General features: G+C 69.6%; 68 protein-coding genes and 1 pseudogene (1 of these 69 only partly in view). 57 read left to right on the top strand and 12 right to left on the bottom strand.

Annotated features, from left to right (window positions below):
• Positions 1–5: 5 nt before the first annotated feature.
• From AB0395_RS21590 to AB0395_RS21675, 18 genes are all read left to right on the top strand, one after another.
• Complete coding sequence (locus AB0395_RS21590; RefSeq protein WP_366283253.1) at positions 6–836, top strand: DNA polymerase III subunit beta; 831 nt, start codon at positions 6–8, stop codon at positions 834–836.
• A gap of 12 nt (positions 837–848) precedes the next feature.
• Positions 849–1,205: a hypothetical protein gene (locus tag AB0395_RS21595; protein ID WP_366283040.1), complete on the top strand. Its 357-nt coding sequence runs from the start codon at positions 849–851 to the stop codon at positions 1,203–1,205.
• Complete coding sequence (locus AB0395_RS21600; RefSeq protein ID WP_366283042.1) at positions 1,198–1,641, top strand: MazG-like family protein; 444 nt, start codon at positions 1,198–1,200, stop codon at positions 1,639–1,641. The genes AB0395_RS21595 and AB0395_RS21600 overlap by 8 nt, the downstream gene beginning before the upstream one ends.
• Positions 1,631–2,623 carry a DUF5131 family protein gene (locus AB0395_RS21605; protein ID WP_366283043.1) on the top strand — a complete coding sequence of 331 codons (993 nt, stop codon included), beginning with the start codon at positions 1,631–1,633 and terminating at the stop codon, positions 2,621–2,623. The genes AB0395_RS21600 and AB0395_RS21605 overlap by 11 nt, the downstream gene beginning before the upstream one ends.
• 61 nt (positions 2,624–2,684) lie before the next feature.
• Entirely contained in the window at positions 2,685–2,900 is a 216-nt protein-coding gene (locus tag AB0395_RS21610) for a hypothetical protein (RefSeq protein WP_366283045.1), read from the top strand.
• Positions 2,901–2,989: 89 nt separating this feature from the next.
• A complete protein-coding gene (locus AB0395_RS21615) occupies positions 2,990–3,658 on the top strand; it encodes a hypothetical protein (protein WP_366283047.1) in 669 nt (222 codons plus the stop codon).
• Positions 3,659–3,790: 132 nt separating this feature from the next.
• Positions 3,791–4,036: a hypothetical protein gene (locus tag AB0395_RS21620; protein WP_366283049.1), complete on the top strand. Its 246-nt coding sequence runs from the start codon at positions 3,791–3,793 to the stop codon at positions 4,034–4,036.
• The gene (locus tag AB0395_RS21625) at positions 4,033–5,754 is read left to right on the top strand and encodes a hypothetical protein (RefSeq protein ID WP_366283051.1); all 1,722 of its coding nucleotides are present in this window, start codon (positions 4,033–4,035) and stop codon (positions 5,752–5,754) included. Before AB0395_RS21620 ends, AB0395_RS21625 begins: the two co-directional genes overlap by 4 nt.
• Before the next feature lie 267 nt (positions 5,755–6,021).
• A complete protein-coding gene (locus tag AB0395_RS21630) occupies positions 6,022–6,402 on the top strand; it encodes a hypothetical protein (protein ID WP_366283052.1) in 381 nt (126 codons plus the stop codon).
• Between the two features lie 75 nt (positions 6,403–6,477).
• Entirely contained in the window at positions 6,478–8,994 is a 2,517-nt protein-coding gene (locus AB0395_RS21635; protein WP_366283054.1) for a phage portal protein, read from the top strand.
• A gap of 74 nt (positions 8,995–9,068) precedes the next feature.
• On the top strand, positions 9,069–9,536 hold the full coding sequence (locus tag AB0395_RS21640) for an IPT/TIG domain-containing protein (RefSeq protein WP_366283056.1): 468 nt from the start codon (positions 9,069–9,071) through the stop codon (positions 9,534–9,536).
• A gap of 117 nt (positions 9,537–9,653) precedes the next feature.
• The gene (locus tag AB0395_RS21645) at positions 9,654–11,462 is read left to right on the top strand and encodes an HK97 family phage prohead protease (RefSeq protein ID WP_366283058.1); all 1,809 of its coding nucleotides are present in this window, start codon (positions 9,654–9,656) and stop codon (positions 11,460–11,462) included.
• A gap of 474 nt (positions 11,463–11,936) precedes the next feature.
• On the top strand, positions 11,937–13,268 hold the full coding sequence (locus AB0395_RS21650) for a phage major capsid protein (RefSeq protein WP_366283060.1): 1,332 nt from the start codon (positions 11,937–11,939) through the stop codon (positions 13,266–13,268).
• A gap of 348 nt (positions 13,269–13,616) precedes the next feature.
• Positions 13,617–13,958, top strand: a complete 342-nt coding sequence (locus tag AB0395_RS21655; protein WP_366283061.1) for a hypothetical protein — start codon at positions 13,617–13,619, stop codon at positions 13,956–13,958.
• A gap of 79 nt (positions 13,959–14,037) precedes the next feature.
• On the top strand, positions 14,038–14,520 hold the full coding sequence (locus AB0395_RS21660) for a hypothetical protein (RefSeq protein ID WP_366283062.1): 483 nt from the start codon (positions 14,038–14,040) through the stop codon (positions 14,518–14,520).
• Positions 14,521–14,667: 147 nt separating this feature from the next.
• Positions 14,668–15,315, top strand: a complete 648-nt coding sequence (locus tag AB0395_RS21665) for a hypothetical protein (protein ID WP_366283063.1) — start codon at positions 14,668–14,670, stop codon at positions 15,313–15,315.
• Between the two features lies 1 nt (position 15,316).
• Positions 15,317–15,652, top strand: a complete 336-nt coding sequence (locus AB0395_RS21670; RefSeq protein WP_366283064.1) for a hypothetical protein — start codon at positions 15,317–15,319, stop codon at positions 15,650–15,652.
• A complete protein-coding gene (locus AB0395_RS21675; protein ID WP_366283065.1) occupies positions 15,633–15,989 on the top strand; it encodes a hypothetical protein in 357 nt (118 codons plus the stop codon). Before AB0395_RS21670 ends, AB0395_RS21675 begins: the two co-directional genes overlap by 20 nt.
• A gap of 155 nt (positions 15,990–16,144) precedes the next feature.
• Here the strand turns inward: AB0395_RS21675 and AB0395_RS21680 are convergent, their stop codons facing one another.
• From AB0395_RS21680 to AB0395_RS21695, 4 genes are read right to left on the bottom strand one after another with little or no spacing between them, the layout of a single operon-like run.
• On the bottom strand, positions 16,145–16,489 hold the full coding sequence (locus AB0395_RS21680) for a hypothetical protein (protein ID WP_366283067.1): 345 nt from the start codon (positions 16,487–16,489) through the stop codon (positions 16,145–16,147).
• Positions 16,486–16,815 carry a helix-turn-helix transcriptional regulator gene (locus AB0395_RS21685; protein ID WP_366283068.1) on the bottom strand — a complete coding sequence of 110 codons (330 nt, stop codon included), beginning with the start codon at positions 16,813–16,815 and terminating at the stop codon, positions 16,486–16,488. The genes AB0395_RS21680 and AB0395_RS21685 overlap by 4 nt, the downstream gene beginning before the upstream one ends.
• Positions 16,812–17,549 (bottom strand): hypothetical protein, encoded by a 738-nt coding sequence (locus tag AB0395_RS21690; RefSeq protein WP_366283070.1) that lies wholly within the window; start codon positions 17,547–17,549, stop codon positions 16,812–16,814. Before AB0395_RS21690 ends, AB0395_RS21685 begins: the two co-directional genes overlap by 4 nt.
• A gap of 31 nt (positions 17,550–17,580) precedes the next feature.
• Positions 17,581–18,153 carry a hypothetical protein gene (locus AB0395_RS21695; RefSeq protein ID WP_366283071.1) on the bottom strand — a complete coding sequence of 191 codons (573 nt, stop codon included), beginning with the start codon at positions 18,151–18,153 and terminating at the stop codon, positions 17,581–17,583.
• A 151-nt stretch (positions 18,154–18,304) separates the two neighbouring features.
• Here AB0395_RS21695 and AB0395_RS21700 point away from each other — a divergent pair, with 151 nt between their 5' ends.
• From AB0395_RS21700 to AB0395_RS21715, 4 genes are all read left to right on the top strand, one after another.
• Entirely contained in the window at positions 18,305–18,829 is a 525-nt protein-coding gene (locus AB0395_RS21700; protein WP_366283073.1) for a hypothetical protein, read from the top strand.
• Positions 18,830–18,836: 7 nt separating this feature from the next.
• Positions 18,837–19,385, top strand: a complete 549-nt coding sequence (locus AB0395_RS21705) for a hypothetical protein (protein WP_366283075.1) — start codon at positions 18,837–18,839, stop codon at positions 19,383–19,385.
• Between the two features lie 69 nt (positions 19,386–19,454).
• A complete protein-coding gene (locus AB0395_RS21710) occupies positions 19,455–19,715 on the top strand; it encodes a hypothetical protein (protein ID WP_366283076.1) in 261 nt (86 codons plus the stop codon).
• Entirely contained in the window at positions 19,715–20,149 is a 435-nt protein-coding gene (locus AB0395_RS21715; protein ID WP_366283078.1) for a hypothetical protein, read from the top strand. The genes AB0395_RS21710 and AB0395_RS21715 overlap by 1 nt, the downstream gene beginning before the upstream one ends.
• Positions 20,150–20,284: 135 nt before the next feature.
• Here the strand turns inward: AB0395_RS21715 and AB0395_RS21720 are convergent, their stop codons facing one another.
• On the bottom strand, positions 20,285–20,515 hold the full coding sequence (locus AB0395_RS21720) for a hypothetical protein (RefSeq protein WP_366283079.1): 231 nt from the start codon (positions 20,513–20,515) through the stop codon (positions 20,285–20,287).
• A gap of 176 nt (positions 20,516–20,691) precedes the next feature.
• Between AB0395_RS21720 and AB0395_RS21725 the strand changes: the two genes are divergently transcribed.
• The 14 genes from AB0395_RS21725 to AB0395_RS21790 all read left to right on the top strand — a co-directional run bounded on the left by AB0395_RS21725 (position 20,692) and on the right by AB0395_RS21790 (position 35,669).
• Positions 20,692–21,279 carry a hypothetical protein gene (locus AB0395_RS21725; RefSeq protein WP_366283081.1) on the top strand — a complete coding sequence of 196 codons (588 nt, stop codon included), beginning with the start codon at positions 20,692–20,694 and terminating at the stop codon, positions 21,277–21,279.
• A 281-nt stretch (positions 21,280–21,560) separates the two neighbouring features.
• On the top strand, positions 21,561–22,133 hold the full coding sequence (locus tag AB0395_RS21730; RefSeq protein ID WP_366283083.1) for a hypothetical protein: 573 nt from the start codon (positions 21,561–21,563) through the stop codon (positions 22,131–22,133).
• Between the two features lie 128 nt (positions 22,134–22,261).
• The gene (locus tag AB0395_RS21735) at positions 22,262–22,441 is read left to right on the top strand and encodes a hypothetical protein (RefSeq protein WP_366283085.1); all 180 of its coding nucleotides are present in this window, start codon (positions 22,262–22,264) and stop codon (positions 22,439–22,441) included.
• 27 nt (positions 22,442–22,468) lie between these two features.
• Positions 22,469–23,011, top strand: a complete 543-nt coding sequence (locus AB0395_RS21740) for a 3'-5' exoribonuclease (protein WP_366283255.1) — start codon at positions 22,469–22,471, stop codon at positions 23,009–23,011.
• On the top strand, positions 23,011–23,349 hold the full coding sequence (locus AB0395_RS21745) for a hypothetical protein (protein WP_366283087.1): 339 nt from the start codon (positions 23,011–23,013) through the stop codon (positions 23,347–23,349). Before AB0395_RS21740 ends, AB0395_RS21745 begins: the two co-directional genes overlap by 1 nt.
• Before the next feature lie 228 nt (positions 23,350–23,577).
• A complete protein-coding gene (locus AB0395_RS21750) occupies positions 23,578–28,959 on the top strand; it encodes an NlpC/P60 family protein (protein WP_366283089.1) in 5,382 nt (1,793 codons plus the stop codon).
• A gap of 57 nt (positions 28,960–29,016) precedes the next feature.
• Positions 29,017–29,889, top strand: coding sequence for a hypothetical protein (locus tag AB0395_RS21755; RefSeq protein WP_366283091.1), 873 nt, complete (start codon positions 29,017–29,019; stop codon positions 29,887–29,889).
• Positions 29,890–29,903: 14 nt separating this feature from the next.
• Complete coding sequence (locus AB0395_RS21760) at positions 29,904–31,100, top strand: hypothetical protein (RefSeq protein WP_366283093.1); 1,197 nt, start codon at positions 29,904–29,906, stop codon at positions 31,098–31,100.
• Between the two features lie 7 nt (positions 31,101–31,107).
• Complete coding sequence (locus tag AB0395_RS21765) at positions 31,108–32,232, top strand: hypothetical protein (RefSeq protein WP_366283095.1); 1,125 nt, start codon at positions 31,108–31,110, stop codon at positions 32,230–32,232.
• Positions 32,233–32,244: 12 nt separating this feature from the next.
• The gene (locus AB0395_RS21770; RefSeq protein WP_366283097.1) at positions 32,245–32,751 is read left to right on the top strand and encodes a hypothetical protein; all 507 of its coding nucleotides are present in this window, start codon (positions 32,245–32,247) and stop codon (positions 32,749–32,751) included.
• 68 nt (positions 32,752–32,819) lie between these two features.
• Positions 32,820–33,254 carry a hypothetical protein gene (locus AB0395_RS21775; RefSeq protein ID WP_366283098.1) on the top strand — a complete coding sequence of 145 codons (435 nt, stop codon included), beginning with the start codon at positions 32,820–32,822 and terminating at the stop codon, positions 33,252–33,254.
• A 1-nt stretch (position 33,255) separates the two neighbouring features.
• Positions 33,256–33,735: a hypothetical protein gene (locus AB0395_RS21780; RefSeq protein ID WP_366283100.1), complete on the top strand. Its 480-nt coding sequence runs from the start codon at positions 33,256–33,258 to the stop codon at positions 33,733–33,735.
• On the top strand, positions 33,725–33,967 hold the full coding sequence (locus tag AB0395_RS21785; protein WP_366283101.1) for a hypothetical protein: 243 nt from the start codon (positions 33,725–33,727) through the stop codon (positions 33,965–33,967). Before AB0395_RS21780 ends, AB0395_RS21785 begins: the two co-directional genes overlap by 11 nt.
• Positions 33,968–34,370: 403 nt before the next feature.
• Complete coding sequence (locus AB0395_RS21790) at positions 34,371–35,669, top strand: recombinase RecT (protein ID WP_366283103.1); 1,299 nt, start codon at positions 34,371–34,373, stop codon at positions 35,667–35,669.
• Here AB0395_RS21790 and AB0395_RS21795 read toward each other — a convergent pair.
• Positions 35,666–36,031 (bottom strand): hypothetical protein, encoded by a 366-nt coding sequence (locus tag AB0395_RS21795; protein ID WP_366283105.1) that lies wholly within the window; start codon positions 36,029–36,031, stop codon positions 35,666–35,668. The genes AB0395_RS21790 and AB0395_RS21795 overlap by 4 nt on opposite strands.
• Before the next feature lie 447 nt (positions 36,032–36,478).
• Between AB0395_RS21795 and AB0395_RS21800 the strand changes: the two genes are divergently transcribed.
• The 20 genes and pseudogenes from AB0395_RS21800 to AB0395_RS21895 all read left to right on the top strand — a co-directional run bounded on the left by AB0395_RS21800 (position 36,479) and on the right by AB0395_RS21895 (position 49,927).
• Positions 36,479–37,768 carry a hypothetical protein gene (locus AB0395_RS21800; protein WP_366283106.1) on the top strand — a complete coding sequence of 430 codons (1,290 nt, stop codon included), beginning with the start codon at positions 36,479–36,481 and terminating at the stop codon, positions 37,766–37,768.
• A 17-nt stretch (positions 37,769–37,785) separates the two neighbouring features.
• Complete coding sequence (locus AB0395_RS21805; RefSeq protein WP_366283108.1) at positions 37,786–38,190, top strand: hypothetical protein; 405 nt, start codon at positions 37,786–37,788, stop codon at positions 38,188–38,190.
• A complete protein-coding gene (locus tag AB0395_RS21810; RefSeq protein ID WP_366283110.1) occupies positions 38,187–38,627 on the top strand; it encodes a hypothetical protein in 441 nt (146 codons plus the stop codon). The genes AB0395_RS21805 and AB0395_RS21810 overlap by 4 nt, the downstream gene beginning before the upstream one ends.
• A 471-nt stretch (positions 38,628–39,098) precedes the next feature.
• Positions 39,099–40,637, top strand: coding sequence for a helix-turn-helix domain-containing protein (locus AB0395_RS21815; protein WP_366283111.1), 1,539 nt, complete (start codon positions 39,099–39,101; stop codon positions 40,635–40,637).
• Positions 40,627–41,499, top strand: coding sequence for a hypothetical protein (locus AB0395_RS21820; RefSeq protein WP_366283112.1), 873 nt, complete (start codon positions 40,627–40,629; stop codon positions 41,497–41,499). Before AB0395_RS21815 ends, AB0395_RS21820 begins: the two co-directional genes overlap by 11 nt.
• Before the next feature lie 109 nt (positions 41,500–41,608).
• Positions 41,609–41,977, top strand: coding sequence for a DNA cytosine methyltransferase (locus tag AB0395_RS21825; RefSeq protein WP_366283114.1), 369 nt, complete (start codon positions 41,609–41,611; stop codon positions 41,975–41,977).
• Positions 41,978–42,098: 121 nt separating this feature from the next.
• Positions 42,099–42,374, top strand: a pseudogene (locus AB0395_RS21830) (DNA cytosine methyltransferase); the annotation flags it as partial.
• Between the two features lie 267 nt (positions 42,375–42,641).
• The gene (locus tag AB0395_RS21835; protein ID WP_366283115.1) at positions 42,642–42,818 is read left to right on the top strand and encodes a hypothetical protein; all 177 of its coding nucleotides are present in this window, start codon (positions 42,642–42,644) and stop codon (positions 42,816–42,818) included.
• 64 nt (positions 42,819–42,882) lie between these two features.
• The gene (locus AB0395_RS21840; protein ID WP_366283117.1) at positions 42,883–43,047 is read left to right on the top strand and encodes a hypothetical protein; all 165 of its coding nucleotides are present in this window, start codon (positions 42,883–42,885) and stop codon (positions 43,045–43,047) included.
• Positions 43,044–43,352 (top strand): hypothetical protein, encoded by a 309-nt coding sequence (locus AB0395_RS21845; protein WP_366283118.1) that lies wholly within the window; start codon positions 43,044–43,046, stop codon positions 43,350–43,352. Before AB0395_RS21840 ends, AB0395_RS21845 begins: the two co-directional genes overlap by 4 nt.
• A 43-nt stretch (positions 43,353–43,395) precedes the next feature.
• Complete coding sequence (locus AB0395_RS21850) at positions 43,396–43,824, top strand: hypothetical protein (RefSeq protein ID WP_366283120.1); 429 nt, start codon at positions 43,396–43,398, stop codon at positions 43,822–43,824.
• Positions 43,817–44,401, top strand: coding sequence for a hypothetical protein (locus AB0395_RS21855; RefSeq protein ID WP_366283122.1), 585 nt, complete (start codon positions 43,817–43,819; stop codon positions 44,399–44,401). Before AB0395_RS21850 ends, AB0395_RS21855 begins: the two co-directional genes overlap by 8 nt.
• Positions 44,398–45,162 carry a sigma-70 family RNA polymerase sigma factor gene (locus tag AB0395_RS21860; RefSeq protein ID WP_366283124.1) on the top strand — a complete coding sequence of 255 codons (765 nt, stop codon included), beginning with the start codon at positions 44,398–44,400 and terminating at the stop codon, positions 45,160–45,162. The genes AB0395_RS21855 and AB0395_RS21860 overlap by 4 nt, the downstream gene beginning before the upstream one ends.
• 260 nt (positions 45,163–45,422) lie before the next feature.
• On the top strand, positions 45,423–45,905 hold the full coding sequence (locus tag AB0395_RS21865) for a hypothetical protein (RefSeq protein WP_366283126.1): 483 nt from the start codon (positions 45,423–45,425) through the stop codon (positions 45,903–45,905).
• A gap of 156 nt (positions 45,906–46,061) precedes the next feature.
• Entirely contained in the window at positions 46,062–46,721 is a 660-nt protein-coding gene (locus AB0395_RS21870) for a DNA cytosine methyltransferase (RefSeq protein ID WP_366283128.1), read from the top strand.
• A 274-nt stretch (positions 46,722–46,995) separates the two neighbouring features.
• A complete protein-coding gene (locus AB0395_RS21875; protein ID WP_366283129.1) occupies positions 46,996–47,382 on the top strand; it encodes a hypothetical protein in 387 nt (128 codons plus the stop codon).
• A 74-nt stretch (positions 47,383–47,456) separates the two neighbouring features.
• Positions 47,457–47,693 carry a hypothetical protein gene (locus AB0395_RS21880; RefSeq protein WP_366283131.1) on the top strand — a complete coding sequence of 79 codons (237 nt, stop codon included), beginning with the start codon at positions 47,457–47,459 and terminating at the stop codon, positions 47,691–47,693.
• A gap of 5 nt (positions 47,694–47,698) precedes the next feature.
• Positions 47,699–47,869, top strand: a complete 171-nt coding sequence (locus tag AB0395_RS21885; protein ID WP_366283132.1) for a hypothetical protein — start codon at positions 47,699–47,701, stop codon at positions 47,867–47,869.
• Positions 47,870–47,972: 103 nt separating this feature from the next.
• Positions 47,973–48,497: a hypothetical protein gene (locus AB0395_RS21890; RefSeq protein ID WP_366283133.1), complete on the top strand. Its 525-nt coding sequence runs from the start codon at positions 47,973–47,975 to the stop codon at positions 48,495–48,497.
• 20 nt (positions 48,498–48,517) lie between these two features.
• Positions 48,518–49,927, top strand: a complete 1,410-nt coding sequence (locus AB0395_RS21895; protein ID WP_366283135.1) for a hypothetical protein — start codon at positions 48,518–48,520, stop codon at positions 49,925–49,927.
• A 74-nt stretch (positions 49,928–50,001) separates the two neighbouring features.
• Here AB0395_RS21895 and AB0395_RS21900 read toward each other — a convergent pair whose 3' ends face one another.
• From AB0395_RS21900 to AB0395_RS21925, 6 genes are all read right to left on the bottom strand, one after another.
• Positions 50,002–50,607, bottom strand: coding sequence for a DUF6245 family protein (locus tag AB0395_RS21900; protein ID WP_366283137.1), 606 nt, complete (start codon positions 50,605–50,607; stop codon positions 50,002–50,004).
• Positions 50,608–50,698: 91 nt separating this feature from the next.
• Positions 50,699–50,977 (bottom strand): hypothetical protein, encoded by a 279-nt coding sequence (locus AB0395_RS21905; protein WP_366283139.1) that lies wholly within the window; start codon positions 50,975–50,977, stop codon positions 50,699–50,701.
• Positions 50,978–51,008: 31 nt separating this feature from the next.
• Positions 51,009–51,806, bottom strand: coding sequence for a hypothetical protein (locus AB0395_RS21910; protein ID WP_366283141.1), 798 nt, complete (start codon positions 51,804–51,806; stop codon positions 51,009–51,011).
• A 163-nt stretch (positions 51,807–51,969) separates the two neighbouring features.
• Positions 51,970–52,773: a hypothetical protein gene (locus AB0395_RS21915; protein ID WP_366283142.1), complete on the bottom strand. Its 804-nt coding sequence runs from the start codon at positions 52,771–52,773 to the stop codon at positions 51,970–51,972.
• Positions 52,774–53,006: 233 nt separating this feature from the next.
• Positions 53,007–53,672 (bottom strand): hypothetical protein, encoded by a 666-nt coding sequence (locus tag AB0395_RS21920; RefSeq protein WP_366283143.1) that lies wholly within the window; start codon positions 53,670–53,672, stop codon positions 53,007–53,009.
• 166 nt (positions 53,673–53,838) lie between these two features.
• A complete protein-coding gene (locus AB0395_RS21925) occupies positions 53,839–54,564 on the bottom strand; it encodes a hypothetical protein (RefSeq protein ID WP_366283145.1) in 726 nt (241 codons plus the stop codon).
• A 662-nt stretch (positions 54,565–55,226) separates the two neighbouring features.
• Between AB0395_RS21925 and AB0395_RS21930 the strand changes: the two genes are divergently transcribed.
• Positions 55,227–55,752, top strand: partial view of a hypothetical protein gene (locus tag AB0395_RS21930; RefSeq protein WP_366283147.1) — the 5' portion only. Its footprint extends 65 nt past the window's final position; 526 of the gene's 591 nt are visible here — the first part of the coding sequence; it begins with the start codon at positions 55,227–55,229; its stop codon lies beyond the right edge, outside the window.

Here is a 55,752-nt window from a genome sequence, read left to right on the forward strand (position 1 = left end):
GCTCCATCTGTGGGGGGCCCCCCCCCCCCGCCGGCCCCCCGCGCCCCCCCCCGGCGGGCCCCGTCCCCCCCCTTGTTTTCCTCCCGGCGCACAGGCGGGGGGGGGCCGCGGCCGGCCGCGACGAGACGATCCCGATGCTGTGCAAGATGCGCATCGGGGTCGACCTCGATGAGGTGACCATGGCCTGCACCGACCGCTACCGGCTGACGTACCGCCGCGTGGACTGGGTGCCCGCCGACGGCGACGTGTCCTACGACCTGTGCATACTGCCCCGGCCCCTGGAGGCGGTGTGCGACGCCGTCAAAGGCGGAGATGTCAGCGTGCGGATGGCCACCAACCGCACCGAGACAGGCGAGGTGACTCTGGTCGGGTTCCGCGTCGGCGACCGCGTCGTCACCTCGCGGGTCGGCGACACGGAGTTCATCAACGCCGCCGGCCACCTGAAGGGCGTCAACGACAAGGGCTACCGCACCACCCTTCTCGTTCCCACGGAGCCGTTCCTGGCGGCGATCAAGCGCGCCGACCTGGTGCGGGAATCTCGGGAGGCGGTCGTGCGGATCACCGTGGACCGGGAGGAGATCCGCATCGGGGCCGGGGCGGGATCCCAGGCGATGGCGGAGCCGATCGCGGCCACCGTTCACGGCGAGATCGGCGGCACCATCGCCTTCAACCCCCAGTTCCTGCGGGAGGGCATCACCGCCGTCGGCGGCGACCGGATCCGCATGGAGATCGACACCCCCGTACGTCCGATCATGTGCACGCCCGACCTGGACGACACTCCGTCCCTGGACAGCCCCTACCGATATCTGATCATGCCGATCCGCATCGCCAGCTAACAAGGAGCCCCCGTGACCAACACGCCCCCTCGGATTCCCGTAGCCGCCGCCCCCAGCGAGTTCTTCAACCCGCCTCCGCCCCCGCCGATGCCGGCAGACCTCGACGCCGCGCTGGACGACAGGCTGAGTCCGGCCGAACAGCGCAGGGTCCTGGGAATGGTCTACCGCGCCGCGATGGCCTACGTGCATGGCGGGACCGTTGAGGAGTGGGCGAAGACCGCCCACGACCTCGCCCACACCGTGTACCTGCGAGGAATCCCCGCCTACCGGGAGGCGGTGGAAGCACCTGCGTCGCGGCGATTCAGCGATTCTGCTCCACGCACCGTCGAGGACGTCCTGGCTGACCTGGACGGAGCATCCCATGCCTGAAGGTTCCCCGCCGGTTCTCCCCATGCCCGCAACGGCGGTGCCGATGTGGGAGCTATTGACCGCCCTCGGCCGCTGGGTCGACGAGCACAACCAGGCCCGGAGGCGCCCGCCGGGATGGCGCGGCCTGCTGGCCGTCGTCGTCGGATGGATCCGGCCTCGCCCGCGCACCACTCCCCACGACACCGCCATGAAGATCGGGAAGGTCGGCGAGGAATTCGGTGAGGCCTGCCAGGCCTACAGCGGCTACGTGGGCCAGAACCCCCGCAAGGGGGTCACCCACACGCGCGAGCAGGTCGCTGCCGAGCTGTTCGATGTGGCCCTGACCGCCCTGGTCGCCGCCTACGACTTCAGCGACGCCCCGGCCGCTGACTTCGCCGCCCACCTCACCGCGGTCGCCCGCCGCGCCGGAGTTCTGGGAGACCGCGGTGGCCAATGACACCTCCATCGCCTGGACCGACTACACCATCAACGCCGGCCGCGGCTGCACGAAGGTGTCGCCGGGCTGCGACTACTGCTACAGCGAGCGTGATGACCAGCGGTGGGGCAACACCTTCACCACGATCCGGCCCCGCCCGAAGGCGTTCGCCGACATGTTCGCCCTGTCGCGGAAGGTCGCCCGGGAACGGCCCGGCGACACCGCCCGGGTGTTCCTGAACTCCATGACCGACACCTTCCACCCCGCCTACAGCGCCGACTACACCGCCGAGCTGATGACGGTGATGGCGTTGACGCCGAACCTGACCTACCAGGTGCTGACCAAGCGCCACGCCCGGCTGCGGGCGTTCCTGACCAACGTCGACTGGCTGCGCGCGAGAATGAGCAACGTCGCCAGCACCTACGCCCGGCAGCGGCCCGACCTGGATGACATCACCCGCCACGTCTACGACCTGCCCTACCCGCTGTCCAACGTCCACTTCGGTGTGTCAGCGGAGTCGCAGGAGTACGCCCATCGGCGGATCCCGAAGCTTCTGGCGGCCCCGGCCGGGCGGCGGTTCGTGTCGATCGAGCCGATGCTCGGCCCGGTGGACCTGGAGACGTTCGGCTGGCTGGGCGGGGAGTGCGGGGAGTGCCAGTCCGGGACGGTCGGGTTCGACGAGGGGACCTGTCTGGCCTGTTCGGGTGCCGGTCGGCGGCCGGGCCTGGACTGGGTCATCCTCGGCGGTGAGTCCGGCTTCGGGACCGGGTATCGGCCGGTCGAGCTGGAGTGGATGCGCGACGTCGTCGCCCAGTGCCGTGAGGCGGGGGTGGCGGTGTTCGTCAAGCAGCTCGGCACCGCCCAGGCCCGGCGGTTGGGCTTGCGCGACTTCAAGGGGGAGGGGATGAGCGAGTGGCCGGCGGACTTGGATGATCTGCGGGTGCGCGAGTTCCCTGTCCCGGTCACACTGCACGCCCCCTCTACCCCACAACTAACTAAGTAGATGTACACTTAATGTTGGTCGACCGGCCTCCGATCGACCAACATCCAGGAAAGGACCGACCATGCGTTTCACGGTGCCCGACTCACGTGCCGACGACCAGATCATCCCGATCTTCCATGATCTCGGTACGAGGGATGTCGCGGTGACGTGTTACGCGCCAGACGGGCAGGAGGTCGGCTACGTGGCGGCCATCCCGACGAGCTTCGCCGAGGTGGAGATCGTGGTGGTGCCGGGGAGCGACATCTCGGAAATCGAGATCATTCCCGCCGCCAAATAGGTGCCCCACCGTTGCGACGGCGCTAGATACCCGTACAATTCGATAGAGCGATCGAAGTGCAAGGAGCGAGCGACCACCAGGAGGTTGACATGAACACCAGAGAGATACAGGAACACTTTCGGGAAGTCACCGATGAGGAGAACCTCAACGCCCACCCGGCCACCCGCGAAGCGCTGGAGGCGATCGAGGATCCGTGGGAGCAGTTCCTGAAGGCGTGCGAGATCGCCAACGAAAACGGCCCCAAGTCGCCGGCCATGGCGGCGCTTCAGGAGCAGCGCGTCCTAGGCATTGCCGTCCTGCACCTCATCTTCCGGGTGTCGAAGCTGGCCATCGGCCGCATTCTGGCGATCCCGGAGCTGGCCTCGAAGGGCAGGTCCACCGACCGCCGCGTGGTGCAGAACTGCATCGACCTCATCGACGAGGGGCTTTCCGGGCAGCTTCCCGATTGGACCAAGGAGGAAGCCGCGATGCAGGCGCGCCAGGCGCACCTGCAGATCGTGGAGAGGACCCGGATCGGGACGGTGGCGCGGGAGTTCAGGAAGGCCCACATCTTCGGGTGGACCGAGGGCTGGTGGGGACAGGTGGAGAGCAACGCCAAACTGTCTCGCGAGTCGGGCCTATCCACCGCCGCGGTCGCGCAGATCCGCACCGGCAAGGTCAACCCCACCGCCGCCGAACGGCGAGAGCGCGAGGAGCGCAAGCAGAGGGAGCAGAGGGAGCAGACCACCGGAAAGGCGGTGGAGGCCAAAGCCTCCTGAGACATCGCCTGGACGGTCGCAACGCACAACGAAGGCACCGGATGACCACATCCGGTGCCTTCGTCATGTCCGGGAGAGCGCGGCCGGTCAAGGGCGCGACGTTACCCACCGGCCGTAGGCATGGTGACCGGCATGGGCGAGGTCATCTCACTTCAGCAGGCCCGCCGGGCGCGTTACCGACGCCGCCTGGCACTGGCCGAGCATGCGGTGATGCACCCCGCCCTGCGGTGGGTGACCGGGGAAGGCGACAGCGTCGCCCACCGCCGCACCCCGGCCGGTGCGACTGCCTGCGGCGTCCAAGGCCCCCTCCTGCTGGCCGCCGCAGGCACCGGCCGTTGTGCCGACTGCTACCCCGGCGCGCGGCGGGAGCCCGCGTGAGTCGGGTCGCCGAGGCCGCCCAGCGGCGGGTGACCGGCCGCTCCTCGCAGGCGGCCCGCCTGTTCGCCGACCTCAAGGCCGCCCCGCCGGACGCCCGGCGCCGTTTCCTGGCCGCCCTCACCGGCGAAGACCTCCGGCAGGTCCTGGCCGTCGCCGCCCGCGAGGGCGGCACGCCGTACTCCTTGTGGGATGACGACCCGGTCGGATTTGTCCACGACGTGCTGGGCGAGGCGACCTGGAGCAAACCCCGGGAGATCCTGGCGGCCATCCCCTCCAGCAAGCGCGTCGCCGTCCCCTCGTGCTTCTCATCGGGAAAAACATGGTCACTTGGGCGGGCAACACTTTGGTGGTCTTTCGTTCACCCGCCGGGGCAGGCCAAGGCCGTCACGCTGGCGCCGACATGGCGGCAGGTCGTGCGCCTGGTGTGGTCGGAGATCCGGCACGCCCACACCAGGGCGGGCCTGCCTGGCACGGTAGACGCCGCCCAGCTGAAGATCCCCGACGGGGCCGGGCGGGAAGTCGTGGCCAGTTACGGCTTGAGCGCGGCGCCGTGGAACGAGGCGGCCGTTCAGGGCATCCACTCGCCCCGGCTGCTGCTGGTGGTCGACGAGGCGGGCGGCATCTCCACCACGATCGGCCGGAACCTGCGCGGCATGCTGTCCTCCCAGGGCAGCCACATGGTCGCCATGGGCAACCCTCCCACCGATGAAGAATCCAGCTGGTTTGAGAGCCTGTGCGACCAGGACGGGGTGCTCGTCATCCCGATCAGCGCCTACGACACCCCGGCCCTGTCGGGGGAGGCGGCGCCGCGGTGCCGCTCCTGCCTGGGGAGCGACCACGCCGTCACCAAACACCTGGTGGAGCCGTCCTGGGTGTCGGACACCATCGCCGAGCACGGCGAGGACTCCAACTACGTTCAAAGCAAAGTTCATGCCAGGTTCCCGCGGGGCGGCCCGAACCGGGTGCTGCCGAGCGCGTGGGTGGATGAGGCCGCCGCCAGCGACGAGCCCGACAGCCCGGAGCACATGGCGCTGTGTGACCTGGAGCTGCCGGATGAGAGCGCATCGTGGAAGGTCAAGCGCAACGACTGGATCCGCCTCGGGGTGGACGTTGCCTCCGACGGCGGCGATGAAATGGTGATCTCCCGGTGCGTGGGAGACCTGCTGACCATCCAGCACGTGTCGGCGGGCGCGGCCAATCTCAACCAGGTCGACGTCGCCGGCGCGGTGCTCAAGGAGATCCGGCGGGCCGAGCTGCTGCGCGAGCGCCTCGGCAGCCGGGAGCCGATCCGGGTCAAGGTGGACGCGATCGGCGTGGGCTGGGGAGTGGTCGGCACCCTGACCCGGTGGGGTGATGAGGGTGTGCACGACGCTGTCATCGTCGGGGTGAACGTGGCCGAGGACACCGAGCGGGAGCCGGACGCCGACACGCTGCTGCCCGCCCGTAAGAGGGATGAGCTGTGGCTGTCGATGCGGGCCCTGTTGCGGCCCACCCCGGCCGGGCATGCGCTGCGGCTGCGGGTGGACTCCAAGACGCTGGCGCAGTTGCGGTCGCCGACGATGACGACCAACAGCCGCGGGCAGACGGTGGTGGAGTCCAAGGACAAGATGCGTCGGCGCGGTCTGTCGAGCCCGGACCGGGCCGAGTCGGCACTGCTGTGTGTCTATGAACCGGCGCCGCGGCGGCGACGCAAGAAGCGGGCCCGCCTGGTGGTGTGACCGGTCGGCTGTACCGGACTACGAAATGACACACCGTCACGAGATGTACCGGGATCGCCCCACGGACCTGCACGAATTACTGTGGGACATACCACTACAACCTGATCACCCGGCCGCCGTTACGGCCGGTACTCAGCCGCCATCCCCACCCCGGGCGGCCTCCACACCCTCTGCTAAGTACTCGGACGTTGCGGAGGGGAATTTCACCGTTTCCGGGGACGAGTCCTCCTCCCGCGCCCCCGGCCACGCGCATGCCATGGGGGACTAATGCCGTTGCCGGACTACTCGCCAACGCACGTCTGGGTCGGTGCCGCCACCGTCCCGATCAGCAACCGGAAGGTGCGCCGGGCCTACCTGCGCCAATCGGTGCGGGTCGTCAAGGACGCCCGCATCGACGTCTTGGAGATCTACTGCTCGCAGTGCCGCCGCCCCTACGACGATGTCCGCGATGAGATGTGCAGCGCGGCCGAAGGCAACGAACACCTCCGGGGTGGGCCGATCGGCGAGAGGAAAAAGCGGGCCCACCACCGCCACAGCTGCATCCTGCTCGGCTGCGACTTCCCCACCGTCCTGCGACCGAGGCCTTCGCTGTTCGACGATGACCCCGCCGAGGGCGCCGGCGAAGACGAGGAGCGGCAGGCGGTGTAGGTCAGCACGCGACCTAAGGTCATCAGGCCCCATACCGTCCATGCCGCACGGTGTAGGCGGCAAGGGGGCCCTGGGGTGGAGATCCGATCGTTGATGCGGCGGCTGCTGCCCGGTCAGGAGCGGTCGGCAGTCGCCCGGCGCACCGAGCGCAAGGTCGTCTTGGCCGACTACTACGCCGCGATGGTGTCCGCGGGCCTGTACTCGACCTACCAGTCCAAGCCGTGGCCGGTCGAGCGGGCGGTGGCCGAGGCATACGAGCGGCTGGTCTACGTCTACAAGTCGGTCGAGGCGATTGCCGGGCACGCCTCGCGCCTGCCCTACCGGCTGCGCGAGGGGGAAGAGGTGCTGGGCGAGCACCCGATGTACCGGCCGCTGAACGTGCAGGCCAACCCGATGGAGACCGGTCGGCAGTTCAAGAAGCGGCTGGCCATGCAGGTGCTGTTGTCCAAGCGGGGCGCGTTTGTGGAGAGGACCCGTTCGGCCAGCGGCAACGTGGTACGGCTGGACCTGCTGCCGCCGGGCCGTACCTACCCGGTGCCCGGCACCGGCCAGGAACTCATCTCCCACTACGAGGTGCTGCGGCCCGACGGCTCGCGCCAGCGGATCGAGACCGAGAACGTCGTCTGGGTCCGCGAGCCGCACCCGCTCGACGCCTACAGCGGCGTCACACCGCTGGAGGCGGCGGGACTTTCCATCGAGTTGGACTTCATGACGCGCCTGTTCAACGTCTCGTTCCTGAAGAACGACGGCAGGCCTGGCGGGATCGTCGCCATCGATGGCGAGCTGGACGACTGGGGAATGGCCGAGTTGCGGTCGCGGTTCGGCACGGGCCCGGCGCAGGCGGGCCAGCTCACGGTGGTCGAAGGGCAGGTGTCCTATGTCGACGTCGCCGCCAAGCCGCGCGACATGCATTACGCCGACATGTCGAAGACCTCCAAGATCGAGATTTTGACGGCGTTCGGGGTGGGCGAGTCGGTCATCGGCTACGCCGCTGACCGCACCTATGAAAACGCCGAGCAGGAGTTGCTGAACTTCTGGACGATCACGATGATCCCGTTCCTGGATCTGCTGGCCTCGGCGTTCGACGCCGATTCCAGCGACGGCCTGGAGGGATTTTTCGACGTGTCCGGCGTGGAGGTGTTGCAGCGCGCGGAGATCGCCCGGCGGGCCGAGGCGCGCGAGGAGTGGGACAAGGGCCTGATCAGCATCAACGAGTACCGGGAGCGGGTCGGCCGGGAACCGATCGACATGCCGCGCGCCCGTGGCCTGTGGGTGCCCAACGGCAAGACCCTCATCCCCGCCTCCGTGGAAGATCAGCGCAAGATCGACGAAGAGACGGCGGCGAAGCTGCCACCGGCCCTGGCGCAGAACGCGATCGACGGCAAAACGCCGCTCGCGCTGCCACCCGGTTCCCGGCCGAGCGTGCCGGTGGACAGCGCCGGGGAGCAGGAGCCTGCGGCGCCGGCCGTCTCGGCGGCCAAGGCACTCGCCACCGCCGACTGGATCCGGTTCGGGGTCGACATCGACTCCGACGGTAGGGATGAGATGGTGATCGGCCAGCGCGTGGGGGACCTGTTGACTGTCCAGCACGTCTCTAAGGCCGATGCACCCCCTTCCTCCTCGACCGGCGCGGCCGACCTCCCGGGGGGTGAGTCGGGGGCGGTCGCCCGGCCGGTGCTGCGCCTGGTGCGACCAGCGGAGGCCAAGGCCAGTCCGGCGCCGCAGTGGGCGGAGTCGGTGCCGGACGGCGCCGCCCGCGACCGGCTGGAGACCATGGTGGCCGCCGCTCTGGCCGCGGTCGGCCTGCGCCTGGTGGAGCGCACCGCGGCCCGCCTGGGATCGAGCAAGGTGCGCCGGGGAACCCGGCACTGGGTGGCCGAGCACGAGGTCGACACCCGGCGGGGCGACAAGGCGGTGGACGCGGCCGGGGCGGTGGACGCAGATCGGTGGGAGGAGGAGACGCAGCAGGCCGCTCACCCGCTGGTGACGGCTGCGGCGACGGCCGCCGCGGCGGTGTTGGTCGCCGACCTGGTCTCTGGGGATGAGCCCGCGCCGTACGACCTGACGCCGCTGGTGGAGTCGGTGCTGTCGCTCGTGGGCGCCGCGGCGCGCGGGCAGGCAGAAAAGCTCCGCGTCCTGGTGGCCTCCCTGGACGCCGAGGGCGCGGACATGGCCGTCATCACCGAGGCCGTCCGCGATCGAGCACCGGAGATGACCGCCTGGGCCGAGCGGGTGGCGGTGCAGGCCGCCACGGTCACCGTCAACGGCGCCCGGGAGGTCGCCGCCGCAGCGGTGACCGGCGCCGGGTACGCGGTCGACAAGACGTGGATTTCCCGCCGTGACGAGAAGGTCCGTGACAGCCACCGGCAGGCACACGGCCAGCACCGGCCGGTCGGGGAGTTGTTCTCCGTCGGGGAGGCGCTGCTGCGGTATCCGGGGGATCCGTCCGGGCCGCCGAAGGAGACCTACGAGTGCCGATGCTGGGCGACGCACCGTTCCCGCGCCACTGGCCGGTTCGTCCCGGCGCCGGAGGGGCGGACCCGCTTCACCCGGGCCGACCGGGAGGATGCCGCCGCCCGGCGGGCGTCGTGATCACGCGACGGTAGCGGGCGGCGCCTGGCACGATCCTGCCTGCCACCCCCTATGGCCACCACGAGGGGGAATCCATGGCTCTGGTCCGGGAGAACGGTACGGCGCTGGCCAAGGCGCCGGGCAGCGGCGTGCTGGAGTCGGTCACCGACACCGACCCGCTGGTCAAGGTGAAGATCGCCGTCTACAAGGACAGTCCGTACGACAACGTGGAGCTTCCCACGCAGATGCGGCAGCTGAGGTTCCGAGCCGGGCAGATCATCCGGCAGTCGGAGTGGGATGCGGAGTTCGTCGTGCCGACCATCGTCGCGGTGAGTCCGGCGACCGGCCTGGCCGCGGGCGGCACGGTCATCACCATCACGGGCAGCGGCTTCACCGCCGATACCACGGTCACTGTCGGCGGCAACGCGGCCACCGCGATCGACGTCGACACGGCCGCGAAGGTCAAGGCCACCACCGCGGCGCACACGGCCGGGGTGGTGGATGTGGTGGTCACCACCGCAGGCGGGTCGGCCACCAAGGTCGGCGGTTTCACCTTCACCTGATCGCGTCCGCCTGCTGTCCCTGCGGGAGGAGGCGACCTTACCGCCGGCGCCCTTCTACCTTGCCGATTATCACGCGCACCCACCCCGCGACCGTGATCTGCAAGGGGAGGGGCGTCTGTGCGCCTGGAATTCAAGGCCGCCACCGCACCGGCCGGGGCGGAACTGCTGGAAGCTGACGATGAGACCGGCGTCGTCGAGGCGATCGTGTCGGTCACCGGAATCGTCGACTCCGACGACGACATCATCACCCCCGGCGTGTATGCCGAGTCGCTGGCCCGGCGCCGCCCCAAGGGGCTGTTCGCCCATGACTGGAAGCAGTGGGCCTCCAGGACGGAGAACATCGAGGAGTGGCTGCCGGGGGATCCGCGGCTGCCGAAGACGACCCGTAACGGCCGCCCCTGGCCTACCGAGGCGGGCGGCCTGTACGTCAGGACCCGCTACAACCTCGACACCACCAGCGGCCGGGACGCCTACCACCACGTGAAGTTCTACTCCCAGAGCGGGGAGTGCGAGTGGAGCATCGGCTACCGGGTGCCCAAGGGCAAGGGGGTGCGCGGAAAGGACGGCGTCCGCCGCATCACCGGAATTGATCTTTTCGAGTACAGCCCGGTCCTGTTCGGCGCCAACAGCGAGACCGGCACGCTGTCGTTCAAGGCCGCCGAGATCTCCGAGGGCGACGAGGGGGACTACGAGCCGATCACGGCCAAGTGCGCCGACGGCGTCGACCGCACTCCGGCCGGCGGTAGTGACCCCGGCGGTGATGCCGCCGAGGGGGAGGAGCAGGATGACCCCTCGAATGCCGACGTGCCCCTCGACGGGCCGCCCGCCCAGGAGCCGGTCGACGACGCCGAACTTCGTGCCGCGGCCGAGCAGCTGGATGAGGCGGAACTGGCCGAGGGTGCTGCACATGCACCGGCTATGGCCGATGAGGACGTCGCGGAAGGCGAGCAGGCCGATGCCCCCTCTTCCTCCTCGACCGGCGCAACCGAGGAGGAAGAGGCCTCGACCGAGGAGGAAGAGGACGCACAAGGCGACGCGCCGGACCAGGGCGGCGCCAAGGACGGTGCGCCCGGGGTCGCCGACACCCCCGCCGATGCCGCCGCGGTCGCCCGGCTCAAGCGGTGGTACGCCCGTGGAGAGGGCGCGGTGAAGATCGGGTGGGGGACCGCGGGGGACTGGGAGCGGTGCGTTCGCCTGGCCGGTGAGCACATGTCGCCGGACAAGGCCAAGGGGTTCTGTTCCAACATCCACCGGCAGGTGACCGGCGAGTGGCCGGGCCCGCAGGCCCACGGCGGCAAAGCGCAGGAGATGGTGGAGTCGGCCCGCTACCCCTACCTTCCCGGGAGCTATGAGGAGCGGCGGGACACGCTGCGGGAGATGGCGGCCAAGCTGCTGGATGTGCCGGTGACCCACGCCGAGGTCGTGGCGACCTGGCCCGACCGGATCGTGGTGACCGCCCTGACCGACACCGGGCAGGGCGCCAAGTCCTTCGAGCTGCCCTACACCGCCGGGGCCAGCGGCACCCTGCTGGTCGGCCAGCCGGTGCCGGTGGAGGTGAGCGTGCGTGTGGAGGGGGAGGTCGGTGCGCCGCTGCCCTACGCGGCGATGATCGAGGAGGCCGCCCAGGGGATCAAGACGTTGCTGGCGCATGGCGAGGCCAAGGCGGGGCGGGTGCTGTCGACGGCCAACGCCCGGCGCCTGGTGCACGCGGTCGAGCAGATCGTGTTCGTGCTCAAGGCGGCCGGGTTGCCCGTCAACGACAATCCGGAGGTTGAGGAGGAGGCCGATGCGGTGGCCGCGCCGTCGGAGTCCACGGCGCCCTCCGCGCGCGGCGAGAGCGCCAAGGCGGCCGGGGTCGTCGTGGGAGAGGATTTGCAGGCGCGCATCGCGGCGATCCTGGCCGATGCGCAGGCGGTGCGGGTGTGATGAGCCGTGCGGGGCGCCTGGGAGATAGTGGAGGCGCCCCGCAGGCTCATCGGATCCCCCTGGGAGGGGATTGGGGCCGCGGGTGCCCCCCCGACAACCCGCGGCCCTGCGACTGAGCGGCGAGCGCAAGGCGTGGTGTGGCTGCTCGTCGATCACCCCGTCAGACCCGAGCGGTGAGCGGGCGGGTCCGGCGTCGCGTTGACGCTTACAGTAACCAGCCGGTGACTCTGGCGGCATGTTCGTGGGGCGTTTGCCACCCGTCAATTTCGTACTGAAGTACGACGCGCCGATGCCGGAGACGTTGACCTCCCGGCCGTAGACGAAGGGCGCGACCTAACGCCCGTCCGATGCCTACCGTCAGCAGTGATCGTGTCGTCCCCGTGCTGACAGGGCGAACGACCGGACACCCCCAGTGTCTTGCGGCCATGCGCGCCGTTGGCGCTGTGTGCCGCCGTTCGCAACGGAGCACTGCACGTGGGTTCGACCACAGCACTCAAGGATCGCCTCAAGGAGCTGAACGAGGCGCTCGTCGTCAAGGCCGACGACATCGAGAACCACGCCATGGCGTGGAAGGACGAGACCGGCAAGGGCGAATACGTCATCGGCGCCGCCGAGTACGAGAAGTTCCTCAAGGCCGTCAACGAGGCCGACGAGATCCGTCAGGCCATCGCCGTGACCCAGAAGGGTCTGGGGATCTTCTCCTTCATCGAGCAGCCGGTCGGCGACGGCCCGGTGGCCGGTGCCGAGCAGACGGGCCACAGGTTGGCGCAGATGGGCGCCAAGTCGCTGGCCGATGAGTGGCTGGCCTCCGGCGCCTTCGCCGAGATGAAGGAGTCGGGCTTTCGCCGCTTCGGTCAGGTCGCCGGGTTCGAGCGGGGCCTGTCGTCCTTCCAGCAGAAGGACGTCTACTCCGCCATGGCGGGGACCATCACCCTGCCGGCGCTGGGCACCCAGGAGAACCTCGGCCTGACCCAGCGCATGCTGCGGCCGGGAAGGGTTCGTGATCTTTTTCCGGCTGAGCGAACCACAGCGAATCTGCTGTGGGGTATCCGGGAGACCGGGTTCACCAACCGCGCCGCCACCGTGCCCGAGCGGCGCGCCGCCGACGGCACCAGCCCCCCGACCGGCGGGCCGACCGACGTTTTCGGCCTCAAGCCTCGGTCCGATCTGACGATCGTTCCGATTTCTTACCCCATTTCGACAATTGCGCACATCATGTACGCACACAAGAACACGATGGACGACGAGCCGCGCCTTCGGGGTCTTATGGATCGCGACATGGTTGACGGTGTAAAAATGCAGGAGGACTGGCAAATTCTTTATGGTGATGGAATCGGCGAGAATCTCACCGGTCTTTTCAACACCAGCGGAGTCCAGACCTACACCGGCCTTTCCAGCGACAGCAGATCGGCGCAGGTTCGTCGCGCCATGACGAGATCGATTCTCGCCTACTTCATGCCTTCGGGCGTGGTCATGCACCCTCTGGACTGGGAAGACCTGGAGCTGGAGAAGGATAAGAATGGCGCCTATATCATCGCGGTCTCCGTGGCCGTGGGTGGCGAAAAGCGCGTGTGGCGGCTTTCCGTCGTCGACACTCCGGCCATTCAGGAGGGTAAGTTCATTCTCGGCGCCTGGGGCACCGGAGCGAAGCTTTACGATCGAGAGCAAGTGAATATCCAGGTCAGCACGGAAAACCGGGATATGTTCGAAAGAAACGCGGTCACCATTCGCTGCGAAGAGAGAATTGGATTGGTGGTTGATCGTCCCGAATCATTTGTGATCGGCACCTTCACCACCCCCGCGTAAATACAATTAAATAGGCAGCCACATTTTCCGGGCGGGGCGTTAATTATTAATGCCCCGTCTGGATTCTTTCCCGGGGCGGCTGTTGGCAAAGCGATCCAGGGGGAAACTTGCCCGCAGGTTTGCCTGGGCACCGCTGAGACGTCTTCCGGCGGTGCGACCGCGGCCTGAAGGGGGTGATGTGCCACCCCCTGGCCAACCGCACGTCAGCGGCCGATCATGCGCCCGCCATGCCGCCCGCCGTCCCCGTGGCCGTCGGCCGCCGGGGCGGGCAGACGCACGCCGGGACGCTACGGCCTTCTCCCTCCTACGGTCGGTCCGGTCTAGTGATCAACGTGGAGAGGATGTCGGGTGAAGCGCCTGATGATCATCGCTGTGGTGTGGGGGAGCCTGCTGGTCTCCGCCGTGGGTGTGGCCGCTCCCGCCCAGGCCGTGCCGTGCGGGCAGGACCGCTGCGTCCGCCTGACGACCTACCGGCCCGCGCCGCGCCCGGCCGCCTGCGCCCGCCCGCGCTGCGCCCTTCCCCGCCGGCAGCACCGGCCTCGGATCCAGGTCCGCCAGACCCAGATCGTCACCCAGAGCCCGGGGGCGCCCACCACGCCGCTCCCGGCCCCGCAGCCACAGACGCGGGAGATCACCAACCTGTGTGCGTTCCTGGTGCTCTGGCTGGGCCTGAACGGCCCCGGGTCGTGACCGCTGGTAGAGCGCGACCCAACCGGACGGGCGTGCCTATGGTGCATCGGAATCAACCGGCCGTCTGGAGGAGCTGACCGTGGCCGAACGTAAGAGCAAGGGGCAGGAGGCCGACTCCTCGGCCGAGACCGCCACCGCGACCACTTCCGGTGAGACCGCCGAGCCCAGCGACGTGGCGCAGTCGTCGGCGGCCCCGATCGATCCGCCGCTGACGGCCCGGCAGATGCAGCAGCAGCCGTTGCACGGCCACCCCGACTCCACCACCAACGCCGTCTCGGCGTCCAACGCGCTGCGGTCGGTTCCCGGGTCGGCCCACGAGGGCCTGGTCGATGAGAACGAGCAGCCGCTGGACATCGAGGACGTGTTCGTCTTCCCTGAGGCCGGTGACCCGAGCACGTTCGCCACGGTGAAGGTGCGGGTGTTCGAGCGGTTCAAGTACCCCAACGCCTCCCAGGTTACCTCTCACCTGCTGTACCCGGCCGGGGCGCAGGTGCCGGTGTGGCAGGCCCGCAAGGTCGTCGACAAGTACCGCGAACTACAGGCGGAGCAGACGATCTCTTGATCGTGCGGTCGGGGCCGTTGCTGTGGGGGGATGGCCCTGGTCGCGCTGGCGCGGCGTCCTTTTTCCATGGGGGTGGGGGGACGCCGCGCCCCCTCTTCTCGTCTGACGGCGCGACCTTACCGGGCGCCTCCTGCCACCGTCGGCGCTGTGAGCACACCTGTCCTGATCGTGTCGGTCTCCGACGTCGCCCGGCACCTGCGCATCGGCGAGCCGTGGAACGAGGACGACCGATGGCTGATCCAGCAGGCCATCTTCGACGCCCAGACCGATTTGGAGGCCTACCTGGGCAGGCCGATCACGCCTCGGCTCTACACCCAGAAGGGCCTGTGGCCGATCTCGAGCCACCCACATGGCTACGTACTGGCCTACACCCCGGTCATCGCGGTCCTGTCCGCCACGCCGGAGACGTTCGAGGGACAGTCGACCGGCCGCTACACGGTCACCTACACCGCGGGCCTGGATGCGGCCAACGCCCCGGACCTGGAGCCGATGCGGCGCCTGGTGCGCGCTCACGCGATGGCCTCCCCGGTGCTGCGTGACCTGGCCCAACGTCTGGGGGCCGCCTCGGCGCGAGTTCCGCAATCGGTGGCGGTGGAGGGCCAGTCGGTGACCTACGCCGATGAGAAAAACGCGTCGCAGGCCGAGCAGGGGGATCGTGCGGCCGGTTCGCTGCCGACGTTCGCCACCTGCCGGCAGTGGCGCATCGCCGGGCGCCGGGCGCACCAGATGCCGAGCCAGTACAGCGCGCCGTGGCCGTATGACCGCAACACCTACACCGGACAGTGGGAGGCCTGACATGTTTCGCCGATTCGTGCTGATCCGATTGCAGGACGTCAGCGGCGTCTCCGGGCGGGGGATCGTCGTGCACGGCGTGCAGTTCCCCGACGGGGTGTGCGCCTACCGGTGGCACAGCGACCGCCGTACCACCTGCGTGGCCGACGGCATCGACGACATCGAGGCCATTCATGGGCATGGCGGTGCCACGGTTGTGCACTGGTTGGACGGCGAGGACGATCCGGCCCTGGATACTGTGACCGCCCTCTGGGACATCGAGCGGAACCACGTACTGCCGGTTCCGGACGGCTCGCTGCGGGGCCCGAAGGAGGGGGAGCGTGGCAGTGCTGCTGCCTGACCGCTCCTTGGGGGTGCGGCGGCGCACTGGCGGGGCGATCGGCTCGCATGGGGAGCGCACGGGTTACACCTGGGCGGCGATGGTCGGTCCGTGGCCGGGCCGGGCCGATGAGGGGCCGGATACGGCGATCGGCGAGATCGAGGGCCGGGTGTGGGTGCTGGCGGTGGATCCGGCGGCCTGGCCGGTCTATCAGAAAGACCTGGTGGTCGACCCGGACTCAGGGCAGGCCTGGCTGGTCACCTCTGCCGACCTGCTGGAGCACACCGAGTACCCGGAGGTCAGCTACATCCGCGTCGAGGGGCACGCCCGCACCGTTGAGGGGGCAACGCGGCCCTAATGTCGTCAGGTCGAACAGGCGACGTTATCGGGCGTGGGGTGGCACGGTGGCAGAAGTCGCCAGGCTCGTCACAGCATGGCGATGGCCGCCGGGTCCCCCGATCGCATGCGGCCCCGTGGGGGAGGTGCCCAGCCGGGAGAGGGCACCTCCCCTCCTCATCTCTGACGGTCCTGACGGTCGGTGTGCATCAGCGCCTCGATGTCCAGCAAGGGGCCGATCTTGATGCCCATCGCGTCGGCCAGGTCGAGCGCTGGCCGTGGGTCGCCGCCCAGGGCCCGAACCATTTCGATGTAGGTGCGGCAGGGCCAGGGCAGGCGGCGGCCGTGGGAGTCACGGCAGGTCGGGCACTTCAGCTCCGCGTGGGGATCCCCGGGGCTGTGCAGGTGTCGCAGGACGACGGTCCCCCGCAGAACACACTCGATGTGCCGGGATCCGGCGTAGGCGGTCAAGGCCATCAGCCGTGGATCGCCCGGTTCCTCGATCGGGCCGCTTCCGATCATCTCCTCTCCTCTTCGGTGAGGTGCGGCCTGCGGTACTGCAGGAACTCCATGAACCGGGCGACCTCCCACTGGTTCTCCGACGAAAGCCCCCGGTCGGTCATCTCGATTGCCAGGGGAGGCGGGATGGTCAGGTCGGCGCCGTTCAGGCGTTCCACCGGCAGCCCGAACAATGCGGCCAGGCGTGCCATCTCGTCGTCGTCGGGGACGGTACAGCCCACCTCCCACGCGGCGACCTCCTCCTCGGTGACCTGCATGGCGTTGGCCACGAGGAGACGGGTCATGCCGAGGTAGTCACGCTCTTCGGCGATGCGCTGGGCGGGGGTCATGAAGCCTTTGCCGCCTTTTCGTCGCAGGTTTGCAGACGGCGGCGGAGGGTCTCGGCCGCCGTGGCGTTCAGGGCCCGGAAGGTCTCGGCCTCGGCGCGGAAGTTCTGCGTGATCCGCTGGATGGCGCGAATCTGCCGTTCGGCGATGTCGAAGAAGGCCTCGGCGTCCCGATAGTCGACGGAGTCGAGTTCGCCGTCGCCGCACCAGTCCTCCTCAGCGGCGTCCCCCAGCGCGCGGCGGGCCTGGCGCAGCAGGGCCATGGCGTCCTTGAGGGCGTCGGTGGCGGCGTCGCACCGCTTAACGTGAGCGGCGAAGTGGTCGGCGTGCGCCTGGTCGGCCTCCACCTCGGCCAAGACGAGGCGCCACAGCCGTTCCCCGTCGTCATCGCCGAAGCGGATCCGCAGGCGAGTCGGCAGGTCGGGAAAGGCGCGGCCGGTGGCGTCGGGCTCGGCGGCGAGCAGGGTGGCCAATTCAACGGGGGTGCCGGGCAGGTCGACGGGGAGGTGGTCGACGTCGGTCCGGTCTGAGTCGTAGGGGACGTCCTCGAAGCAGACGCCCTCGGGGTAGGCGGTGGTCTTCATCTGCCTGCGCAGAGCCTGCAGGTAGGAGCTGCGCTGCTCCTCGGCGGCGAAGGGGCCGAGGTGGGCGGTGGGGTAGCCGGGCTTGACGACGTCGATCGCGAAGGCGGGGGCGTCGGCGAGCTGGAGCGGGGAGGTCAAGTGATCGTTGTTCATCTTTCGCCTCACATTTGCGTTGAGGGTGGGGTCAGGAACGGATCTGGACGGGGACGGGAAGGCCATAGTGCAGGGCCAGGGCGCGGGCGCACTCGGGAATGTCACCGCTAGTGATCAGGCGGTCGGTGTGGCTGTAGGCGCGGTAGCCGTCCGTGCCGGCGGTGACGCCGCCCAGGTGCATGCGCAGGGCGCAGACGATGGCGGGGTGGCCCTCGAAGATCAGGGTGTGGTGGCCGACGTCCTGGCGGTGCACATGGACGGTGGTGGGCGGCTCGGTTGCGGCCGGGGCGCACACGACGACGGCGACCTTGTTGGCGCGCACGATCGTCCATCCGGCTCCGGACAAGACCTTCTCGTAAGCGGTCATGGCCTCATCCCAGGTCGCGCGTTCGGCCTGGGTGCGGGGGCGCTCGATCTCGCCTCTTTGGACGCGGCAGATGGCCACATTCCACACGTCGTGCATGAGGAAGAACCCGTCGCTGTTGTCCTCGGAGGGGAGCAGACCGTTGCCGGTGAGGATGTCGTGGGCGGCGCGGAAGTCCCAGCGGGGCGCCCCCTCGTAGGGGGGTATCGGGGCGCCGGGGCCGGTCAGGATTTCGAACATGACATTGATAGTACGCCTACTTAGCAGATTGCGGAAGGAGAACCGGCCACCTTCTTCTGCTTCCAAAGTGCGGGTACTTAGTAAGTCAGGGGTGTGAGCGGCACGGCCGCAGGCAAGGACGCTACCGATAGCCGACGGCTACGGTGCACGGGTGCTGTGGACCCCGCCGATCGGTGCCATCGGGCTGACCTACTCCACCGGCTGGGCCAACGTGCGCGCCACGATCGGCCACACGCTGGCCGGGGAGTCCAGCCACTACACCCAGGCCTTCATCGTCATCGACGCCGAGCGCGTGATGGAGGCCGGGCACTGCGGCGCCCGCGTAGCCGATCGCCGGGACTACGTCGGCCGCTACGTGCTCTACGGCTGGCTCCCGGACCTGAGCGCACACCAGCGCGAGGAGGTGGCGCGGGCGGCCCTGTCGCTGGACGGCGTTGGCTACAGCCTGCTGGATTACCTGATCTTCCTGCGGCGCCGTATGCGGCCCGAGCGCCCAGCGCCGCCCTACGGTCTGCTGCCGGTGCAGCTGGTCTCCGAGACCTACCGGCGGGCGGGCATCAACCTGCTCGATCTGCTCGACAGCGGTGAGGCGGTGGTGACCCTGTCGGCCCTGGGGGAGGCGTTCATGTCGCGCAGGGAGTGGGAGATGCACGCCCCGGCCGGTCGCTACTCGTGAAGGAGGGGTGACGGTGCGGGTGGAGTTGCGTCGTGACCTGGAGGAGATGGTGGCCCGGCGCATGGTGGGGCTGGTCAATCGGCTGACGGTGCAGGTCGCCGCCGAGGCCGCGGCCCGCGCGCCGGCGGCCAAGGTGTGGGTCACGGTGGCCGACGAGCGGGTCCGCCCCTCCCACCGCGACGCCGACCACCAGATGATCCCGGGGAACCTGCGCTTCAAACTGCGTAAGCAGTCACCGGCCGCGCCGGGCCAGCGCGCCCAGCTGATGGCCGGATACGACCTGGCGCGCGAGCCCCGGGATCCGTCGCTGCCGCTGGACCAGCGGCGAAACTGCCGGTGCGTGGCGATCACCGTGCCGAAGGCAATCGCGATGAAGGTGCGCGCGAGCCCGGCGGCGGCAGCCGGGCGGCGAGTGGTGGGGAGGGTGAGCGTGGTCTTCCCGCGGATCGTGGAGTCCCACACCGGCACCAGCGGTGATGCGGCGGCCCCGTTCCTGGCGCAGGCGGTGGATGCGGTGGCCGCCCGGGTGCGGGGTGTGGGCGCCCGCCGTACCTAGCGCGCGACCTTAGTCCGGGCCGCCGGGCACCGTGGGGGCGTTGATTCAGCCGGACGTTGGAGGCGCGCCGTGTCGGAAAAGATGGTCACCTTGACCCTTGCCCACCCTCTGGAAGAGGAGGGCGCCAAGCGGGTGCGGGCCAAGCAGATCCGTGACTATCAGGTCGGCGAGAAGATCTCCGTGCCCTATCACGAGGCGCGCGGGATCATCTCGGCCGGGTATGCCGCCGGGATCGATCCCGAAGACATCGAGCAGGTACAGGAGGCCCTGGCGACGGCCGCAACGAGCACGGCGGCGGGCAAGCAGACCGTGAAGGCCGACAAGCCCTGATGGACGTCCACCGCCTGGCGCGCACCGACCCGATCCCGCGGGTGATCGCTCACCTGTCGTCGCATCCGGAGGTGACGGCGGCGCTGGGCGGGCCGGATCGAGTGGGGCTGGACAACGTCGCCCCCTTCCCCCGGCTGGTGATCACCGACCCGCCGGGGGATGACCGCAATCTGATCAAGCTGGTGATCTCCACCGTGCAGATCGAGGCGTACGGCGACCTGGACGGCACGATCGGCAAGGGCGCGCTGAAGGCGTTGTGCTACCTCGCGCTGGCCGCCCTGAAGGAGCTGCCGGAGCTGCCGACCCCGCCCGGCGGCCCGGTCATCACCGAGGTGCTGGGGGGCGTGGGGGTGGGATGGTCGCCCGAGCCGAGCGGGCAGCCGCGCTACGTCGCCCAGTGCCGTATCTGGTCGCACGCCTGCCGACGGGTGTGATTCACACCGTGCACGCGTGGGCGTTCACGCGCACCCTGAGAGCGTGCAGGGCGGTGAGCTGGGCGTTCACGCCCGTTCACGCCGTGCGCGCACGGGTGGGCCGTCCGTGGACGGCGCGGCGGGCGACGTGGGAGTTCACGCCTGCGGGGGTGTGAGGATTCCCGCGGGCGCCAGACCGAAGGCGTGCATGACCGCCCGGCACCGCATGGCGCGTGCACGGTGGGCGGCCGGGCAGGCCGGAACGTTCACGGGCGTCTGCGGGGCGGGAGTGGCGTCGGCCGCGGCCGGGGTGGCGACGGCAAGGAAGGCGCGCCCGTCGGGGGTGTCGGCGAGGGCGACGGCGAGCCGGTCGAGGGTGGGGACCATCGGCGGCGCTCCAATTCGTGGGGTGGTTGCACCTGCAAACAGTTTAGAGGTGGCCGCCCTGACGGCATAGGCGCTTTCGACCGGCGCGGCCGACGAGGGCGCGACACAAGAGCGGCGCCGGATCTACGGTTCCTGCGATGCGACACCCCCATGAGTGACATCTGAGGAGATGCCCCATGGCGGTGGACAGCGACCGGATCTTGATCCCGCAGCTTGCGCGGGTCTACCTGGCGCCCGTGGGCACCACGGCCCCAGCCGGAGCAGAAGACACCCTGGCCGCGGCCTGGCGCGAGGTCGGATATTTCACACCCGACTCGTTGAAGTTCAACACGGACCCCTCCTTCGAGGAGGTCAAGTCTCACCAGTCGTCCAAGGCGACCCGGCGCTGGCAGACCGAGGACAGCGCCACCATCCAGGTGGACCTGCAGGAGTGGTCCGGCGACAACTTCAAGGCAATCTTCGGTGGGGGCACCGTCTCCGAGATCGCCGCGGTGGTCGGCCCGCCCGCCGTGCCCAAGCACTACAAGTACAGCCCTCCGGCCGTGGGAGGTCGCACCCAGATCGCTGCGATCGTCGAGGTCCACGACGAGGCCAAGGTCTACCGGCTGATCGTGCCCAAGGCCGAGCAGTCCGAAGGCGCCGAGATCAGCTTGGACAAGACCAAGGAATCCACGCTGCCGCTGCGCCTGGCCGTGTTGGGCAACGACATCGGTGACGACTGGTACATCCGCACCAACGACGACTCCTTCGCCCCCATCCCCTGATCCGCGCCGGGGCCCGTAAAGCAATCTTGGCGTCACACTTCCGAGCGGGTGGTGACCAAACCAGCGGAAGGCCCATATCGTCGATGTCGCCCGCGGCTCCGTCTCTCATCCAGTCTGATTCGACGGGCCGGGACGGCGGCCGGGTGCTTGTCCGGGGGGTCCAGCACCCGGCCGTCCACCTCCTGTGATGCAGGGGGCGACCTTAACGCCCCAGGACTGTGACCCTGTGCGGTGATCACCACGGCTACTAAGTAGTCGAACAATCACCGTTGGGAGTCACCGTGTCCTATACCTCTGAAACCGTCGACCTGGCCGCCCGCCGCGCCGAACGTGCCCGGGCACGCGCGGCCCGCCGCGAGGGCCGCGGGGAGACGCTGCGCATCCAGTACGGCGAGGTGTTCATCGCCGAGCTGGCAGCCGAATTCCCCCTTGATGTGCTGGAGCCACTGCAGGACCTCAACGTCGACCTGCCGCTCCTGATCAGCCAGGCGCTACAGCTGTTCAGCAAGACCAGCGACGACACCGTCAGCAACGAGGCGGCGCTGGAGTTCATCGTCGGCGTGCTGGCCACCAACCCCGACCTGCCCAAGGAGATCGTCTCCATGGTGCAGGAGATGGCACGGCGCCTGTTCGGCGAGGACGGCTATGCCACGTTCGTGGCGACCCGGCCCACGCCGTGGGACGTGGCCGACCTGGCGACGCTGCTGTTTTCCTGGTACGGGGTGGGCCTGGGGGAATCATCGCCGTCCACTACGCCCTCGCCCGCTGGAGCGACCTCGAATACGACCTCCGCGCCCACCTCGGCATCGACGCCCGCCGGGCGTGGGGACGGCCTGGAGAAGAAGGCTTCCTAGGGGTACGGCAGCTGGCCGGGTTCCTGGAGCGGCTGCCGGAGACCTCCTACATCCGCACTACCACGCAGATCCGCGAGCAGCTGCGCCTGGCCGAGCAGTGGACGCTCACCCACGAGCTGCTGGCCCAGGTGATCGAGATGGTGTCGGTGCTGGCTGCGGAGATGCGGATCAAGAAGCCGGTCGAGGTCAAGCGGCCGGCCCACCTGCAGCGTCAGCAGGCCCGTGCGGAGACCGGGCTGAGCGGCACCAAGCACGCCGTGGCGGTTTTGAGGAACGCCCAGGCGCGGCGGGCTCGACGAGCGGCGTGACCACACCCGAGGAGAGACGTCATCGACATCGCCTACGACACCGAGTTTCTGGAGCGGGGCCCGGATTACCCGATCATGCTGATCTCCATCGGAATGATCAATGATTCCGGCGATCTCCTGTATGCGGTCAACGCCGACATGGACCTGGCGGCGGTGTATGCCCACCCGTGGCTGCGCACGAACGTCTACCCCCACCTGCCGCGCACCACGGCCCGGTGCCGCTGCCTCGCTGGCCACCTCGATCTGGCCGACCCGGCGGTGATGTCCCGGCCGCAGATCGCCCGTATGGTGGCCGACTTCATCACCTACCGCCCCTCCCCGCGGCTGTGGGGCTGGTACAGCGACTACGACCACGTGGTGCTCGCGCAGCTGTTCGGCACCATGGCGCAGTTGCTGGCGGGCATCCCGCAACGCACCAACGACCTTCAGCAGGAGATCGACCGCATGGGCAACCCGCCGCTCCCCTCCCAGGAGGGGCCCGCCCACCACGCCCTGGCTGACGCCATGCACATCCAGCGCCTACGCCGCCTGCTGGGCCCGATGCCCCCGGCCAGGGCTGCGGAGGCGTGATGGTGGTGACGGTGTGGGAGTGGGTGACGGTCGACTTCCAGACCGGCCATCCCGGGTGGCGGGCGTTGTGCCTGGGCGCCGGCGAGGTACGGATCGTGGTGGTGGCCGGGTGGCTGATGCAGGAGGAGATGGCCTACGCCGAGTCCACCGGCCGCCGCATCGCCGATCCCGACCGCCTGCCGTATCGGCGGGTGGTGGCTGCGGTGACCGCCGACGATGCCGCCCTGGTGGAGGCATTCACCGTCGAGGGGTTCTGGCGGCTGCTGGCCCCCGGGGAGAAGGTGCCGGGGTCTGCCGAAGTCAACGCCGAGGTGCGGCGCCGTGCGTCGATGAGGTGACGCCCTGCGGCGCCTGGCGAGCGTCGCAAGGCGCTTTCAGCAACCCAGGCGGCGCCTGGCTGTGCTCCTACGCACCCTCACTGTGGCCGACGATGCCGCCCGCCGTCAGGTGATTGCCGCAGGTCAGCAGGGGGCGACCTAAGCAGATCAGGACGCCTACGGTCAGATCCCGGATGCCCACCCCCACGAGGTAGCCGCCGCTGTGTGCGGCATGGGTGGGGGCGCAGGGTGAGCGAGGACGCATCGGCCGGTCGGCTGTATGCCACGGTGGAGATCGACACCACCGGCCTGCGCGGACGCGCCACAGCCGAGATCAAAACCGCGCTGGCCGGCGTCACGGCCAAGGTCCGCGCCGAGCTGAGCACCACCGGCCTGGCGACCCAGCTGCGCACCGCGATCAAGACGGCTGACATCAAGGCGAAGATCCCTGTCGAGCTGCGCGCCACCGGCCTGGTCGCCCAGGTGCGGGCCCTGTCGAAGCTGGCCACGATCCAGGCGAAGGTCCAGGTCGACCGCGCCCAGGCCCGGCAGGAAATCGCCGGCAAGGTCGCTGCGGCCTCCAAGAACCTCAAGGCGAAGGTCGCCGCCGAGCTGGACACCTCCCGCCTGGCCGCGCAGGCACGGGCGGCAGCCCGGTTTGCCGAGATCAAGGCCAAGGTCACCTTCGACCGGGCGCAGATCCGTGAGGAGCTGACGAAGAAGATCGACTCCGCCGCGCGGGGAGTCTGGGCCAATGTGCGGGTCGACCTCGACGACGCCGCGGCTCGGGCCCGCCTGAACCGGCTGAGGCGTGAGCGGATCACTGTCGATGTCGGCGTCAACGTTCTCAGCGCCGCGGCCATCGTCGAGGCGCTGCGCCGGAGCCAGGAGGCCCGGCCGATCAGGCTGCCGGTGCAGGTCACCGGCAGCCAGGCGCTGACGGCCTTCGGCCGGGCGATGACCCGGCTGACTCGGTTCCCGGCCATCGCCTCCGGTGTCCTGCTCGCCGCGGGCGCCGTCACCAACCTGGCGGCGAGCCTGTATTCGGTGGTGGCCGCCGGATCCCAGGCCGTGGGCGTCCTGGCCGCCCTGCCCGGTCTGGTCGGTGCGGCGGCCCAGGGGGCGGCCGGTCTCCTGCTGGGCTTTTCCGGGATCGGTAAGGCGGTCCAGGTCTTGGGGCGGGCCCAGGACCAGGCCGGGCAGATCGCCACCACCTCGGCCGGGCACCAGTCGGTGGCGGCCGACCAGATCCGGGCAGCCCAGGAGCGACTGGCACGGGCCGAGGAGTCGGTGGCCGAGCGAATCGCCACGGCACGCCGGAATCTGGCACGCAGCCAAGAGAGTGCGGCCGAGCGGATCGCCGCGGCGCGTCAAGCGGTCGAACGCGGGGCCGAGAGCGCGGCCGAGCGGGCGCTGGCGGCCGAGACCCGGCTCACCGATGTACGGGTGGCCGGGGCGCGGCGCGTGACCGATGCCGAAAAGCGCCTGTCGTCGATGCACGAGGCCACCACCCGGGCCCAGCAGGACCTGAACCGCGCCGGCGCCGCGGCGGCCGAACGATTCGAAGATTTGGCGCTGGCCGTCCGGGATGCGGCGCTGGATGAGCAGGACGCCCAAGTCGCCCTGGAGCATGCCCGCCGCAAACTGGCCGCGATCAGCAGCCCCTACGCTGAGGGCGCCTCCGACCTGGACAGGCGCCAGGCGCAGATCGACTACGACAAGGCCGTCCTGGCGCTGGACAAGGTGCGTGAGCACCAGGCAGACCTCAAAGCCGAGCAGGCCGAGGCCGACCGCACCGGTGTGCAGGGATCGCGGGAGGTCCTGGAGGCCAAAGAGCGCCTGCAGGACGCCACGCAGTCCGAGACCGACGCCGAGGCCGACCTGCGGGATGCGCGGGCCCAAGCGGCGCGCGATGCCGCCGACGCCGCCGCCGACCTGGCCAAGGTACGGCGGGACAACGCCCGCGACATCGCCGACGATCAAGCGGCGCTGCTGCGGGCCCAGCGCGATGGCGCCCGCGAGATCGCCGACTCGCAGCGGGAACTACGGTCCGCCCAGCGCGACGGCGCCCGCGAGATCGCCGATGCCCGGCGGGCGATCGTGGAGGCGATGTCGTCTGGCACGGAGGCGGCCCGCGCCCAGTCGGCGGCCATCCGCAACGTCGGCATCGCGATGGGCAAGCTCGGCCCGGCCGGGCAGACGTTCGCCCGGTTCATTGACGGCACCCTGCGGCCCCGCTTCTACAAGCTCCGGGATGCGGTGCAGGCGGCGCTGCTGCCGCCGCTGCAAAAGGGGATCATCAAGGCGCTGCCGCTGCTGGACGTCGTGGAGAAGAAGCTAGTCGACACCGGCGGGGTGATCGGCGCCCTGGCCCTGAAGTCGGCCGGTGTGATGTCGACGGGCCTGTTCCGGCGGGACGTCGGCAAGATCATGGGGTCGAACAACCGGGCCCTGAAGGACTTCGGCGAGGCCGGAATCTCCCTGGTCAAGATCTTGAAGGATATCGCGGTCGTCGCCGGGCCGATCCTGGTGGAGCCGTTCGCCCGGTGGGTCCGCACCCTGGCCAAGGCCGGGGAGACCGCGACCGCCACGGGCCGCAGGACCGGCGAGCTGGCCGACTTCCTCGGCCGCGCCAAGGAGACCGCCAAGACGCTGCTGGACATCGGCACGGACCTGGTCGGGACCCTGCTCAACATCGGCCGGGCTGCCCGGCCGACCGGCGACACCGCACTGGCCGACCTGGCGACCTGGGCGGCCAAGTGGCGTGACATCACCGCCAGCCCGGAGTTCCAGCAGTCGGCGCGGGAGTTTTTCGCCCAGGCCCTTCCGGTGGCCAAGCAGTTCGCGGTCTTCCTTGGCCGGGCTATCGAGTTCTTCATCCGTCTGGCGGAGGTCACCGGCGGCGACACGCTGGACGGGTTCTTCGCCGTGCTCGACGGCGTCGTGTCGCTCCTGGAAACGCTGGTGTCGCTACCGGGCGGTGGCGCGGTCCTGTCGGCGATCCTGACCCTGTCGGGTGCCGGCCTGGCGCTGGGCCTGACCGGTAAAGCCCTGGGTTTGATCATCACCCACTTCAAGACGCTGGCGAAGTTCAGCGGCCTGGCCAAGCTGACGGGATCGATCATCGGGCCGTTGACCGGTGGCCTGGGGGCGGGCGGCCTGGCGAAGCTGACCGCCCAGCAGGCGGGCGGCGCCCTCAGGGGAGCGGCCGACACCGCCCGGCTGAGGGCGATGTACGTCGCCGACGCCGCCCGGGACCTCGCCGGGTCGGCGCTGGGGGCGGTCGGTACGGGGGCGCGCCGGGTCCGGGACAGGGTGGCTGGGGCCGCGCGCAGCACCCGCGAGCGGGTCGGCGGCGCGGTCTCCCGCGGCGCCACCCGGGTCCGGGACTTCGTCGCCTCGCGCCGGGATGCGGCCCGGGGGCGCGGCGATCGGGGTTCGGCGACCGTCGGTGCCCTGGGCGGGGACCTGGTCGCCGCCGGGATCGGGCGGGCCGGGGCTGCGGCCGGGCGGGCGGCCAAGGCGGTCGGCAGCTACACCGCGTCCCTGGCCAAGGCCGGGGCCGGGGCGCTGATGACGGGCCTGAGCAAGGCGAGCGGAGCGATCGGTGGCGTCGTTTCCGCCGCCGGGCGTGGCATCGCCGCCCTCAACGGGCTGTCGCTGGCCAACCTCCGGGCCGGGGCGGCATCGGCGGCCAACGCCGTCAAAACCGCGGTGCTCACCACCGGGCAGAAGCTCGCGGCGGCGGCGACCACGCTGTGGGCCGGGGCTCAGCGCGTCCTCAACCTCGTCATGCTCAACAACCCCATCGGATGGATCATCGGCATCCTGGCACTGCTGGTGGGCGCGGTGGTCCTCGCCTACCAAAAGTCGGCGACCTTCCGCAAGATCGTCGATGACGCCTGGCGGGGAATCCAGGCGGCGGTGAAGGTGGCCTGGGAAGGCTACATTCTGCCCACCTTGAAGGCTTTCTGGAGTTTCCTCACTAACGTCTTGGCGCCGAAAGTCCGGTGGTTCTACGAAAACATCATCAAGCCGGTTTGGTCGCTGATCACCGGAGCGGTCAAGATCGCGGTCGGCCTGATCACCGGCAACTTCGACACGGTCCGCAAGGGTCTTGACCAGGTCGGCAAGGCATGGTCGTCGATCTGGCGCGGCATTGGAACGCTGCTGTCGAATGTCTGGAACAATAACGTAAAGCCGCTTCTGACAAGTTTGGTCAACTTTGTTATCAAAACCGTCCCCGACAGCTTCAGTCGTGGCGTCGAACTCATCAAGGGGTTTTGGCAGAGACTTCAGAAAATCGCCAAAGATCCCGTTTCGTTCATTGTCAATACCGTTTACAATCGCGGAATTCTGCCGGTTTGGAACTGGATCGCCGACAGGATCAACCCGTCCTGGAAACTACCGGAGATCAAGGGCTTCGCCCGCGGCGGCATCGTGCCGGGCTACACCCCCGGCCGCGACAACGCCCTCATCGCCGTCGGCGGCGGCGAGGGCATTCTGCGCCCCGAACTCACCCGCGCCCTGGGCAAGGACTGGATCACGGGCGGCAACCGGGCCGCCATCCAGGGCGGCGTCAGCGGCGTCCTGCGCTACCTCGCAGGCCTCGGCGACCCCAGCGGCATGGGCATCCCCGCCTACGCCCGCGGCGGCATCGTCCCCCTCCGGGGCGGCGGCACCATCCCGGTCGGCGGGCGCTTCGCGGGTGGCGGGATCTTCAGCGGCGTCAGCGACTTCTTCACCGCCGCCAAGGACTGGTTCCGCGACGGCCTGCGCGACGCCCTGACCGGCGCCACCACTCCCCTGCTGAACGCCCTGAAGACGTCCTTCGGCGCCACCCAGTGGGGTCAGCTGGTGCACGGGGCGACCGCGAAAATCATCGGCGGCGCGATCAACTTCCTGGTGGGCCACGAAACCGAACTGGGCGGGCCCGGCCGCCAAGCCGTCGCGGCGATTCGCAAGGTGATCGGCACTCCCTACTCCTGGGGCGGCGGCGGTCCCACCGGCCCTTCCCGCGGTTTCGCCCAGGGCGCGGGCACCGTGGGATGGGACTGCTCCTCGCTGATGCAGTACGGCTGGTACCAGGCGATCAAGAAGGTGGCGCCGCGTACCACCTACTCCCAGTGGCCCTGGACCCGGCACGTGGACTCCCCGGCCGAGGGTGACCTGGGCTTCATGCGGTTCAACACCTCCGGCCTGCCCGAGCACGTGGTGATGTTCGCCGGCCAGGGCCACATCGTGGAGGCACCGCATACCGGGGCGTTCGTGCGTGAGGTGTCCGTGCGGCCCGGCACCCAATGGGGCCGGGTACCCGAGACGTTCCTGCGCGACACCGGCGGCCCTGTCTACCCGGGCGTCAACCTCTACGACAACCGGACCGGCGACCTGGAGTGGATCCTCAACCCGCGCGCCATCGACCTGCTGGGAGGGGTGCGGGCGGTCGACGCCCTCAACCGCGGCGCCGCCGACGCCTACCTCAACCGGCGCGGAGCCGTGGTCCCCCGGGCGGGTGTGGCCTCCGGCCGACCGGCGGCATCGGCGGTGGTTCATGTGCATCCCCAGCCGCACCAGTCGGAGGAGGAGATCGGCGCCATCGCCGCCCGCCGACTGGGGGTCCTGCTGGGGTGATCGGGGCGGCTCGCAAGCCCGCGACGTTAACACCCTCCCGTTGACAGCCTGCCCGATGTGTCAACTGCGATCGAGTCGCCGGTCTACACCTTGGGCACCTGGCAGGGCAACGTGCTGGATGACTTCGGGGTGGAGTGGATCGTCGAGGACGAGGACGGCTGGTCCTCCACCCCGCCGGTCAAGGCAACCCTGCAGGAGAAGACCGCCGGAGACGGAGCCTGGTCCGGCCCCGGATTCTTCTCCTCCCGGGTGATCAACCTGACCGGGCGGGCCAAGGCGCCCGACCGGCTGAGCATGCTGGCGGCCAAGGACCGCCTGCGGGCCTCGATCAGCCCCCGCGTCCCCGCGCAGTTGCAGGTCGACGAGGCCCACATGACGCGGGTGGCCACGGTACGCCTGTCAGACAAGATCGACGTGCGGGACCAGAGCGCGGAGATCTTCTCCTGGGGGCTGACCATCACCGCCCCCGACCCGCGCAGGTACGCCCCCGAGCCCAACACCACCTCCACCGCCCTGCCCTCGGCCGCGACCACCGGCCGCACCTACCCGCGCACCTGGCCCATGCTCTACGGCGGCGCCGTCGAGGGCGGCACCGGCAGCGTGTTCTTCGACAATCTCGGCGACTTCGACGAGACCCCCGCCGTCATCACCTTCGTCGGGCCAGTGCAGACCCCACGCGTCGAGCACGTGCAGACCGGCCGGAATTTGACCTTCGACCTGACGCTGTCGGCCGACGACATCCTCGTGGTCGACCTGCTGGCCCAGACCGCGATTCTCAACGGATCCGGCAACCGTGCCTACACCATCTCCGCTGGCAGCGCGTGGTTCATGTTGGTCTCCGGCATGAACGAATTGGCCTTTCGCGGCGTGGCCCTCTCTCCTCCCCCTGACCCGCTCATGACCGTTACCGCCACCTCCGCCTGGAGCTAGAGGGGGATGCCCGCATGGCCCTGATCAATCCGCCCGCCTACCTGCAGGCGGGCAGTTACGCCGCCCGCCTGGACCGCCTGGCGCAGGCCTCCCTGCTGGTGCCCTCCCACGGGGTGGGCGCCTTGGCCGTGCGCGGCGGGGTGCGGCCGACCCCGTCCAACACCGGCCTGCAGGTCACGCAGAGGAGTACGCCGGCGATGTTCGTCACCATCGCCGCGGGGACGGCCTACATTCAGGCCCAGTCGGCGACCGGCGGCGCCTACATCGTGCACAACGACGCCTCGGTGGACGTGGCAGTCACCGCGGCGCACGCCACCCTGGCCCGCAAGGACCTGGTCATCGCCCGGATCTACGACGCGGAGGTGTCGGGCGCCTCCAACACCTCCACCCTGGAGGTCGTCACCGGCACCCCGGCCGCCTCCCCCACCCTCCCGGCCACCCCGTCGGGCGCCATCGCGCTGGCGCAGGTGCAGGTCGGCGCCGCGGTCTCCACCATCACCAACGCCGCCATCACTGACTTGCGGATCTACACCACCTCCTTGGGCGGCACCATCCCGGCCCTGTCGACGGCGATGCCCGCCACCCCGTACGAGGGGATGGCGGCCTACCAGACCGACACCAACAAGCCGGTCTGGCACAACGGCTCCACTTGGCACTCCTGGAGCGATGAGGGGTACCTCACCTCATCCGGCGTGGCCATCTACCTGTCCAGCAACGGCTACATCCCCCAGTCGTCCTTCCTGGCAGCGGGCTACCAGCCGACGACCTACATCCAAAAGGCCGCCGACACCTCCCGCACCAACACCGTCACGTTGACCGACGACCCGCACCTGACCACCACCGTGCCCGCCGTCGGCCTGTGGTGGATCAACGCCTTCATCATCTACGCCGCAGACGCGGGCGTGGACATCCAGATCGGCTTCACCGGCCCGGCCGGCGCCTCCATGCGGTGGGTGTCGGAGCTGCTGACCACCAGCGCCACCACGGGCGTGGACACCATCTCCCGCTCGGCGCAGACCCTGGCCAACGTCCCCACCGGCGGCGGCCGGGGCGTCGGCACCGCCAACTGGCTGGTTGCCCCCATCACCGGCTACCTGCAGACGCAGGGTACCGGCGGCACGTTCGCCGTCCGGTGGGCGCCCAATGTCTCCAGCGCGCTGGCCACCAGCGTGTATGCCGGGTCGCTGCTGGTCCTGCGGCAGATGGCGTGAGGTACCGGTGGCCACCTACAGGTATCTGTTCTTCGACTTCGCGACCCGGCGGCTGATCGACGCGCTGCCGATGGACGATGTCACCTACAACTGGGAGCTGCGCGGCATCGGTACCGTCACCGGCAAAATCCCGTTGTTTGCCGACGAGTTGCCCGCCGCGCGAGTGCTGGAGGCCACTCACCCCTACCGCACCAAGATCTTTGTGGAGCGTGACGGCGGCTTGGTGTGGGGTGGCTGGATCCACCAAAAGCCCTCCTACAGCAGCGACGAGGGCGTCCTGACGGTCAACGCCGAGGAAAGCCTGGGCTACTTCGCCCGCCGGAACCTGCCGACCTTGCGCTTCGACGGCGTCGACCAGCTGGCCATTGCCCGGGCCTTCCTCGCCACCCTGCAGGCCGAGCCCGGCGGTGACATGTGGATCAGCACCGACCCCAGCCAGCTGTCGGGTCGGCTGCGCGACCGCGGCTACTTCGCCTTCGACCAGTCGGCCGCGCTGACCGCGCTGACCCAGTTGAGTGAGGTGATCGACGGGTTTGAGTTCGCCTCTCAGGTCGCCTGGAACGGCGCCGTCCCGCTGGAGTCGCTGGTGTTCGGCTACCCGCGGCTGGGCCGGAGCGGTTCCAGTAGCGGCCTGGTGTTCGAGTTCGATCGGTTCTCCGGCAGCGGCGGCAACGTCGACAGCTACACCTGGGACGACGCGGGGGTGCCGATGAGCACCCGCACGTGGGCCTCCTCCGAAACCGAGGAGGGGGTGCAGCTGACCGCGCACACCGACCGACCGGACCTGGTCGCCGCCGGGTATCCGGTCATGGAGTACGGCGAGACCTATGACGGCATCGTCAACGTCTCCACCCTGCAGGAGCACTCCGATGCCCTGGCCGAGTTCCGGTCCGGGCCGCGCACCGTCGCCCAGTTCACGCTCGTGGCCGGCGCGGGCATCAACATCGGCGACTTCACCATGGGCGACGACGTCCTGGTCCGGTTGAGCGACTGGCGCTTCCCGCCGGACCCGGCGACAGGCGCCCCGGGGTTCGTGGGCTACCTGCGCATCACCGCGTGCGCGGTCGCGCCCGGCGTGGACGGCGCCGAACGCCTCACGTTCACCTGTTCGGACTTCCTTTCGGCCCTGTAAGGAGTGATCATCATGGCTGGTTCGGAGCGGCGGATACTGCCGGTCACGCCGCAGCCCTCGCGTCACGTCGGCTCGCGCGTGGTGGCCACCGCACCGGACGCGGTGCGCACCATCACCGGGATCCGGGCCGAGGTCAGCCGCCAGGCCACCCGGGTCCGCCGCGAAAGCCTCACCTTCGCCCCGGCCGACCCCTCGCGCGGGGAGCCGTGCACGGCCGCGGTCATGGTCAGCGTCCTCGTGGCGATGATCTACCGTTCGGGCCACAACCTGTACGCCGACGTGGCGATGGGCACCGGCGCCGCCAGTGTGATGCAGGCCCAGCTCGCCGTGCCCGGCCTGGGGCTGACCGGGGATGTGGTGGACACTGCGGCCGGCGGGAGCGAGCGGGACATCCGGCTGCGGCTGGAGCTGACCGACGCCTGGCCGATGGGCGAGGCGCACCGCGTCTACGTTCAGGCCCGGCGGCTGTCGGGGGCGGATGCGACCACTGTGCGCCTGCTGGGCGCCTGGCAGCGGTGACCCCGGGCGGCGGCCCCGATGCGTCGAGGACGCGACGTAAGGGATGGGGGCGACCGACTGTGGGGGGCATGACGGGGAGGGTGGCGGGCGCGGCACGCCAGGCCTGGCGGCTGCTGGGGCGCCGCGGCGTCTCGTTGTTGTTCGTCGGCATGCTTGGCCTTGTGCTGGCCGCCAGCCTGACCGTGCTGCCGCCGGGGCAAATGGCCGCCTACACCGCGCTGGCCGCGCTCGCGCCGCTGCCGGTGTGGGCATCGGCCTGGATGGTCTCGGCGCTGCTGTGCTGGTTTCAGGCCTTTCGCCGTCAGGACCGCATCGCCTTCGCCACGGCGACGGCGATGTGGTGGCTGTATGGCATCGCCTACCTCCTCGGGGTGGTCAACGGCCTCAACCCTCGCGGCTGGGTCGGCGGCCTGATCTGGCTGGCCTTCGGCGGCTGGTTGAACCTGATCGCCACCTGGCCCGAGGCCCCCCCTGCCCCGGCGGGGCCGGTGCGGGAGGAGTGACGTGGTCAACATCCAGGAGCTGTTCATCCAGGCCGCCATCGGCGCCGTCCCCCTCGGCGTCGCCTACCTTGCCTACCGTTCCTCCACCGACGCCAACCGGCGGAGCCAGGAGACCGCGCAGGCCGCCGCCGAGCGGCAGGCGGCGATGGAGCGCACCAAGGTCGACTCCGAGGCGTTCGAGCGCGCCCGCGTCATCTACGAGGATGCGTTGTCCCAGTTGGAAAAGCAGTTGGACCGCCTGCAGTCGCAGTTTGACCGGGTCAACGAGCAGCTGTCGCGCGAACAGGACGCCTCCAACACGATGCGCGTCGAGGTCTGGGGGCTGCGCACCAACGTCGCGACCCTGGAGCGGTTGGTGGCCACGCTGCGCCGCCAGCTCATCGCCCACGGCCTGATCCCCGAGGCGACGCACGGCCCCGACTCCACCACCCCCGCCATCGATTCCGTGAAGGGAGAAGCCGGTGAGGGAAATGCCTGTTGAGCAGAAGGTGAAGTCGGCCACGGTCGGTTCGGCTCTAGCCGGGGCGATCGTGTGGGCGCTGAGCGAGTACGTCTTCCGGGGGGATGTGCCGCCGGAGATCGGCCTGCTGGTCGCGGTGGGGCTGCCCGCCCTGCTGAGTTTCGCGGGCGGGTTCGCCGCCCGCCACACCTGGCGCACCGACGCCGAGGCGCTGAAGGTCAAGCCGTACGTTCCGCCACCGGACGGCTCATGATCACCCCCTGTCCGGCCGGGGGCCGCCCCCTCTACGATGGGGGCGTGAGGTCACTCCCTCGCCGCGCGTCACAGGTTTTCGAGGTGGTGCCGGGTCCCCAAGGCCTCCTGGGGGGATCCGGCCAGTTCCGGTATCGGAGCCAACCATCCTGAAGACCGAGCGGCCGGAGGAATGAGGCGTCTGCCTCTCACGCGGATTCGCTCCCCGCGCGCTGACTCCGGTCTCACGTGCAGCCAGAGGATTCCGGGCGGCTGGTCATCCCCCGGTTAGGAGTGACCTCACCCCATCGCCCGCTCACCCCTTGGATGAGCAATGTCGGCGGGGTACCTTGGCACCACGCTAAGTAGATGAACAATGGTGGTGGTTGCGTGAGCGGAGCAGCCGTCCACCGGGAGGCGATGCGATGACCGTGCTGATCAAGGACCCCACTCCCCCGGCCGCCGACCTCGTCGGCCCGCTGACTATCCAGCCCGGCCAGACCAAGCTCACTCCCCTTCAGGCCCAGGCCTTTCGCGCGATCACCAACTTCGACCCGCGCACCGAGCCCGACTCCTGGCCGCATATCAACGTCTTCCTCCAGCTGTGCGTCGAGTTGCAGCTGTCGCCCTGGGCCCGCAAGATCCACCTGTACAAGCGGGGCGAGGGCGAGCACGCCCGTTACGTCATCCAGACCGGCATCCACGGCCTGACCGAGCTGGCCCAGCGCACCGGCCGGTTCATCCGCTTCGGCGAAACCGAGTTCACCTCCGACGACGACGCCCCGGCATGGTGGCACCTCAACCCCGTCACCGGAAAGCGTGAACGGGTGTGGGTGAGTACCTGGATCTGGCCCGGCACCCACCCTGCCGCGGCCCGCACCACCATCCACTACTACGACCACAAGGGCGTCGAGCGGAGCATGACCGCCGAGATCGCCTGGCAGAGCTACGCCCCCTACCGGCTGATGTACGAGGGGCAGGGCGAGGACCGGCGCAAGGTCATCGGCGACAACGGGATCCCGATGGTGGAGCTGGAGGAGCACTGGGCGCGCGACGGCGGCATCCACATGATCAAGAAGTGCTCCCGGGCCAACCTGCTGCGCCTGGCCTTCCCAGCCCAGTGCGGGAACGTGTTCATCGACGAGGAGTTGCACGCCGAGGACGTGCGACTGCGTGAAGAACGTGCTCTGCAGGTGGCCGCCACGCACACCGCGGCCCTGGCGCACGCACAGCGCGTGCAGGCGAACGAGGGCGTGAAACCCGCCCCGCGGCCCGTGAACATGCTGGTCAACCCCGCAGCGGGCGTGCACGACGAACCCACCGGGCGTGCACCCGCACGCGTGAACATCCCGCCCCGCCACCTGGTCATTCACACCCTGCGGGACGTGAACGTTCACGCCTCCGCGCCCACGCCGGAGCAGATTCACGCCTGGCTGCTGGAGGAGATTCACGCCATCTCCGCGATCATCGACCGGGATGTGTCGGTGCCGATCGTGCGCCGCTACGGCCAGCCCGAGGCCACCCTGGACGACCTTCCTGCGGCCTACATCCTGAACGTGCTGGGGCCGCTGCGGGCCTCGGTGGCAGCCACGCTGCGCCAGCAGGGCCGCCACACCGAGGCAGCTGCCTACGCCGCCGCGCCACACGCCGCCGCCCCCGTGGAGGTGCTGTTCGGCCGGGCCGCTCCGTGCGAGGAACGCACTGCCGGCCCGGCCGTGAGCTAACCGGTCGAGGGCGGCAGGTCGATCGGGCCCGCCACCGGGTGGCGGTCGCCGTCGGGGGAGATCCACGGGGCGCGGTCCCCCCGCCGCCAGCGCTGCTCGGCCTCGTCGTACAGGGCGCACGCGGTGCTCGGCGCGATGCGCAGATGGTTGGCGATCTGTTCCCAGGTGGCGCCTGAGCAGATCCGGGCGCGCAAAATCGTCAAGACCCGCAGCCGACGCGACATCGCCGTTGTCAGGTCCAGGTCGGTGAACAACACCTCAAGATCGGGGTTGCGTGAGGCGGCTCGGGCCGCGCAGCGCCCGAGATGTGTCCTCAGCTCCTGAGCGGCGATCACATGGGATGCCGCCAAATCGTGCTCCATGGGCTACCACCAGTCGTTGGCTAGGTGACGGTGAGGCGACGCCGTCCTGCGCAGTGTGGACGGCGCGCGATCAACGAAATCCGAGCGACATGCGAGAAAGCGGAACCGGGAGGGCGGGTTGAAGTGGCCGTGGCAGGCAGGTGCAGGCCAGCCAAAGAACGGTAACCCGCTCGCCCATCGGCGCGCCATCGGATCGTCAAGGGGCGGGTCGCCTCTAGGGGGCAAAGGGATCGATCAGTCACGCTTGTGATGCACCCGGGACAGGAGGTCGCGACGCTTCCCAAACGCTAAGTACCCGTTCTATGGTGGAGGGGGCGACTGTAGTTCGCGACAGCGGATACCGTCCGCCACCATGACGTCCATCATCGCCACCGGCCAGGCGAGTGACCCGGCCGGGGTGCCCACCCGTCAGGAGTAGACCATGCTGCACGCCACCTCGGAGCGCCGGTGAGCGCCCCCTCGGCCGCCATCGTGGCCGCCGCGCGCCGCATCGCCGTCCGCGGCCTGCCGATCGGCCCGCGCGAGGATCCGTGCTGTTGCGGCCATGGCCGCCATCGCCACAGCGGCAAAGTCTTCTCCGGCCGTTGCCTGGCCGGATGCGGTTGCCGGGCCTGGCGCGCCGATATGGCCTACCTGCTGGCGGTGGAGGCGATGGCCGCCTCCCACTCCAGCCTCATGGCCGACATCGCCGCCTGGCATGAGGCCACCTACCCCCGGCCCACGCCCGACAAGGGCGGCTGGGGCGTCGGTCCCTCCGACGTCGGCAACTGCCGCAAACGCATCTGGTACCGGGAGCTGCACCCGCACCTGGCCAAGCCGGTCGACTCCTCCGCGGCCCTGATGGGCAACATCACCCACGAGGTGGCCGCCACCGCCCGGGGCGCCCTGTACCGCTGGCAGCAGATCGAGATACCGGTGAAGGTCCCCGGCCTGGACCGGCCCGGCCGCATCGACCGCTACGACCCTGTCCTGGGGCTGGTCGACGACATCAAGACCAAGGGCGTGCGCGGCTGGGAACGCCTGGCCGAGCACGGCCCGGACGCCCACCAGTGGAAACAGGTCGGCATCTACGGCTACGGCCTGCTCGCCGCCGGCAAGCCGGTGGAGACGCTGCGCCTGACCTGCATCAACCGCGCCACCGGCGCCGAGAAGGTGTTCGAGCAGCCCTACGACAACGCCGCGGCCGAGGCCGCCCGGGGCGAGCTGATCGCCCTCAACGTCGCCCTCGACGTCGGCATGGATCTGCCGCGCGACGGCCGCGGCTCCACCGACCCGTTCTGCACCCAGTGGTGTGAGTTCTACGAGTCGTGCTGGAACGTCGCCTCCGCCGCCGAGCATGGGGTTTCCCCGGAGTTCTACACCACCTTCGGCGAGCAGGCCGACCCCGAACTCGTGGCCTGGGCCGCCGAGATCGCGCGCACCTGGAAGGACAGCGAGACCGAGGCCAAGACCGAGTACAAGGCCGCCATCGCCATGCTCAAGGGCGCCCTGCGCGGGGAGAAGGTCGGCCGCTTCGGCGACTACAAGATCATTGAAAAGACGCGTGAGGTCAACGACTACAAGCGCTACTGGGAGACCGTCGAACAGGTCCGCCGAGAGTATCTCGCCTGGGAGCCGTCCATCCGCGGTGACTTCGCCGACTGGGTGGCCTCCATCGTCATGCCCAAGCGCAAGGAGACCTGGATCGAGGTCAAGCACGTCGTCGATCCCCACCCCCTGAACAAGGCCGCCGCATAACCGAGAAAGGCACCACCGTGGTCATCTCACCGCAGGAACAGGCGCTCGCCCGCACCGTATGCGACACCCTGGCCGGGCACTGCCACCTCATCGTCGCCCGCATCATGCCGATCACTGGCGACGGCCTGGACGCCAAGACGGCGATATGGGCGGCCTATCTAACCGGCGTCGGTGACCTCGAACTCGACGGCGGCCACCCGCTCGCATTGGACCCCGACGATCCCGGCTACGACATCTCCTCCCCCATCGGCACCGCCTCCACCAAAACGGAGGCCGTGGACGCCCTGCGCCGTGTGCTCACCCGCCTGACCTACGGTCGCGTGAGCACCCCCGACGGCCACGACACCCTGGCGGTCGGCTGGGACATCACCGCCGACCGCCTGGCCGTACTCGACCCCGATGATCAGGAGGTTCCGGCGTGAGCACTCCCCTGCCCCAGACCGGCCAAGACGATCAGGCCCCCGATCCGGTACAGGAGGCCAGCCGGGAGGCCTTCATGACCTCCTTCACCGACAGCGCCACCTTGGGCATCGACCTGGAAGAGCGCGTGGACGCGGCCCTGGCCGCCCGTGACGCCGTCCTGACCACCGCCGGATACCTGCGCATCCCCACCGCCCCGCCGACCGATCAGGACCTCGATGACGCCGCCCGCCTGCTCGCCCACGCCTCTGCCTTTCCCCGCTTCGCCGACGGCGACGGATGGCGGCGACTCCGGCACAGTCCGCACCTGGTGGCGGTCGCCGCGATCAAGGCCCGCGCTCGTCTGGCGCCGGGTCAGGAGGAGCGCATCAACAAGATCAACGAGGCGGAGGAGATGCTCACCGCTCCGCCCCGCCGGGGCGCCGAGGAGGGGGCATGAAGGCCCAAAACCCCTTGTCTGCCAGGGGTTTTGCTCCAACTGATGTGGTGTGTCACGCCCCGCGCGTCCCAAAATCGCGGTACGGTAGCCCGAGCGCACCGGCGACGGAGCGCCACCACAAGTCCATAAACACAGCGGCGGCGACACGTTCGCACTGGGGTGGCACCCAGTGGGAGCGAACTGCCGCCGCCGGAGCTTCGAAGGGTGGCGACCCTATCGAGGCACCGCATCACCGGAACTCATGGGTTAGGAGACTCAGATGAGTGATCCGACGATGCTGGGTACCAGCGTACCTGGCCACGTCTGCACGGCAAACGGCAACACGGGAAATCGGGCTGCGAATCGCGCCAATCTTTCCTCGAACGCCGGATTTTCTCCCTCCTCCGTAATTGGTCGGTCGCGCACCGTCGGTCCCTACCGGTGCATGGGGTCGCTTAGTACCCGCACCATGCGGCGGACGGCGGTGCCGGCATGAGCATCGAAGCGATCGGGTGGGCCCTGAATCTGGCCCCCGTTCCCATCGACCGAAGCGCTCGCAAGAACTCCCCCAATAGCGCCTGCGCCTCTGTCCTGACCGGCCTGGCCAACCACGCCGACCCCTACGGCCGCAACGCCTTCCCCGGCGTCCGAACCCTGATGCGCTACACCCGCCTGTCGGAGCGCACCGTTCAGACCGCGCTGGACCGCCTGGAGGCCGACGGGATCATCTCGCCCTGCGACCCGGCCATCGTCGCCGCCTACATTCGGCGTGCCGACAAGCGCACCCAGGGCTGGAACCTGGCCATGCACCTCATTCGCCAGGACCTGACCGAGCAGGACCTGGAGGATCTGGAGCGCCTCTACCCCGGGGTCCGGCAGCGCTACGAACAGCAGCACGGCGGGGTGCAGCCATTGCACCCCGCCGACGAAAACGGCGAAACCGCAGGTCAGGGCCCCACGGCGAGCGGGGTGCAGCCATTGCACCCCGCCAACGGGGTGCAACCATTTCCCGAGCGGGGTGCAACGGTTGCCCCCGAAGCGTCAGGTGAACCACAAGAAGCACTATCCCCACTACGTGGGGATAGTGCCGCGCCTGCGCGCACACACATGCGAGTAGCCGAGCCCGGCGACGACGTCAAGGACCGACCCGCCGATGTCGATGTCGATGTCGATGCCGGAGCCGCAGGCGGTCCGGCGCAGGACGGCCTGCCCGGCGTCGCCGAGGACTCCGCCTCGAAGAAGACCCGGGAGCGGCGGATTCGCCTGCCCCTCGACTGGACGCCGGACGAGGAACTGCGGGCCCAGACGCGCGAGCTGGGGATGGCCGACGACGCGATGATCGACGCGACCGTGCTGGACTTCCGGCGGTACTGGTGCGGCATCAAGGAGACCACCACCCGGACCCCGCGCGGCTGGGACGACACCTGGCGCAACTGGGCGCGAAAAGACCTCAAAGACGCCGCCCGGCGCCGCACGCAACGGCCGGACGCCGAGCCGCTGGCTGATGCCGCCGCCGAGGCTGCGGTGATGAAGATCACCGAGTGGTGGTGGGGGCGGTGGTCGCGTCGCGGCCCGATCCTGGGCCAGTCGCGTACCGATCTGGAGCGCCTGGTGCGTGGCGGTATCGCCGCGTCAATGGAGATAGAACCGCTGGTCAAGGCGGCTCGCCGGGTGCAAGAAGCGCTCGATGCGTGCGAGCGGCCGGTGCCCTTCCGCGACCAGTTCCAGCGCGCTCTGCTGGGTGAGAACCCCGGGTCCGGCCATTCCCGGACGCCCTACACCGGCGAGCGGTGGGCCGACGGCAGCGCGGGTGCCGCCTTGGAGGCTTGGGGGCAGCAGGGGCCCCCCCAGGGGGGGGCGGACGCGCCTACGGTTCCCGCGCCCTCCCTGGCGGCCGACGACGTCTCGGCCGCTCCGGCGGCCGTGCCGGACGCGGTGCCGGAGGCCGGGCCTCCGGATGAGGGCGAGAACCACGAGGCACGGTTCATGCGGCAGTGGGGTGCCCTGGCGGGGGGCCGTGATGTCGCCTGAGCAGCAGGAGCGGGAATACCTGCCGGTACACCGGGATCCGTCGGAGGTGATCCTCCCGCCCCTGGTCGGAACGATCATCGACGGGCGGGCCTTTCGCCGCCCCGCCGCGCCGGGCGCCCGGGATGAGTTCGCGGTGCGGCTGGCGGAGATCTACGAGCGCACCGCGAGGATCATGCACGGCGAGGTGGCGCCGTTGGAGACCGTCGAGGCTCCGGTGCCGAGCGCCCACGACGAGATCATGGCGCTGCGGCGCCGGATCAACATGGACGTCTGGCGGCGAATGGTCACCGAATGGCCCAACGGCGACTACCGCGACGCCACCATGGACTCCCTGGACGACGAGCAGGGGGTGCGGGAGGTGCGAGCCTGGCTGGCCGCCCCCACCGCCCGCACCCTGGTCCTGGGTGGCGACGTGGGCCGCGGCAAGACCCACACGGCCTTCGCCGCGTTGCGTGTCCTGGCCGAGCGGGGCCTGCGGGTGTGCGCGGTGGATGAGACGCGCTACCTGGCCGCGCTACAGCCCGGCGGCAGTGACCTGCTGCCCTACAAGGTGCGTGAGGCCGTCGAGCAGGCCGATGCGGTGCTGCTGGACGACTTCGGTGCCGGGCGGGACGTCAACAAGCCGGTGACGGAGTTCGTCTGCAAGGAGATCGGCAGCCTGCTGTCCAACCGCCTCGGCACCGACCGGTTCCTGATCGTGACCAGCAACTACGACCCCGAGCAGCTGGGGGCGATGTACGGCCCGCGCATCATCTCGCGGCTGGCGCAACAGGCCGCCGGGGTGTACGTCAAAGGGATCGATCGGCGGCCGTACGTGCTGCCCAAGACCTGGGGCGGTCGCCCCGCCACGGCCGTGGGCTAAGTACCAGGACAGCGGGCCGCCGCGACATGCTGCGGCCCGCCACCGCCTGATTCCGGGCGCCGAGCGGAGGAAGCGACGCTAACAGGTGCCGCTGTGCATCATCGGCACCATGCGTAGCACTCACCAGAATCACCCGGCCCCCGGCGGCCGTTCCGCCCCGGTCATCGGATCGGTCTGCACCGGCTACGGCGGCCTGGACATGGCCGTTGAGCAGGTGTTCGGCGGCGAGATGGCCTGGCACTGCCAGTACGAGCCGCCCGACAACAAGGGCCGCGAGGACCGCCACCAGTACGCCGCCCACGTCCTGGCCCACCGCTGGCCCGACGTTCCCAACCACGGCGACATCACCGCCGTCGACTGGGAGCGGGTCGAGCCCGTCGGCATCCTCACCGCCGGATTCCCCTGCGTCGACCTCAGCTACGCCGGCCGCGGCGCCGGGATGGGGACTCGTAGTGGTCGGTGGCTTACTACCGCCTGAGCTGTCCGTACACTACGACCCAGTCTCATCATCCTGGGAAACGTGTGGGCCGTCGTTGGTCGAGGTGTCCTCCCCGACATAGCCCTACCCCCCGGCCAGCTACGCGTAACGATCTTTCGGCATCCTCACCGCCGGATTCCCCTGCGTCGACCTCAGCTACGCCGGCCGCGGCGCCGGGATCAAGGAGGGGACCCGCAGTGGCCTATGGCTCACCATCGTCCGAGCCGTCCGTACACTACGACCCCGCCTCCTCGTCCTGGAGAACGTGCGGGCCATCGTTAGTCGACGGCCCGGCCTTGACGTCGTCCTCGCTGACCTTGCCGCCCTCGGGCTCGATGCGGAGTGGACGTGTGTCCGGGCGTCTGACGTCGGCGCCCCCCATCGGCGGGATCGATGGTTCTGCCTTGCGTGGCCCGCAGCGGATCCCGCTGCTGAAGACGCCAACGGCGCAACTCGCGGTGAATGGCGGGTCTCAGCACCCGGACAAACGTCGAGCGGGCGGGCACGGCCCGACGCTGGCGGACGAGGTGGAGCACCTGCTGCCGACCCCGCACGATGGGGCGTCTACGCCCCTGCCATCGCCCGATGGGAGCACATCCTCGGCCGCCCCGCCCCTGGGCCAGTTGATGATCGAGGACGTCTGTCTACCGTCTTCATCGAGTGGATGATGGGTCTTCCGGCGGGCCACGTCACCGACGTCCCGCCGCCCGGCATGACGGCCGGCGCGCTCCGCAATGCCCACTTGAAGGCCTTGGGCAACGGCGTCGTTCCCCAGCAGGCCGTCTACGCCCTGACCTTGCTTGCCGGGAGAGCCGAGATACTCGCCAACTCTCCTAAGTAGATGTACAGTCAAGAGTGTCATTACCGATGGCCCGAGTCCCTCGCACCGTCCTGGAGGCCCTGGCATGACCACACCGTCAGCCCCCGAGCCGCACCCCGAGACCAGCTGGGTCGACCAGCTCCTCACCATGACCGCCCAGCACCCCGACCGCCGCGTGCGAGCCGCCCGGCACTCCACCATCCTCCTCGGCGCCGAACAGCGCGCCGCCGAGAAGGCGACTGGCCGATGACCACGCCCCCACGTCCCACCGACGATGAAATCCGGGTCAGCGACCACGTCATCATCACCGACGCCAACATCAACTTCGGCCAGCTCGTCGGCTGCCCCGCCACGGTCGTCGACATCGACGACGACGGCTATCTGTGGGTCATCCTCGACGCCGGCCAGCCCGCACGCCGTGAAGTCCGGGTCGGCGACCAGTGGATCCCCATGCGATTCTCCGTCGAGTCCGCTCGGCTCGACGGAAACCCCGGCACCCTCCTGTTCCTGGAGTACCAGGTACGCAAAAGGCTCGGCGCTGCGGCCAATTCCTAAGTAGACGTACAATCAAGTGACCGTTTCCCGATCGAGGGGTTCCATGACCAACGACACGATCCTGTCCAACACCCTGCACTCGGCCGCCGCCGCGCTGCGAGCCCCGATGACCTACCGCTTCACCGCCCGGGCTCGCCTCGTGCGCAGCGACAGCGGAGAGGCCGACACCCTGGCTTTCTGCCGCGGCTCCCACCTCCACCCCGAGGCCACCTGCTACGACTGCTCGACCATCGCGATCGGCGACCCCTTCCTGGCCCGCCTCCTGGTCGACCTGCTGGCCGCCTGCGAGCCGCTCGCCGCGCTGCTGGCCGAACACGCCGACGGGGCCGCAGTCTGCGGCGCCACCGAGGTCCGCCTCGGCCCCGACGCCGCCTACGACACCGGCGTCCTGGACCACCGCGGCGAACTCCTCGCCGAATTCACCCGCGCCCTCGCGGTCGCCCGCGCGATCGGCGGAGGCCGCCGTGCCTGACCACACACCCCCGATCGCCCCGCCCCGCGTCGTCGCCTTCGACCTCAGCCTCACCTCCACCGGGGTCGCCGGGCCCGGTTGGGTGCGACGCATCACCAGCAAGGGCCGCCGCGGCGACTGCCTGTCTGACCGGTGGGTCCGTATCCGCCAGATCGCCAACGCCGCCCAGGACCTGGTCATGGCCGATGCGCACCTCGGCGTCGAGCAGGCCGACCTCGTCACCGTCGAGCAGCCCGCCTACAACACCCCCGGCGGCTCCACCCACGACCGCTCGGGGGTGTGGTGGCTCGTCGTCGACCGGATGAGATTCCTGGGCCTGCCGGTCGTGGAGGTCTCCCCCACCGCCCGCGCCAAGTACGCCACCGGTGCCGGTAACGCTGGCAAGGACAAGGTGCTGGCCGCCGCAGTCCGGCGTTACGGCGACCTGTTCGAGATCGACGGCAACGACGTCGCCGACGCCGTCGTGCTGTACGCGATGACCATGGACGCCCTCGGCTACCCCATCGTCGAGGTCCCCGCCACCCACCGCGACGCGCTCGCCAAGGTGGCCTGGCCGGAACTGGCGGTGCGCCGGTGACTGCCACCCACACCAGCGACGAAACCCTGGTCAAGGAGTACCTGGCGGGTAATCCCAACGCATTCGCCACGCTATACGCCCGCTACGCCGCACCCATCGCTGGATACCTCTACAACCGGTGCCCGGGCATCTCCCGGGATGAGCAAAACGACCTTGTTCAAGAGGTCTTCACCGAAACCCTGGCTCTCCTCCCGGAGTTCCGCGAGGACGACTACAGCGACGGCAACGCCTTCCGGCAATGGCTCTACAACATCCCCGCCAGCAACGTCCTGTTCCAGTACCGGAAGCGGTACTGGCGCCACCGCGAGGCCTGGCTGCGCTCGGTCGACGAGGTGGCGCAGCAGATCCATGAAGCCCTGTTCACCCGCGATGCTGGGCCCGGGTTGCCCGAGCGGGTACGAACCGCCCTGGAACGGCTCCGGCCTCACTACAGGGAGGCCGTCGAGCTGTACTACCTCGAAGGTCAGCAGCACCAGACCATCGCGACGATCATGGGGCGCGATTCCCAATCGGTCCGCCACCTCATCCGGGCCGCGCTGGCTGATCTGCGCGACCCGGACCGGGCCAAGATGGTACGCGGCGAACGTCGCGCCGCCCTGCTGGCCGGTGCCCGCACGCTGCTCACCGAACGGGACGCAAGAAAGATCACCGGTGGTGACATTGCGAAGGCCGCGGGATGCGCGGAAGGACTGATCCGCTACTACTTCGGCTCCAAGCAGGCACTGCTCGCTGAGGCGGCACAACAGCAGGCAGCAGCATGACGGCGCCGGTGATCCGTTATCGAACAGCCCCGGGGCGCCCCCTCAAGCGCCGCGAGATTCACGGCGAGTACTCCTGCTATACCGGGAAATGCCGCTGCACCAAGTGCCGGGCAGGATCGAACCGATACGCCAAGCGGCGGGAACTGCTGAAGGCCATCGGGGCGTGGCGGGTGTGGGCCGATCCCCGGCCGGTCCGACGCCACATCTTGTCGCTCCGCGCCGCAGGGCTCGGCAGGAAAACCATCGCACAACTTGCCGGCGTGGCCCCCAGCACGGTCGAGGCGGCAGCGAAAAAGGGCCGGGTCAGGATCCGGGCCCGCGTCGCCAAGAAGATCCTCGCTGTGCACCCCACCCTGGACAATCTGCCCGATTGGGCGAGGATCGACGCGACCGGAACTCGACGTCGCCTGCAAGCGCTCATGGTCGCCGGATGGTCCGCACAGGTTCTTGCCTCCCGGTTGGAGATGGACCGGAACACCATCCGGAAGATCCTCCTGGCGGACGTAGTCCGCGTATCGACCGCCCGCGCGGTGCGCAACCTCTTCCGCGTCATGTGGAACCGGCAGCCACCGTCGGAGCTGCGCTACGAGCGGGCGTCGGTGACCCGGACCCGTGCGTATGCGGCGCGTCAAGGATGGGCACCCGCGGCGGCCTGGGACGACATCGACAACCCGAAGTGCAGGCCCAAGGGAGTGCCGCGGCGTGAGACTCCTCTCGACACCCCTGCCCAGACCGCCGCATAGGTTCCCATCGGGAACAAGACTGCCGTCATAGTTCGCACTGGTGCGAACGACATGAAAGGCGCCGGATGCGCGTGATCCGGCGCCTTTGTCGTGCATGGACACGACATCGGACAAAGGGCGCGACGTTAGCCATTAGCCGTAGGCATGGTGGTCGGCATGAGCGAGGTGATCCCCTCCGCCGGGCCCGCCAGGAGCGCCACAGGCACCGCCTGGCGCAGCCCCGGGGAGGCCGAACGCGAGATGCCTGACCTGCGAATCGGTTCGCTGTGCACCGGCTACGGCGGCCTGGACATGGCCGTCGAGGAGGTCTTCGGCGCCTCCACCGTGTGGGTTTGCCAGTACGAGCCCCCCGACAAGCACGGCCGCGAAAACCGCCACCAGTACGCCGCCCACGTCCTCGCCCACCACTGGCCCGACATCCCGAACCTCGGCGACCTCACCAAGGTCGACTGGGCCGCCGTGGAACCCGTCGACATCATCACCGCAGGGTTTCCCTGCACCGACATCAGCTGGGCCGGTCTCGGGGCCGGGATCAAGGAGGGGACTCGCAGTGGCCTATGGCTCACCATCGCCCAAGTTCTCCATACGCTACGACCTCGTTTCGTCGTGCTGGAGAACGTACGGGCCATCGTCAACCGACGGCCCGGCCTTGACGTCGTCCTCGGTTCGCTTGCCGCCCTCGGGCTCGATGCGGAATGGACGTGTGTCCGAGCATCCGACGTCGGCGCCCCGCACCAGCGCGCCCGATGGTTCCTCCTCGCCTGGCCTGCCGACACCCCGAGCCCGCGACGGGAAGGGCAGAACCCGCAGCGGTGATGGCCTGCCGGAGACGGTGCAGGCCCTCATGCCGACTCCGCGGACCTCTGACACGAACGGGGCGGGCCGGCACGGGAAGGGAGGGGCGGACCTGAGGACCGTCGTCTCCGAGCTGTTCCCGACCCCGCGCGCGACAGACGGTACGAAGGGCGGCCCGAACCAGCGGGGCTCGTCGGGGGACCTGATGCTGCCTTCGGCCGTGGGGAGGCTTCCCGCCGCCCACCGGATCCCGTCACGGACCTGCAGTGAGGACCTGCAAGCCGAGCAACCTCGCGTGGACTGGGGCATTTACACCGCTGCCGTCACCCGGTGGGAACACCGGCTCGGCCGCGCCGCGCCCTGCCCGACCGACGATCGAGGACGACTCGCTCCCCACATCGTCGAGTGGATGATGGGCCTGCCTCTCGGCCACGTCACCGACGTGCCGCCGCCACCCGGCATGACGGCCGCCGGGCTCCGAAACGCCCGCCTGCACGCCCTGGGCAACGGCGTCGTCCCCCAGCAGGCGGCGCACGCGCTGAAGAAGCTGGTCGAGCGCGCGACGGCGGCCCCTTACCCTTCCATATTCACTAAGTTAACGTACAATAGATTTGCGTTGAATGGCGTTGCGCAGACACCTCTGGCTGACGCCGCCGAAACGCAACCACCACCCGGGACCTAGGCGTCGCCCCAGGCCACCGACCTCATGCGCACCCCGGGGAGAGCGCCCCGGGCCTGCCACAACCAGGAGGAACCATGACCCGTGAAACCCGCCTGCACTGCATCAGCGCCCCCGCCGCAGCCGCGGTGGTCGCCGAGGCCACCCGGCCCGGCGACACCACCCACACCGTCCGCCAGGACGGCGAGCACGTCGTCATCGGCTACCACGACCCGCGCTTCCCGATGGACGTCGCCGAATGGGCCCACGCCAACGGCCACGCCCACGACGCCCAGGCCGCCGAGGTCATCGTCAACGTCCAGCTGGGGTGGTGACGGTGATGGAACTGACAGCGCAAGGCGCGAGGATCTTCGTTCGTGCAGGCGGCGAGGAACGCGGCTCGATCTGGTGGGACGCCGCCGCTGAGCACTACGTCGCCGAGGACACCGCCGGCAATCGCCTGGGAGAGCACCCGTTGCGCACCGCGGCGCTCGACATCGTGGCCGGGTGACCACCCCGGAACCCTGCTCGCTGGGTAGCGGGCGACCTTACCCCCCTTCATCGTGCACGGTCCCGGGAGAGCACCGGGACCGTTCGCGTATCAGGAGACCGTCATGGCCAAAAGCTTCTGCCCGCGCTGCGGGCTGGTCACCTTGGGCGACATCACCGACGACTACGTCTGCGCCTGCGGCATCCGCTGGCTTGACCTGGCGCCCTTCCCCCGCCCCCACCTCGACCGCGCCGAATGGGACTGGATCACCACGCTCCTGCTGACCCGCTCCGGAGGCCTGTGCGAGGCCCGCACCAGCGCCTGCATGGCCCGCCGCGGCCTGCTGTCGTCCCTGCCGCGCAGCCGGTGCTCCATTCACCACCGTCAGCCCCGCGGAATGGGCGGCACCTCCTCCCCCGTCATCCACTCCCTGGCCAACCTGCTGCTCATCTGCGGGTCCGGGGTGACCGGGTGCCACGGCCAGATCGAGAGCTGCCGGGCCTGGGCCGAGGAACGCGGCCTGCTGGTGGAGGAGGAACTGGACCCGGCCCAGGCGCCGCTGACGCTGCACTCCGGCCGCGTGGTGCTGCTGCACCCCACCGTCCCGACCTACCTGAATCCCGCCGCTGGCCCCCGGTGGGCGGCGTAATCACGACAATAAGAGGTCTCATGGCTACCCACCCCACTCCTCCCGACGGCCTTCCGGTCCCGGTGACCGCCAACCCCGATGACCTGGTGCCGATCCTGGAGTTCGCGGGCCCCTACCGAATGCGCTGGTCGCACCTGCCCGGCGACCCGGACATCGCGGTGATCAAGACGTTCGTCCCGATCGCCGGGAACGGCCGCCTGGCCGTGTGGGCGGTCGCGCGCGGGGACGGCCGCGCCCTGTACGGCTGGTATCGCGCCGAGCGGACCGACACCGTTGCCGCGGTGCTGGAGGCCATGCGGCGCATCCTGGAGTTCACCCCACCGCGCCACACCATCACCCTGGTCACTCAGTCGCAGGCCGCCGCCGCCGTTGCCGACCGCCTGGCCCACGACGGCGGAGTATGGGCGATCCGCAAGGTGCCCCTGCACGCGTTGTCGCTGCGGAATCTGGCCTACGAACTGTGGCGGCGCCCCATCCCCATCGAGACGGTCGACAACGCCGCGGCGCGCTCGGCCGGCCCAATCCTGCGGCAGGCACGTGGTATGGCCGACCGGCTGGCCTGGACCGCGGTCCAACTGGCCCTCAACGACATCGCCGTGGACGCCCCGGCCGTACAGCGGTGGATGGCCTCTGAGCCCATGCGCCTCTACAACGACCACGGCAGCCTACGCCGCGCCTGGAACTCCTCCGGCAACCCCGGGTACGCCCTGGGCATCACCGCCACCGATGGCCGCGCTGGGATCGGCTACGACCGCCGCAGCGACGCCACCGCCTGGTACCCCCTCCACGACAGCCTCGGCCCCTACAGCCTCCATCTGGAGGGCTTGGACGGCGACGCCCACGTCATCGCCACCGACGCCTCCATCGACAACCGCGGAGCCGGGGAGAACCGCGGTATCGGCGCCTGGGCGGCTGTGCGCGGCGACGGCCGCGCCTGGTTCGGCTGGTACACCGCTGACCGCACCAACGCCGTCTCCGCTGAATTGGCGGCGATGAGCCAGGCGCTGGCCACCTACCGGTCGTCCGGGAGCATCCATCTCCTCGTCGACAGCGCCAGCGCGGCCTCCATCGGCGCCCAGCTGACCGAGGTTCGCGCCCTGCCCCTGATCTCCCGCGGCGCCCTGCACCAGGGCAGCCTGCTCAACCTGCGCCGATCGTTGGCCACCCACCGGGTGCACATCGAGCAGGTCACCGGTCCCCAGGGGAAAAACAAGCGCTCCCCCCACCATCCGTTGATCGGCATGGCCGATCGGATGGCGTGGAGCGCCCTGCAGTTCGCCCGTGACGGCATCGACCCACGCGAGGAGGAGGCCATGGCCTGGATGCGTTCGCTGGCCGTGCGCCACGGTTCCTGGCGCAGCAAACTGCGGGCCTCCTACCAACGGTGGCGGGCCGAGACCTACCCCGGCGCCGACGACGCATCGACCTGAAACGACGAGGGCCCGCACACGCTGGTGTGCGGGCCCTTCATGGCCGTTCGTCAGAGAACGAGGGCAGTCTACGGCTAGTTGAGATCCGCAGGTCCGGCCGATGCCTTACGGGCCGCGGCCACCACGTCGGCCGCGTCATCGATGATGCCCTGCAGGTGCGCGCGGGCGCTGCCGAGCAGGTCCATGGCCTCGGTGACCCGCTCCCCCAGGGTGGAAAAACGTGGGTCGTCCGGCCGGGTCACGGTGGAGGCGGCCAGCAGCAGCATCAGCGCCCACGCCGCATCGGCCGCCGCATCGCCCAGGGGGCCCAGGGAGGCGCCGCGGCTCCAGCCGCGCAGCGGCCCGGCGATCTGCACCGCCTGCCAGTGCATCACCCCCATCACCCCCGGCCCGGTCGCACCCGCGGCCTTGAGCACCTGCTCGCGGGCGGTGGTCAGCTGCGCATCGGTGCCGCCGTCGGCGAGCATGTAGCCCTCGGCCAGAAGCCCGGTGGAGATCGCCGCGCCGTACAGGGCGTTGGCCAGAACACACGCCAGCACGCCCTCGCCGCCCACCCCTGCGGCCTGGCGGGCAAGGTCTTCCTCGGTCGGGTTGGTGGCGTAGGCGCCCAGGGCGGCCAGAGCCGCGGAGATGCTGGCCACGGTCGGCCGCTGCGGAAGGTCCTCGGGGGAATCAGGCATGTTCGGCACCTTATCGACGGCCTCGGGCGCTGCGCCGGACAATCGACAGGCCCGGCCGGGGACGGCCGAGCCTGTCGGAGGGGACGCAACGTCAGACGCGGCTGGCGTGCTGGTAGGCGGTGCTGATGGCCTGATCGCGATCGAACCCCACCAGGGCCACGTCGTGCGGGTCGGTGGGGTTGAGGTCGCTCGCCGAGATCCACACTCCGTCGCAGGTGAGGACCTGAAGCGGCATGGAGGGCGGCGTGGGCGTCTCACGCATGATCATCCACTTTCCGGGGGTGGCCATCGCCGAGACGGTAATGACGGTGTTGTCGGCGGCCGGGAACTGGAACTGGGTGGCGTAGGCCAGCGGGTCGATGTCGGACACGAGTCTCCTGGGGCAAGGAAAACGGCAGGACTTACTCCTCGGCTGCGCCGCCAGTGGGCGCCATGCCAAGGGTCTCGCGGGTGATCGCCTGACGGCGGCGGTGTGTGTCCTCCAGCTCGGCGAGCGCCGCGGCGGCGGCTTCAGTATCGGGCTGCAGGACCGGCCCGGAGGGCACCAGCTGCTCGTAGGCGCTCTGGATGGCCCGGTCCTTGTAGATGGGGTGGTCGGCGAACGCCTGCGCGGCCTGCTGCCAGGTCGTGATCGCCTCGCGGGCGCTGTGCACCGCCTCGACGTAGACGTGCAGGGCCGCCTGCCAGCGCGAGGCGTTGCGCAGTGCCGCCCAGGTGGTCTCAACCCGGTGCAGGGCCCGCTGGGCGTCCTGCCGGGCCTGACCAGCGCTTGCGGCGAGGGGGGCCAGGGTGTTGTACCAGCGGGCGGCCATGATGCTGTCGGTCTGCTCCAGCAGCCACCGGTAGGTGGCTTTGGCCTTTTCCCCCTGGTCGGTGATGGTGTTGCCGGGGTGGGCGTCGTCATAGCGGCTGTGCCAGGACTCGCCGGGGTTGAGGGTGAGTTCCTCGGTTCCGGTGTAGCCGTTGACGGTGATCGTCTGTGGCATGAGGTCCTCCTCTTTCGGCCGGTCGGCGGCCGGGGCGATGCCGTGCTCGGCGAGGTCGGTGTAGACGGTCTGACGGGAGACGTTGCCGGCCTCGGCGAGGACGGCGATGCGGGTTTCCCCGGCCGTCCAGGCGGCGGCGATCAGCTGGGCGCGCCTGCCGGGGGTCGCCCAGTGGCGCAGCCGGGCCAGTGCGGTCTCGCGCGGGGTGCTCACGCCTCAAGAGTCTGTCAAACCAGTGGACATGTCAAGCAGTTAGACACTTCCGGTCACCCCCGCCATGAAAGTACGGCCACCTAGGGGTCCCCGTAGTACTCGGGGTCTGAGGAACATCGGAACCGGATCGTGCGCTAAGCCATGTCCGCGTGGTTCCAGGCCATCACCGCTCGTCGAGCTGGCCAAGGTCGCGTTGCTCGGCTTCCAAGACCGCCTCGTAGGCGTTAGGGTCCCACCAGCGCGCCAGGGCCAGGTCGAAGAGGTGGTGGAGGTCATCGGGCACGAGAGCATCGACCTCAACCTGCACCAGGCACCCATGCACGGCGGTGAAGGCTGCGGCACGCGAGTCGGTGGCCTTGCCGGGCTGCGGGGGCAGTTCGAACTCGGCGACCTGATCGGCGATCAGGGCGACACGCTCGGTGTGCATCCAGCAGCCGGTGCGGGCCACGAAGTCACGCTCGATGTCCTCACCCGAACTGTCGAAATCGCCCGCATACAGCAAGATCGCGGGACGTCCGACACGCTGAGCATCGCGGCGCACCAAGTCGGCGATGGTCTGCGAGCCGTAACCTCGCAGCGCGATCACTGGAAGACCGAGGTCGTCGTACCAGGCAGCAAGCTGGGCGACCAATGCGTCCTTTTCAACGCCGAGATAGATCGCCGCCGGTTGCCCGGCGGTGCGGTCCCGCCGATAGACCCGCCTCAGCCATCCCCGGGCGTCGGTGACGTCGGCGAAGGACAGCGGCCTGGCGATGTGGCGGCCGTGGTCGGCCAGGTCCGGGAAGGTGCCCTTCCGGCGGGCGGCGGCGGTGAGGGCCGAAAGCCTCTTGTAGGACGAGATGTTGTTGGGGATCACGCCAGCGGCGACCAGGCGGTAGAAGACCTGTCGCAGCGTCACGGGCTCGGCGTAACCCTCCACGATCGCCCGCGCCTTGTCCACCACCAATGACCAGGCCAGCCGCACCACTGCTCTCACCGCCTATCGCCGCAGGTCAGGCGCTACAGGGACTAGTCCATATTCTCCGCCGCCATCACAGCCGCAGGAAGGACACACAGCGATGACCTACGCGGACATGGCTTAGCGCACGATCCGGTTCCGATGTTCCTCAGACCCCTACTCCGACGTCGGGGAACGGCGGTGCAGCCAATAGCGGTACCGGCGAGTAACAAGACTGTCCTCGCCGGAAGACGTGCGAGAAGTCAGCCAGCGCGCAACGGCTTGCTCGTGCGGGCGATCCCACTCCACCGGTGCACGTCGGACTTCGACAGCCCGGCGGCCAGGGCCTCGTTCACCACAGCGTCCCGATCGTCCTGGTGCTCTCGCCAGTTGATCAGGGCGTGACGCGCGAGGTCGGTTCGCGCCTCACCGGCGGGCATGCGGGGGTTAAAGGTATGGATCTCCACGGTCACCAGCGGGGCCCGGTCGCCAAGGAGTCGGGCGCGCTCTACGGTGACCGCGCGCAGCGTGCGGAGCTGTAGGCGGGCGGTGCGGAGGTCGGCGCGCTGGCTGGGCAGGCTGTCGGGGCTCAGCACCGCATCGGCTTCGATCTCGGCGGCGTCGGCGCTGATCGCGTTCTCCTGGTGGTACAGCTCATCCAGGCCGACGAGCACCTGACGCCAGGTGTCGAGCAGGGCCACGGCGTCGTCGGCGGCCGGGCTGTCCTCCTTGCCGTCCACCCAGATCTGGGCAACCTTGCGGCCCTCGTGGTACAGACTCACGAGAGTGATCCATTCCCGCTCGTAGCTGCTGGCGTGGGAAGCGGTGACGTGCAGGCCATGGTCGGCCACGATGCGGCTGTCCGTGGGGGCCGGCTGGTGCGGGGCGCGCTGGCCGCTGGCGACGCGGGTCACGGGAAGAATATTCATAGCTGCATTGTAGCGAACACTACAGTTCTTTTCTCTCTTTTGGAGTGATCACTACATGTTGTGTTCGTGTCATCGTGACGAGGCGGTCACCGACTGATCGAGCAGACCAGCTCGGTAAGAGCAGGTTCGGCCGGGCGGCGTGCTACGTGTCCGCCCGCTCGTCTTCTCAACCCCAATCAAGGTCGTCGTCGAAGAAGTCGGCGTCGTAGAAGCCTTCCTGCTCCCGGCTGGCCAGGCATTCGGCGAGGATCTGGCGGGAGGTCTTGGAGGACAGTTCGCCGATTAGGGCGTCCTTGCCCTTGCCGTCGTTGTCATGGGAGTCATTGATCTGGATCATGGACTCGCTAAAGCCCTGGTAGCTGCGACAGGGGCCGATCCACACCTGTACCTCGGGCAGGTCGGTGCGGGTGCTGGTCCACCGCACGACGCCGTCGCCGGTGTCGGGTTGGCGGGCGTAGCCGTGCGCGGCCAGCAGCTTGGCGACGGCGGTGAAGTCGTCGCCGGACGCCCAGTCAGGCGCGTTGGGGGTGGTGAGGCGGGAGTAGCGGCGCTGAGCCGCCCGCCGGTCGGCCACTCCCAGGTACGGGGCCAGGGCGTCCCATGTGGCCCCGGCTGTCCGTGCCGCCTCGATGAGGCCCGGCTCAAGGTCGGCTGTCCAGGCCCGCAGCGCCCGGGTCAGGGTGAGGGCGGCCAGCGCCTCATCGGCCGTCAGGTGCTCTGCTCGACCCGGCCGGGGGACGGCCTGGGCCAGGGAGGCCAGGTATCCGGCCCAGATGTGCTCACTCCCGGGCGGGCGGAACCGGGCGTGACGAGCCTCGCCCTGGTCGCTGTTGTGATTTTCGATCCAGCGCGCGACCTCGTAGGGGTTGGTCAGGTCATAGGCGGGACGCACAAGACACCTCCACGTCGTCATGGTGATGACGAATATGTCATCACCATGACGACATTCTGTCCAGCGCTTCGGAGGACGTGGAGGGGGTGCCACCGGAATACGGCGGAAACGGGCCGCGTCCGCCGGAGACCGCAGGTCAGGCGGTGGGAGCGGAAGCCGGGGTTTCGGCTGTGGATGGCGGTGCCTAGCGTGGAGCCGGATTGGCTCCCGTCGCGGCCCACCCCGCTGAGCTGGTCAGACGCCGTTTCAGGAACCGGACAGAACCTGGGTTCTGTCCGGTCAGCGCCCCGGCGCGGCCCGTTTCCGCCGTATTCCGGTGGCACCCCTGGAGGGTCCGGCGGGCGGCCTACCGCCAGTTTTCGTTCCGACGTTCTCCACGGGCCGACGCGTTCTGGCCCTCCGCTCCCGAATGTTCCCAGACGCCAGGTAGCAGAGTGAGAGATCACGATTGCGGTGAAGACCCACTCTGTCACCGGCGTGCTCTACTGTGGAACCACCACGGCCAGACGCGTACCGCCGTTCGCCGCCGCCCCGAGCGCCCACGCCGCCGGGGCACAGTCGGCCAAGGTTCTTTGGGGCCCGCGCAGCAGCACAGAAGACTTTTCGTCCGGCCCTGTCCTCGCCGGCGGGAGGCGTGGGGTACCGCCAGGCTGGAGTCGACCGTGCCGAAGAAGCAGAACACCGCCGCCCAGCGCGCCCGTGAGGCCGCGCGCCAGGGCGCCAAGTACACCCAGGCCCTCCGCGCCGGCGCGGGCGACCCCCCTGGCGAAGGCGCGACAGCCACCGCCGGTGAGGACGACCGCTTCGGCGGTCACGAGTTCGAGTACGAGCGGGTGACCGACCTGTTCCGCTGCACGGAGTGCAGGGTCTATGAGGTGGTGGCCCGCGACACCGACGGACCGATCAAGCCGTGCACGGGTCTGATCGGCTACGGCGGTGACACCGAACGGGTCTACCTGCTGCTGACGGAGAACCCGGAGAACAGCCACGTGGCGTCCCTGGCGTGGAACATCCGCACCACCGGTATCGGCCGTGCACCACGGTACTCATGGCGGGACGGGAAGCTGCTGGTCGAGTCGGCTCCCAGCGTCGTCGCCGAACTGGTCCGCAGGATCGAACAGATCACGTCCACCATCGACGGCCGACAGGTGCCGGCCGTCTCCTCGGTGGACCACCTCACCGCAGAGG

The organism is Streptosporangium sp. NPDC051023, assembly GCF_040689595.1.
GTDB lineage: Bacteria > Actinomycetota > Actinomycetes > Streptosporangiales > Streptosporangiaceae > Streptosporangium.

Excerpts from the sequence above, each read along its gene's own strand:
- AB0395_RS21600 (WP_366283042.1), top strand. The coding sequence starts at position 1,198 with ATGCCTGAAGGTTCCCCGCCGGTTCTCCCCATGCCCGCAACGGCGGTG.
- AB0395_RS21610 (WP_366283045.1), top strand. The coding sequence starts at position 2,685 with ATGCGTTTCACGGTGCCCGACTCACGTGCCGACGACCAGATCATCCCG.
- AB0395_RS21615 (WP_366283047.1), top strand. The coding sequence starts at position 2,990 with ATGAACACCAGAGAGATACAGGAACACTTTCGGGAAGTCACCGATGAG.
- AB0395_RS21620 (WP_366283049.1), top strand. The coding sequence starts at position 3,791 with ATGGGCGAGGTCATCTCACTTCAGCAGGCCCGCCGGGCGCGTTACCGA.
- AB0395_RS21630 (WP_366283052.1), top strand. The coding sequence starts at position 6,022 with ATGCCGTTGCCGGACTACTCGCCAACGCACGTCTGGGTCGGTGCCGCC.
- AB0395_RS21640 (WP_366283056.1), top strand. The coding sequence starts at position 9,069 with ATGGCTCTGGTCCGGGAGAACGGTACGGCGCTGGCCAAGGCGCCGGGC.
- AB0395_RS21670 (WP_366283064.1), top strand. The coding sequence starts at position 15,317 with ATGTTTCGCCGATTCGTGCTGATCCGATTGCAGGACGTCAGCGGCGTC.
- AB0395_RS21680 (WP_366283067.1), bottom strand. The coding sequence starts at position 16,489 with ATGATCGGAAGCGGCCCGATCGAGGAACCGGGCGATCCACGGCTGATG.
- AB0395_RS21685 (WP_366283068.1), bottom strand. The coding sequence starts at position 16,815 with ATGACCCCCGCCCAGCGCATCGCCGAAGAGCGTGACTACCTCGGCATG.
- AB0395_RS21690 (WP_366283070.1), bottom strand. The coding sequence starts at position 17,549 with ATGAACAACGATCACTTGACCTCCCCGCTCCAGCTCGCCGACGCCCCC.
- AB0395_RS21695 (WP_366283071.1), bottom strand. The coding sequence starts at position 18,153 with ATGTTCGAAATCCTGACCGGCCCCGGCGCCCCGATACCCCCCTACGAG.
- AB0395_RS21715 (WP_366283078.1), top strand. The coding sequence starts at position 19,715 with ATGGACGTCCACCGCCTGGCGCGCACCGACCCGATCCCGCGGGTGATC.
- AB0395_RS21720 (WP_366283079.1), bottom strand. The coding sequence starts at position 20,515 with ATGGTCCCCACCCTCGACCGGCTCGCCGTCGCCCTCGCCGACACCCCC.
- AB0395_RS21725 (WP_366283081.1), top strand. The coding sequence starts at position 20,692 with ATGGCGGTGGACAGCGACCGGATCTTGATCCCGCAGCTTGCGCGGGTC.
- AB0395_RS21745 (WP_366283087.1), top strand. The coding sequence starts at position 23,011 with ATGGTGGTGACGGTGTGGGAGTGGGTGACGGTCGACTTCCAGACCGGC.
- AB0395_RS21760 (WP_366283093.1), top strand. The coding sequence starts at position 29,904 with ATGGCCCTGATCAATCCGCCCGCCTACCTGCAGGCGGGCAGTTACGCC.
- AB0395_RS21770 (WP_366283097.1), top strand. The coding sequence starts at position 32,245 with ATGGCTGGTTCGGAGCGGCGGATACTGCCGGTCACGCCGCAGCCCTCG.
- AB0395_RS21775 (WP_366283098.1), top strand. The coding sequence starts at position 32,820 with ATGACGGGGAGGGTGGCGGGCGCGGCACGCCAGGCCTGGCGGCTGCTG.
- AB0395_RS21785 (WP_366283101.1), top strand. The coding sequence starts at position 33,725 with ATGCCTGTTGAGCAGAAGGTGAAGTCGGCCACGGTCGGTTCGGCTCTA.
- AB0395_RS21790 (WP_366283103.1), top strand. The coding sequence starts at position 34,371 with ATGACCGTGCTGATCAAGGACCCCACTCCCCCGGCCGCCGACCTCGTC.
- AB0395_RS21795 (WP_366283105.1), bottom strand. The coding sequence starts at position 36,031 with ATGGAGCACGATTTGGCGGCATCCCATGTGATCGCCGCTCAGGAGCTG.
- AB0395_RS21815 (WP_366283111.1), top strand. The coding sequence starts at position 39,099 with ATGAGCATCGAAGCGATCGGGTGGGCCCTGAATCTGGCCCCCGTTCCC.
- AB0395_RS21820 (WP_366283112.1), top strand. The coding sequence starts at position 40,627 with ATGTCGCCTGAGCAGCAGGAGCGGGAATACCTGCCGGTACACCGGGAT.
- AB0395_RS21825 (WP_366283114.1), top strand. The coding sequence starts at position 41,609 with ATGCGTAGCACTCACCAGAATCACCCGGCCCCCGGCGGCCGTTCCGCC.
- AB0395_RS21835 (WP_366283115.1), top strand. The coding sequence starts at position 42,642 with ATGATGGGTCTTCCGGCGGGCCACGTCACCGACGTCCCGCCGCCCGGC.
- AB0395_RS21840 (WP_366283117.1), top strand. The coding sequence starts at position 42,883 with ATGACCACACCGTCAGCCCCCGAGCCGCACCCCGAGACCAGCTGGGTC.
- AB0395_RS21845 (WP_366283118.1), top strand. The coding sequence starts at position 43,044 with ATGACCACGCCCCCACGTCCCACCGACGATGAAATCCGGGTCAGCGAC.
- AB0395_RS21850 (WP_366283120.1), top strand. The coding sequence starts at position 43,396 with ATGACCAACGACACGATCCTGTCCAACACCCTGCACTCGGCCGCCGCC.
- AB0395_RS21870 (WP_366283128.1), top strand. The coding sequence starts at position 46,062 with ATGAGCGAGGTGATCCCCTCCGCCGGGCCCGCCAGGAGCGCCACAGGC.
- AB0395_RS21880 (WP_366283131.1), top strand. The coding sequence starts at position 47,457 with ATGACCCGTGAAACCCGCCTGCACTGCATCAGCGCCCCCGCCGCAGCC.
- AB0395_RS21885 (WP_366283132.1), top strand. The coding sequence starts at position 47,699 with ATGGAACTGACAGCGCAAGGCGCGAGGATCTTCGTTCGTGCAGGCGGC.
- AB0395_RS21890 (WP_366283133.1), top strand. The coding sequence starts at position 47,973 with ATGGCCAAAAGCTTCTGCCCGCGCTGCGGGCTGGTCACCTTGGGCGAC.
- AB0395_RS21895 (WP_366283135.1), top strand. The coding sequence starts at position 48,518 with ATGGCTACCCACCCCACTCCTCCCGACGGCCTTCCGGTCCCGGTGACC.
- AB0395_RS21900 (WP_366283137.1), bottom strand. The coding sequence starts at position 50,607 with ATGCCTGATTCCCCCGAGGACCTTCCGCAGCGGCCGACCGTGGCCAGC.
- AB0395_RS21920 (WP_366283143.1), bottom strand. The coding sequence starts at position 53,672 with ATGAATATTCTTCCCGTGACCCGCGTCGCCAGCGGCCAGCGCGCCCCG.